This is a genomic window from uncultured Roseibium sp., assembly GCF_947494555.1.
In the GTDB taxonomy this organism is placed as follows: Bacteria; Pseudomonadota; Alphaproteobacteria; order Rhizobiales; family Stappiaceae; genus Roseibium.
In genome coordinates, this window is record NZ_CANLVF010000002.1 from 343,397 (window position 1) to 401,067 (window position 57,671).

The 57,671-nt window shown below is 56.0% G+C and carries 42 protein-coding genes (2 of these 42 running past the window's edge); 18 read left to right on the forward strand and 24 right to left on the reverse strand.

The window, feature by feature from the left end; genetic code table 11:
- From tssM to tssI, 6 genes are all read right to left on the reverse strand, one after another.
- On the reverse strand, positions 1 to 3,561 hold the 5' portion of the coding sequence (tssM, locus tag Q0915_RS10190; RefSeq protein ID WP_299470979.1) for a type VI secretion system membrane subunit TssM. It extends 93 nt beyond the left edge of the window; the window shows 3,561 of its 3,654 coding nt (coding positions 1-3,561); the start codon lies at positions 3,559 to 3,561; the stop codon falls past the left edge of the window.
- Positions 3,562 to 3,601: 40 nt separating this feature from the next.
- On the reverse strand, positions 3,602 to 5,197 hold the full coding sequence (gene icmH, locus Q0915_RS10195; protein ID WP_299470981.1) for a type IVB secretion system protein IcmH/DotU: 1,596 nt from the start codon (positions 5,195 to 5,197) through the stop codon (positions 3,602 to 3,604).
- Positions 5,197 to 6,531 carry a type VI secretion system baseplate subunit TssK gene (tssK, locus tag Q0915_RS10200; protein ID WP_299470983.1) on the reverse strand — a complete coding sequence of 445 codons (1,335 nt, stop codon included), beginning with the start codon at positions 6,529 to 6,531 and terminating at the stop codon, positions 5,197 to 5,199. Before tssK ends, icmH begins: the two co-directional genes overlap by 1 nt.
- Positions 6,532 to 6,610: 79 nt before the next feature.
- Positions 6,611 to 8,344 (reverse strand): type VI secretion system-associated FHA domain protein TagH, encoded by a 1,734-nt coding sequence (tagH, locus tag Q0915_RS10205; RefSeq protein ID WP_299470985.1) that lies wholly within the window; start codon positions 8,342 to 8,344, stop codon positions 6,611 to 6,613.
- Positions 8,345 to 8,366: 22 nt separating this feature from the next.
- Positions 8,367 to 8,957 (reverse strand): hypothetical protein, encoded by a 591-nt coding sequence (locus tag Q0915_RS10210; RefSeq protein ID WP_299470987.1) that lies wholly within the window; start codon positions 8,955 to 8,957, stop codon positions 8,367 to 8,369.
- A gap of 45 nt (positions 8,958 to 9,002) precedes the next feature.
- The gene (gene tssI, locus Q0915_RS10215) at positions 9,003 to 10,829 is read right to left on the reverse strand and encodes a type VI secretion system tip protein TssI/VgrG (protein ID WP_299470989.1); all 1,827 of its coding nucleotides are present in this window, start codon (positions 10,827 to 10,829) and stop codon (positions 9,003 to 9,005) included.
- A 448-nt stretch (positions 10,830 to 11,277) separates the two neighbouring features.
- On the opposite strand from tssI, the gene Q0915_RS10220 reads away from it, so the two are divergent.
- The 9 genes from Q0915_RS10220 (at position 11,278) to tssH (ending at position 24,029) form a co-directional block, all read left to right on the forward strand.
- Entirely contained in the window at positions 11,278 to 11,931 is a 654-nt protein-coding gene (locus Q0915_RS10220) for an OmpA family protein (RefSeq protein WP_299470991.1), read from the forward strand.
- A gap of 71 nt (positions 11,932 to 12,002) precedes the next feature.
- Positions 12,003 to 13,286 carry a type VI secretion system ImpA family N-terminal domain-containing protein gene (locus Q0915_RS10225; RefSeq protein WP_299470992.1) on the forward strand — a complete coding sequence of 428 codons (1,284 nt, stop codon included), beginning with the start codon at positions 12,003 to 12,005 and terminating at the stop codon, positions 13,284 to 13,286.
- 281 nt (positions 13,287 to 13,567) lie between these two features.
- Positions 13,568 to 14,122 (forward strand): type VI secretion system contractile sheath small subunit, encoded by a 555-nt coding sequence (tssB, locus tag Q0915_RS10230; protein WP_299470994.1) that lies wholly within the window; start codon positions 13,568 to 13,570, stop codon positions 14,120 to 14,122.
- Positions 14,123 to 15,646: a type VI secretion system contractile sheath large subunit gene (tssC, locus tag Q0915_RS10235; RefSeq protein ID WP_299470996.1), complete on the forward strand. Its 1,524-nt coding sequence runs from the start codon at positions 14,123 to 14,125 to the stop codon at positions 15,644 to 15,646. It begins immediately after the preceding gene.
- A 203-nt stretch (positions 15,647 to 15,849) separates the two neighbouring features.
- Positions 15,850 to 16,335, forward strand: a complete 486-nt coding sequence (locus Q0915_RS10240; protein ID WP_299470998.1) for a type VI secretion system tube protein Hcp — start codon at positions 15,850 to 15,852, stop codon at positions 16,333 to 16,335.
- A 144-nt stretch (positions 16,336 to 16,479) separates the two neighbouring features.
- Positions 16,480 to 17,031: a type VI secretion system baseplate subunit TssE gene (gene tssE, locus Q0915_RS10245; RefSeq protein WP_299471000.1), complete on the forward strand. Its 552-nt coding sequence runs from the start codon at positions 16,480 to 16,482 to the stop codon at positions 17,029 to 17,031.
- A complete protein-coding gene (gene tssF, locus Q0915_RS10250; protein ID WP_299471002.1) occupies positions 17,028 to 19,025 on the forward strand; it encodes a type VI secretion system baseplate subunit TssF in 1,998 nt (665 codons plus the stop codon). Before tssE ends, tssF begins: the two co-directional genes overlap by 4 nt.
- Positions 19,022 to 21,190: a type VI secretion system baseplate subunit TssG gene (gene tssG, locus Q0915_RS10255; RefSeq protein WP_299471004.1), complete on the forward strand. Its 2,169-nt coding sequence runs from the start codon at positions 19,022 to 19,024 to the stop codon at positions 21,188 to 21,190. Before tssF ends, tssG begins: the two co-directional genes overlap by 4 nt.
- A gap of 25 nt (positions 21,191 to 21,215) precedes the next feature.
- The gene (tssH, locus tag Q0915_RS10260; RefSeq protein WP_299471006.1) at positions 21,216 to 24,029 is read left to right on the forward strand and encodes a type VI secretion system ATPase TssH; all 2,814 of its coding nucleotides are present in this window, start codon (positions 21,216 to 21,218) and stop codon (positions 24,027 to 24,029) included.
- Positions 24,030 to 24,269: 240 nt separating this feature from the next.
- Here tssH and Q0915_RS10265 read toward each other — a convergent pair whose 3' ends face one another.
- The 7 genes from Q0915_RS10265 to Q0915_RS10295 all read right to left on the reverse strand — a co-directional run bounded on the left by Q0915_RS10265 (position 24,270) and on the right by Q0915_RS10295 (position 35,227).
- Complete coding sequence (locus Q0915_RS10265) at positions 24,270 to 25,061, reverse strand: LCCL domain-containing protein (protein ID WP_299471008.1); 792 nt, start codon at positions 25,059 to 25,061, stop codon at positions 24,270 to 24,272.
- Between the two features lie 596 nt (positions 25,062 to 25,657).
- The gene (locus Q0915_RS10270) at positions 25,658 to 27,667 is read right to left on the reverse strand and encodes a M23 family metallopeptidase (RefSeq protein ID WP_299471010.1); all 2,010 of its coding nucleotides are present in this window, start codon (positions 27,665 to 27,667) and stop codon (positions 25,658 to 25,660) included.
- 109 nt (positions 27,668 to 27,776) lie between these two features.
- On the reverse strand, positions 27,777 to 29,711 hold the full coding sequence (locus tag Q0915_RS10275; RefSeq protein ID WP_299471012.1) for an adenylate/guanylate cyclase domain-containing protein: 1,935 nt from the start codon (positions 29,709 to 29,711) through the stop codon (positions 27,777 to 27,779).
- A complete protein-coding gene (locus Q0915_RS10280) occupies positions 29,708 to 30,391 on the reverse strand; it encodes a hypothetical protein (protein WP_299471014.1) in 684 nt (227 codons plus the stop codon). The genes Q0915_RS10275 and Q0915_RS10280 overlap by 4 nt, the downstream gene beginning before the upstream one ends.
- 159 nt (positions 30,392 to 30,550) lie before the next feature.
- Entirely contained in the window at positions 30,551 to 32,173 is a 1,623-nt protein-coding gene (locus Q0915_RS10285) for a caspase family protein (RefSeq protein WP_299471016.1), read from the reverse strand.
- Positions 32,174 to 32,200: 27 nt separating this feature from the next.
- Complete coding sequence (locus Q0915_RS10290) at positions 32,201 to 32,494, reverse strand: hypothetical protein (protein WP_299471018.1); 294 nt, start codon at positions 32,492 to 32,494, stop codon at positions 32,201 to 32,203.
- Positions 32,495 to 32,512: 18 nt separating this feature from the next.
- On the reverse strand, positions 32,513 to 35,227 hold the full coding sequence (locus Q0915_RS10295; RefSeq protein WP_299471020.1) for a caspase family protein: 2,715 nt from the start codon (positions 35,225 to 35,227) through the stop codon (positions 32,513 to 32,515).
- Positions 35,228 to 35,526: 299 nt separating this feature from the next.
- Here Q0915_RS10295 and Q0915_RS10300 point away from each other — a divergent pair, with 299 nt between their 5' ends.
- The gene (locus tag Q0915_RS10300; protein ID WP_299471022.1) at positions 35,527 to 36,378 is read left to right on the forward strand and encodes a GNAT family N-acetyltransferase; all 852 of its coding nucleotides are present in this window, start codon (positions 35,527 to 35,529) and stop codon (positions 36,376 to 36,378) included.
- An 18-nt stretch (positions 36,379 to 36,396) separates the two neighbouring features.
- Here the strand turns inward: Q0915_RS10300 and Q0915_RS10305 are convergent, their stop codons facing one another.
- From Q0915_RS10305 to Q0915_RS10335, 7 genes are all read right to left on the reverse strand, one after another.
- Positions 36,397 to 37,341: an ornithine cyclodeaminase family protein gene (locus Q0915_RS10305; RefSeq protein ID WP_299471024.1), complete on the reverse strand. Its 945-nt coding sequence runs from the start codon at positions 37,339 to 37,341 to the stop codon at positions 36,397 to 36,399.
- 102 nt (positions 37,342 to 37,443) lie between these two features.
- Positions 37,444 to 38,544 carry a calcium:proton antiporter gene (locus Q0915_RS10310; RefSeq protein ID WP_299471026.1) on the reverse strand — a complete coding sequence of 367 codons (1,101 nt, stop codon included), beginning with the start codon at positions 38,542 to 38,544 and terminating at the stop codon, positions 37,444 to 37,446.
- A gap of 149 nt (positions 38,545 to 38,693) precedes the next feature.
- Positions 38,694 to 39,473 (reverse strand): ABC transporter ATP-binding protein, encoded by a 780-nt coding sequence (locus Q0915_RS10315; RefSeq protein ID WP_299471028.1) that lies wholly within the window; start codon positions 39,471 to 39,473, stop codon positions 38,694 to 38,696.
- Positions 39,470 to 40,225 carry an ABC transporter ATP-binding protein gene (locus Q0915_RS10320; RefSeq protein ID WP_299471030.1) on the reverse strand — a complete coding sequence of 252 codons (756 nt, stop codon included), beginning with the start codon at positions 40,223 to 40,225 and terminating at the stop codon, positions 39,470 to 39,472. The genes Q0915_RS10315 and Q0915_RS10320 overlap by 4 nt, the downstream gene beginning before the upstream one ends.
- A gap of 11 nt (positions 40,226 to 40,236) precedes the next feature.
- Positions 40,237 to 41,442 (reverse strand): branched-chain amino acid ABC transporter permease, encoded by a 1,206-nt coding sequence (locus Q0915_RS10325; RefSeq protein ID WP_299471032.1) that lies wholly within the window; start codon positions 41,440 to 41,442, stop codon positions 40,237 to 40,239.
- A 3-nt stretch (positions 41,443 to 41,445) separates the two neighbouring features.
- Positions 41,446 to 42,477, reverse strand: coding sequence for a branched-chain amino acid ABC transporter permease (locus Q0915_RS10330; RefSeq protein ID WP_299471034.1), 1,032 nt, complete (start codon positions 42,475 to 42,477; stop codon positions 41,446 to 41,448).
- Positions 42,478 to 42,584: 107 nt separating this feature from the next.
- The gene (locus tag Q0915_RS10335; RefSeq protein WP_299471035.1) at positions 42,585 to 43,940 is read right to left on the reverse strand and encodes a substrate-binding protein; all 1,356 of its coding nucleotides are present in this window, start codon (positions 43,938 to 43,940) and stop codon (positions 42,585 to 42,587) included.
- A 485-nt stretch (positions 43,941 to 44,425) separates the two neighbouring features.
- On the opposite strand from Q0915_RS10335, the gene Q0915_RS10340 reads away from it, so the two are divergent.
- From Q0915_RS10340 to Q0915_RS10350, 3 genes are all read left to right on the forward strand, one after another.
- Positions 44,426 to 45,034, forward strand: a complete 609-nt coding sequence (locus Q0915_RS10340; RefSeq protein ID WP_299471037.1) for a pyridoxamine 5'-phosphate oxidase family protein — start codon at positions 44,426 to 44,428, stop codon at positions 45,032 to 45,034.
- Positions 45,035 to 45,299: 265 nt separating this feature from the next.
- Positions 45,300 to 47,342, forward strand: a complete 2,043-nt coding sequence (locus Q0915_RS10345; RefSeq protein ID WP_299471039.1) for a M3 family metallopeptidase — start codon at positions 45,300 to 45,302, stop codon at positions 47,340 to 47,342.
- Between the two features lie 53 nt (positions 47,343 to 47,395).
- A complete protein-coding gene (locus Q0915_RS10350; protein WP_299471041.1) occupies positions 47,396 to 47,800 on the forward strand; it encodes a DUF423 domain-containing protein in 405 nt (134 codons plus the stop codon).
- A 15-nt stretch (positions 47,801 to 47,815) separates the two neighbouring features.
- Here the strand turns inward: Q0915_RS10350 and fghA are convergent, their stop codons facing one another.
- Together fghA and Q0915_RS10360 are read right to left on the reverse strand one after the other, a co-directional pair.
- Positions 47,816 to 48,643: an S-formylglutathione hydrolase gene (fghA, locus tag Q0915_RS10355; RefSeq protein ID WP_299471043.1), complete on the reverse strand. Its 828-nt coding sequence runs from the start codon at positions 48,641 to 48,643 to the stop codon at positions 47,816 to 47,818.
- A 150-nt stretch (positions 48,644 to 48,793) separates the two neighbouring features.
- Complete coding sequence (locus tag Q0915_RS10360; protein ID WP_299471045.1) at positions 48,794 to 49,906, reverse strand: S-(hydroxymethyl)glutathione dehydrogenase/class III alcohol dehydrogenase; 1,113 nt, start codon at positions 49,904 to 49,906, stop codon at positions 48,794 to 48,796.
- A 382-nt stretch (positions 49,907 to 50,288) separates the two neighbouring features.
- Between Q0915_RS10360 and Q0915_RS10365 the strand changes: the two genes are divergently transcribed.
- The 5 genes from Q0915_RS10365 to Q0915_RS10385 all read left to right on the forward strand — a co-directional run bounded on the left by Q0915_RS10365 (position 50,289) and on the right by Q0915_RS10385 (position 56,329).
- On the forward strand, positions 50,289 to 51,542 hold the full coding sequence (locus Q0915_RS10365) for a sarcosine oxidase subunit beta family protein (RefSeq protein WP_299471047.1): 1,254 nt from the start codon (positions 50,289 to 50,291) through the stop codon (positions 51,540 to 51,542).
- 15 nt (positions 51,543 to 51,557) lie between these two features.
- Complete coding sequence (locus Q0915_RS10370; RefSeq protein ID WP_299471049.1) at positions 51,558 to 51,863, forward strand: sarcosine oxidase subunit delta; 306 nt, start codon at positions 51,558 to 51,560, stop codon at positions 51,861 to 51,863.
- Complete coding sequence (locus Q0915_RS10375) at positions 51,860 to 54,862, forward strand: sarcosine oxidase subunit alpha family protein (protein WP_299471051.1); 3,003 nt, start codon at positions 51,860 to 51,862, stop codon at positions 54,860 to 54,862. The genes Q0915_RS10370 and Q0915_RS10375 overlap by 4 nt, the downstream gene beginning before the upstream one ends.
- On the forward strand, positions 54,855 to 55,430 hold the full coding sequence (locus tag Q0915_RS10380) for a sarcosine oxidase subunit gamma family protein (protein ID WP_299471053.1): 576 nt from the start codon (positions 54,855 to 54,857) through the stop codon (positions 55,428 to 55,430). The genes Q0915_RS10375 and Q0915_RS10380 overlap by 8 nt, the downstream gene beginning before the upstream one ends.
- Before the next feature lie 167 nt (positions 55,431 to 55,597).
- Positions 55,598 to 56,329 carry an endonuclease/exonuclease/phosphatase family protein gene (locus Q0915_RS10385; protein WP_299471055.1) on the forward strand — a complete coding sequence of 244 codons (732 nt, stop codon included), beginning with the start codon at positions 55,598 to 55,600 and terminating at the stop codon, positions 56,327 to 56,329.
- Between the two features lie 126 nt (positions 56,330 to 56,455).
- Here the strand turns inward: Q0915_RS10385 and Q0915_RS10390 are convergent, their stop codons facing one another.
- Both Q0915_RS10390 and Q0915_RS10395 read right to left on the reverse strand, forming a co-directional pair.
- The gene (locus Q0915_RS10390) at positions 56,456 to 56,941 is read right to left on the reverse strand and encodes an NUDIX hydrolase (RefSeq protein WP_299471057.1); all 486 of its coding nucleotides are present in this window, start codon (positions 56,939 to 56,941) and stop codon (positions 56,456 to 56,458) included.
- An 83-nt stretch (positions 56,942 to 57,024) separates the two neighbouring features.
- Positions 57,025 to 57,671: the 3' portion of a nitrilase-related carbon-nitrogen hydrolase gene (locus tag Q0915_RS10395; protein WP_299471059.1), read on the reverse strand. Its footprint extends 271 nt past the window's final position; 647 of the gene's 918 nt are visible here — the last part of the coding sequence; its start codon lies off the right edge, out of view; it ends in the stop codon at positions 57,025 to 57,027.

Here is a 57,671-nt window from a genome sequence, read left to right on the forward strand (position 1 = left end):
TCCGCCGAGCGTTTTCCTGACAACGAATTTGTTCTGTCCGGAGCTGACCCTGTTGGCTCTGACGAACCTGTAGAAAGCCCAATCGCCGTGGATTTCCTGACGCGACCTGTAACCTGGAACTTCCGGCTGGATTACCAGGACCACGCGAGGCGTCGCCGTGTTGCTTGGCCAGTCGAAGCTGGCGGGCAGCGGCTCGATATCGGCATTGAAACCCGGTCCACGCGTGACCAGAACCAGATTGCCGTTGACCTCCAGGCTGGCCGCGTCAGCCTGCTGGGACAATGCACGCGGCACGACCTGCAGTCCAACGGACGGAAATGCGTTCCCGGTCGGGAAAAACGCCTGTTTTATAAGGTCGGCTCTTTCAAACTGGCGCAGTGTGGCGTTTGAAAGTCTGTCGGCCTGCGACACCTCCGGTTTCCAGTTCCAGGGCCGCGAGGACGTGTCCACAAGGGCTTTCAGGTTCTGATCGAAGAATTGCTGCATGATACCGTTCGGCGAGAAAAGCTTGGCGAACTCGGTCATCGGAACTTCTGAGCGGCCGTTTGTGAACGGATAGTTCCGCGACACGATGCGCTGGCATGCCTCCACGACCTGGGACTTGAGCTTCTCGTTCAGCTGCGTGATCGAAGTCTCCTTGAATTCCTCGTCGAACTCCTTGGCGGATTGCAGAATGAGCTTGTCGAACGGCTGTGGGAAACGAGTGGCATTGCTTCGAAGCAGAGACGCCTGGATCTGCACGTTCGAATTGGCCGTCTCGCTCTGAAGCGGGTTGTTGGCTACGACGAGAAGGTTGTCGAGGATGTTTTTGAAATTCAGCAGCAAGGCGTCGATCTTGCGGCTGTTTTCTCCTTCAACGAGCACGTGATAGGGGCGGAAGTGATCCTCGATCGCTTTCCCCGGGATGATGGCCGGACCATCATTCCCTGTGGCCGCGTCCAGGGCACTCGATACGCCGCCCGGTGCAAGGGCCTTGATGCCGGCTTCCAGGCCGATACGCTTCAGACCGCCAGCCCTGTCCAGAACGTAGTACTGGAAAACCTTCTGGGCTGCTTCCGAACCGGCATCCTGCGCATTTCCACCGCCGACTGCACCGGCAATACCTTCCTGCGACAGGTCCTGGGTCAAAAGGGTTTCGCTTCGGATGCTTTCAAGCAGCTGAACGACCGGTGACGTCGGGGCGGAGACAGCCTGCAACGTCGTATAAAGCGGCTTGTCGTTGCGCATGGACTTGAATTTCAGATTGCCAAGCGCTTCTTCCCAGGCTTCAATATAGTCTTTCGTGTAAAGCGAAAGGATTTCAGATGGCAGCGATTGATACTGATCGGAAAACGCATCCGCCTCGCTGATATCGCCGAATACCCATTTGTCCCGCTCCAACTCCTCGCGTATGCCCGCCAGGTTCGGCAACACGGAAAGATGGAAGCCGGGATAGGTATAGAAACGGTCGACGACGACGGTGTCCAGAGTGTCGCCGTTCTCGGTTTCGAAAACGGTTTCCATATCCGGACCGCCGCGCTGTTCTGCAACCCAGTCTTCGCTCGTCAAACCCTTCGAGCGGGATTTCAGCAACGCATATCCGCGTTCCGCCAGGCTGACACGCGCAAGTTCCCTTTGGACTTCGGCAACAAGCACACCGTCGAGCTGGGCGGTGAGAACGTTGCCGCCAAAATCGAGATCCAGCATCGCGGCAATGTGGGAGTTGAGTTCGTTGCGAAGAACTTCTCCCTGGCGTCCCGGGAAACTCTGCAGGAAATCCGCCCTGAAGGAGTTCTTGATCTGATCCTTGTCGATCTCGGGGGCGTCGCCCGCAACCATGCGGTAGAGCTTGGTCAGATTGTAGAGCGTATCGATGTCCTGACCACCCGGACCCGTGCGGTTATCGAGGACGTCGGTCATCTGTTCTTCAATACGCAACAAAAGCCGGGGCCTAAGCAGTCGTTCAAGCCCGCTTCTATAGGAGGTTATGCCCGCAGCCTCGAGCCGCTCGCGCTGGCTCAATCCGAATTTTTCCATGAACGGTGTCGGATTGTTACGGCTGTCATAACCGGCAGGCAGGCTACGCAACAAAGACAGGAGATAGGCAGAGTCGCGCAAACTGTCGTCGCGGACCACGCGTTGTTCAAGGACGCCCTCGCCTTCGGCACGGACCGCCGCCACAGCTTTTGCTGTTTCATCAATCAGCGCCCGGTTGTTCAGGTAACTAATCGTCCAAAGACTTCCGAACCCGAGCGTTACGAGCACAATGGCGGTATAGGCCGCGATCCGGGCGGCCGTGGCCATTCGGACCGCCTGCCGGTTGTGCGTCACCCAGCCTGCCTCGCCAATAATCACCTTGTTGAGCAGGTCTTTCAGAAAATAGCTCTTTCCTTGCCCGGACAATGCCGCTGCCTGGTAGGAAGTGCCAAAGGCCTGGCTCATGGAACCGATGACGCGGTCAATCGCTGTTCCGGTCTGTGTACCGGAGGTAAAATAAAATCCGCGCAGGACGGCATTGGGGTAATACCGGCTTGGCTCGAATATGGTGTTCAGGAAGCCGGTTACCCTGTCCTTGAGCGCTGCAATCTGAGTGGGGAAACCGTACAGCATCAAACGTGCGCGCGGATCGGGTTCCTCCTGTAGCCTGTCTGCCAGCTCTTCGTTGAGACGTTCAATCAGAAGGTCAAATTCGGCCGGCGTTTCGGCGACCATATTCTTGTTCTTCTCGCGTGTCTGGAAGGTTGCACCCCAAACCAGATTGCGCCGGCTTTCAGGATAAGAGCCGAAAAACTCCATGAAGCCCGCGACCGTGTCCGCCTTGGTGAAAATGACGTAGACGGGAAAATCGATCTTGAGGGTCTTGTAGAGTTCTATCAGACGAGCCCGAATGGCATCGGTGTGCTCCTTCAGCTCTTCATCGGAGAGCGTCATCAGGTCTTCCAGGCTTATGGAGACCATGACACCGTTGACCGGCTGGCGAGGTCTTGCCTTGCGCAGGATGTTCAAAAATCCAAGCCAGGCTTCGCGATCGTGTTCCTCATCCGAATCCTGCGTGGTGTAGCGGCCGGCTGTATCGATCAGCACCGCATTTTCAGCAAACCACCAGTCGCAGTAACGCGTCCCTCCAAGGCCTTCGATCTTCTGCGCTTCGCCCTTCCCGCGCTTGTTGGCGAATTTCAGTCCTGAATGGATCAGTGCAGTGGTCTTGCCGGCACCAGGGGGACCGATCATCAGGTACCAGGGCAGATCGTAGAGATAGGTACGTGTGTTGCCACTGGCGGTCTTGAGCGTCTTCAACGCATCCTTCATGCGTTCCGACAGGATCTGCAGGTCCTCTTCGCTCGCCTTGGGCTGAAGGATTTCCTGCTCAAGAGCCCGATTGGCAGCGATGCGCTTATAAATCCTGTAAGTTGTCCATCCGCCGATCGTCAGCAAGATGAGCGCAACCAGAAGCAGCCTGACCCAAAGCGGCTCAAAGGGGCGCACACCGGCTATGGCAAGAAATGGTCCGCCGAACCAGATCAAGGCGATCAGCGCAATTATGCCGATCAGGATTGCCGTTATTCCGAGCCAGAATTTCATCGATTATGCCTTGTCTTTAACTTTGCCCCGGAGTTGACGTTCAATTGTCGATCACCAGTCCCTTTGATGGAGGCTTTAAAAACACCTCCACCCGGCGATTGAGCGCTTTGCCTTCACGACTGGTGTTGGGAGCGATCGGCTCTTCCGCACCTCGCCCTTCCACCTGGACCCTGTCGGACTTTTTCAAAATGGCCTGCATCACTGCAGCCACCGACTGCGCCCGTTCAACGGACAAATGCCAGTTGGTCGGAAACCGCGGATTGTTCCGTATCGGGTCGCTATCGGTGTGACCGACAACCAGTATTTCCCCGTCCACCTGGTCGAGCGTCTGGCTGACCTGTTCCACAAGCAACTGGAACTCCGGCCGCAATGTCGCCGCCGCGACATCAAACTGGGCACGCATCCGCAGCATGATCGCCGGACCAGCCTGTTCGATCTCCAGGCCGTCAATGCCGGCCAATTGCTCAGAAAGCGTGTCAATCGCGGCATCTGCGGGCGGTTCGGGTGCTGGTGGCGGTTTCGGCTGATAGCCCTCGCGCGCGAGCTCGACCGGACCTGTCGGGTAAAGCGCACCGGCGCGGCTCGCGATAACCTCACTGCCACTGGCAAGCAGAAGCATCAAAGTGACATAGCCACCGAGCAGAAGCGCGCCCGCAACGGCTGCGACTGACCAGATCGGAATTGAAAACCCCGTCCGTCGCTGCAGGAGCTCAAGGCCGCGCCAATGCGGAGACAAATCGTCACCCGGACGTGGCCGGACCCGCCTCAGGATCTCATGGAGGTCCCTTCGCTCACGCTCAAGCCCTTGCTGTCCGCCCTGGATCGCCCGGTATTTTCCGTAAAATCCAAGTGAAAGACAGGCATGCATAACCTCAAGGACGCCGTAATTGCGGCCCGGGTCCTGCTTCGCCTTTTCCAATACCTGGAAAAATTCCACACCGCCGGTTGCCTGACCGAAGAACTGGGTCAACATCGAGTACTGCGTCCATTGATGCCGGCCTGCCGAGGGAAGGTTCTGTACGATGTCGTCCGAGGTCGCACACAGTGCATAGGCAGCCGACTGAATCTGGTCGTCGGTAATTCCGGCGCTTCGCAGGTCCTTTTCGAAGGACTTGATGGCGTTATAAACGTCACGCATCAATGCATCGAACTGCGCATCCGTCATGGTCAGATGCAGGCGGCCAAGAAGGAGCAGCAATGGCGCAGCAGCACGCGAAACCGGATTTCTGTTTGCAACACGGATCTGATTTATGTCGGGCGTTTGCGCCAACTGTCCTGCCGCCTGCGCTCCTGGCGCAGCACCATGAGGCTGAGGTGGGGGTGGCGGCGCCGATGGCTGCTCAGGAGGCGGTGTCCTGATGTCCGGCGCCTTTTGCTGTCCATATTCATATCCGGCCGGGGTCGGAGCATAGGGATCGGGGCCAGAGCCGCGGCCACCCTGCCAGGGATCGGGGGCGCGCGCCGGTTGCTGCGGCGCCTGCGGAGCGGACGGGGCCTGTGGCGGCGCGGATGGTTGCTGAGGCGCTTGTGGCGCTCCAGGCTGAGAAGTTTCGCTCCACCGTCCTCCCGGATTTGGTCGGACGATCGTTTTTCCCTTGCGTTTGGAAACGCCAAAGGGATCGTCGCTGTCCGACATCATCGTCCCTCCCGAATGGCATAAAATTCAAGCTGCAGATCGGGCCAGTTACCGGAGAACTGCAGCCCGATCGCTGAATCCTGACTGAATTCGCGCCAGAGAGGCGTCGTCTTGTCGAGCCTGAAATAAACCCGGTCGGTTAGCGCACGGATTTGCGCAGGCGGAACGGGCATGTGGATCAGCGGGATACCCGGCAGATTTGAATAGACGATCTGGCGCATCTGCCCGAACGGGCCGACCTTGAAGAGGCGCGGGAATTCGTTCTGGATCTCCGTCAATGGACGACGTGCTGCGACTTCGATGACGAAACTTGCCTGGGAGAACAGGTTCCGGTCGACAATTGTCGACTTGAACGCGTTTGGCGCGAGTTGCTCCAAAGGAAGACGGATCGCCCTGCGGTCATAGCCGGCGGACAGGAAGGCCTGTATGTCCGACAAGACCGGTTTGAATATGTCATGCAGACGGTCGTGGTCGTAAACTGGATAGTTCCGGGCACGGCGTTCTTCGGTCGCAAATGTCGCGAGTTCACCGGCCAACTGCAAAAATTCAGAATAGACGCGTTCCGGATGGACATACGCCGATTTGCGCAAATGCATGAGCTGCGGATGAAGCCTGTTGAGCATTTGCAGTGTCAGATAGTCGAAGTTCTGCAATCCGCCGCCGGCTGATGTATCGGCAGCATAACGGGCCAGTTCACTCAGTTTTCTTTCAACCCATCCAATGACGGAGTCGATCCACCCGGTCACGACCGGATGCACGTGACACGCCAGTACAGGTGGTGCAAACGTGCTGTCGGTGATGACAATGCGGTCCTTGATTTCGGTAATACGTGCAACAGGCAGACAGACATGCCCGGGATGCGGCGTCGACCTTATCGAATAGACCAATCTTGGATGGGCTACATCGATCTCTTCTTCCTGCCGGATCGCGGACGTGGAATCGATAATGGTCTCCCTGCCCTGAACGTATCGCGTCGCGGCATCCTCGCGGCCATCTGCGACTTCGACGGCGTTTACGGTCGTTTCGGGAATACCAAGCCAGACGATCTGTCCGGCAGAGTCCTCAGGAACGTCGATTGCCGGTGGTGGTGTGCCGTCGGCTGGAAAATTGAACACCGTGCCGTCGGGAAAAATCCCGCGCCCATATCTCAGGGCAAAGCGGCACTGCTGGCCGACATCCTGATCGATTTCGATTTCCGAGAACCCCCAGGGATAGGGAGAGGCAAGCCTGACGCGTTCATCGAGCAGATGTTCCGAATAACGGTCGCTCTGCTGCAGATGATGCGGCCTTAGAAACAGGCCTTCGGTCCATGCAACCTTGCTATACCACGACATTAAGGCACTGCTCCCTTATCTTTGAGGACGCTTGCGCGCTCTTGTTCCTGCTAAACTTAAAATATGCATGCACGGATTTTCACTCCGGCTCATCATTTGAAAATTCTTCATAGCTTTCCGTAAAGTATTGCGTGAAAACACCGACGAGACCATCGTCATACGCTCCGGAGAGCGAAGTCCATCGTTCCTGCATGCGTTCCCAGAGTTTGGCCTTCTGGTTTCCGAAGGTACTCTTGGCAACCTGGCCTTCCTCCTCAATCGCTTTAGGCGATAGCGTTTCGTCAAAACGGGCCGCAGCCTTCTGCATGGCCGCATATGTCCAGACATGGTGCTTCTGGATGTCCTTGAACGCCGCCGTCATTGCCTTCGGCAAAGGAAGATAACCGGTTTCCTCTACATTTTGCGCAAGCATAGTCTGGAGTGCCGTTTGGGGCGTGGGCGAGAATTTGAGCGCATTGTTGCCGCTCCGGCTGATCAGCGTGCGATTTGCATTTCTGGTCATCGCCTTCACCTTGCTTCGCGCCTGAAGCAATCCCATCAAGTCGCTTGTGATGCCTTGAAGGATTGAGCCCATTTCCCGCGCAAACTCTTCCGGATCCCGGTCGGCAAGCACCGAATCGGGAATGCCCGCTCCTTCCGAAAACGCTTTCAGAAATTCTTTCCCGGTTTCGTTGTTCGTGGCCACCGCTTCTTTTGCCGGTGCAGTGCTTTCAACAGACTGTGGTTTCGGCGCTTCGCTGACGGCCGGGGCTGGTTGAACAGGAGGTTCCACGGGTGCTTGCGGAGGCTCCGCGGAAGGTGCTTCGATTTCCTGCGGGATCTCCGCTGGCGCTGCCTCCATTGCCGGTGCCTCGGGGAACGGCGAGGCCTCCGCTGCTGCAACGGCACCGTCAGATTGTGCCGGCGGCGCACTGGAGGCGCTCGCCGTCGGTGCCGCCCCACCGTCCGCGCTCGCAGCCACGCCCTCTGCAGCCATATCCGGCATCTTGAACAAGGGCTCTGCCGTCTGGTTATCAGCGGCTTCCTGCTGAGCGGGCGGGAACGATTGCGGTTGTGGGGGCACTGCCTGCGGTGCCTGTGCGGGAGAGGTCGGTTGACCATGGGGCTGAAGGCTGGGCTGTGCTGCCAGATGATCCAGAGGATCAGCCTGGGCAGGTCTCGCCGCTTCTGCCTGCGGCGCATTCGACTGAGGATCGTAAAGTGCCGGATCCGCGCTCCCCCAGCCATGCCCCTGCTGGCTCCAGACATCGTCTGCGGGCGTTCCAATGCCAGGCGTCTGCGAGGGCGGCGCATGCCGTCCTTCCATGCCTGACGTTGGAGTGTTCCAGGGATTGTTTGCCTCTTCGGCCGGATAGGCAGGCTGACCGGGTGGCGGTGCAGCCGGCCACTGGGGTTCTTGTACCGGCGGTGCAGACGGTTGCGGGGTTTGCCACGGTGCAGGCTGAGATGGCGGCTCAGCGGTTGGCGCTCCGGAGAAACCGGCGCTCATGGCCTGCTCGGCGTCCAGAGTGACCTTGACGATATAGTCACCGATCATGATCCGGTCACCGGATCGAAGTGCATGCGCCTTGTCCATACGGTTTGAACTGCCGTTCAAAAACGTGCCATTTGTCGAAACGTCGTAGAGAACGAAGTTCCCACCCTCGAAGCGTACTTCACAGTGTTTTCCCGAAACAACACGCTCCGGATCCGGCAGGCTCCAATCAAGGTGCTCATGCCGGCCGATGTCGAACCCTCGGTCGGCACAGGAATACGACACCTGGCCACCGGTTTCGAGCCGATCCACATTTTCAATCTGGAGCGTTATGCGCATTCCCGAGAGGTCCCACTTACTTTCAGGTTACAGCCTGCTTCTTCACGCTCACAACCGGCATCACGCCACCTTCGGCAAATGACAGACCGGATCGAATACACTGTCTCGGTGCTTCGCCCCTTTCAAAGCGATCGAGCTTGGCGATTGCCAATTGCAACGCCGCGTTTACCCCCTTTGCCGTCAATCCCGGAGGTACATCCACTCGAAAATCCGGATTTGGCGACAACGACCCACCAGACCATGTTACAGCACGTCCAATCCAAACCGACGGGCTGTTGTTTTCTAGATCTTCTGTCTCCGGCAACACAGCGAGGCGTGCCTCTTCATCTCCTTCGCGTACCCAATTCGCACAAAGGTCCAAGACTTTACGGTCATGATCACTTTTGTGGCTATCTAGGCCTTCAACGCATTTCAAACCCCACCAGACTGCTTCCGGTTTCGGTAAAACATGCGCGAAATAAAGGAGTGCCGAAAGCGGTTCGCTGCCTTCCAACAAAGCGAGCGCGTACTCCTGTGGCGTCACATCTCCCTCTGCCATTCGGACATCTTCATGCAAATCGGCGAAGGTATCAAACACCTGCGTTGCTTTTGTAAAACGGATCCGGGATCCCATTCAATTCACTCCATATGCGGACAGGCCGACTTCCAGCGAATTTGGTCAGTTGATCAGAACAACACCACCTTTTACGAGGTGGGTCGCGGTTCCGTTGACTTGTGTAATCGTACCCTTAGCTTGCAAGGATACGTCGGCTTTTATCTGAATTACCGGCGATTTTATCTCGATCATCGCGGGTGACATGGTGATCTTGCTGGAACCGCACTTGAACTCAATATAAGTGCCAACATCTACGGTCCAGGACATTCCGATTTCTTCATCAACGCTCACGCCGACCTTTTCGCTGCGATTGTTGTCAATCTCAGTCGTCCGGTTATTCTTAACGTGCAGATGTTCGTTGTTTTCGATCACGGTTTCCATGTCTTTTTGGCCGTGTACACCAATCTTCTCCTGGCCCTTGGTGTCGTCCAGAACAAACTCGTTGTAGCCACCGCCGCCAATGGTCGAGTCGGTCTTTATGCCTGACTTGTTTTTCTCGCCGGGCAGCGGATACGGCGGCATGTTCTCGGCATTATACACCGTACCGACAATAATCGGCTGGTCAGGGTCGCCTTCCAGGAACTGAATGATAACTTCCTGTCCAACACGCGGGATATACATACCGCCCCAATTCTTGCCGGAAACAACCTGCGCAACGCGGACTCGCCGGGACTGCGTCTTGTCACGGTCCCAGTGAAACTCGACCATGATCTGACCGTATTCGTCGACATCGATTTCGCCCTCTCCGACTACTTTCGCCGTCTGCGGTCCGGGAATACTTGGTTTGGGCGTATTCGCGGGTGTTCTGAACGGGATGTCCGACGACAGAACTTCATAGGTACCGGTATACGCTTCGCCCTGCGATGCGGAGTCGCCGGAGCGATAGCTTTCGGTGATAATCTGGTGGCTCGCACGAACGATCAGGTATTCCTTGTTTTGCGGTCCATGCGGATGATCTTTCAGCGTGAAAAGACCGCCGGCATAAAACCGCGGCACTTCACCAGCTGTTTCAACGCGGTTGTCGCCCGCCTGTTCTGCTTCCAGACGAATGTTACTATATTTTGTCCCCTTGTCCTTCTCGGTGTAGCGACCGGGGTAATCATATTTTTCGAGCGATCCGGCCCGGTATGGCGAACCTGCGTCCTTATCGGCTTCCAGTGAGGCACTCGGTTTTTCAAAATCATAGTCGTTGACGGCGAACTTTCCGGTTCTGAACGTACGACCGCCAATCCACTCGTAGAGATGCTCCTCATCGCGCTGGCTGTCGCCAGCAAGCGGAATGAAGGGAATATTCGGATCGCCTTCGATTTGGCTGTAAGACGATTTGGCGTCCGCCAAAATCATCATGTGCTTGCCGTCCTGATGCTCGAAACAGTAGGAGATGCCGAATTCTTCCATCAGCCGGCAGCAAAAGTCATAGTCCGACTCCCGGTACTGCACGCAGTAATGGATCGGATCATAACTCTCAGTCAGCTTGTTTTGAAAATCTGCAAAGTCATGCTCTCCGAGAACTTCCTCGATAATGTCGGGCGCAGATTTTTCCTTGAACATTCTGCAGTTCGAATTCTTGGTCAGCAGCCAGAACCAGGGACGCAGCATCAGCTTGTATCTGTAGTAGCCGTCCTTGTGTCCGAGCCACTTGGCATCGGTGAGCAACCCGTCGAAATATCTGATGTCGCCATTGTTGGTTTTGACTTCCACAGTCATGTGCGTTGCAAGCGCCTGGTTGAAATCAAGATCTTCCTGTTGGCTGACGACTTCAAGGCGAATCTCGAACTCTTCGCTTAATCCTTCATCGCAATCAATGGTTACCAGGGAGAGCACGTCATCGCCGAAGACCGATGTGAGTTCGGCCATGCGATCGGTTTGTCTGAGTTGTCCTGTGGCCACGGAGGTCTCCTTGAAAATACTTAAATTGCATTCGGCTGCTTGCTGCAGGCGTTCGCTTCTATTTATGTCATTTCTGACAAAATTGATGTGCTCGGGAACACAGTTGTTGCAAAAATTTAAACACCGAATCCTAATTTTACCAAGAGTTGTTTGGTAACTTACCCAACTGTCAAGAAATTCGAAAAAAACTCACATTAGATTCTTAACTAACTCACGAATATCTCACACCCTCATGCTCTTGCTTATTCGTCACAAATTGACATACTGAAATCAAACCGCAGTTTAGTGACTTTCGCCACATTATTTTTTTCTGGTTTATGGCACGATGTATTTCAATATCCATTGCGACACTGTTCGCTCAAACTCCAAAGGGAGGATTGAAATCGTGACCCATCGCCAATTCGTCTCCGGCACATCAACTCACCGCGCCGAGAGGACTTTTTCGAAATTGAAATTTCTGACAATGAGCACCGCGCTGGCGCTCGCAGTTTCAGTGAGCGCACTTGCGCCCGGGTCCGCGGTTGCGCAGGACGCGACTTTTTCAGCCGATGAAGTCAGCAAGCATTTCAAGCAGCTGAAAACCCGTTCTCTGAAACCGACCGGCGCGACCCGCGCGCTCTGCATCGGAACGCGGGATGAGTGTAATCCCAACGGCGCAAAGCAGGAAGGCGGCCAGGTTGCCGTCACAACCGAAAGCGATGCCACCGGCGACGCGGCGCAAACGGCCGAAACCCTTGTGGTGGATCCGGATACCAAGGCGATCGACGCAGGGTTCAATCTGCTCGTATCGTTCGAAAATGCCTCTGCACGCCTCAGCCCGGCTGCCCGAGCGAACCTGAAGGAATTCGCAAAAGGCATAGCCGATCCTGAACTTGCAAGCGCTGTGTTCGTTATCGAAGGCCATACCGACGGCATCGGCTCGCTCAACTACAATCAGCGTCTTTCAGAAGACCGGGCACAGGCCGTATCCGAATATCTTGTTTCGCTCGGCGTAGAACGCAATCGGCTGAAAACAGTCGCTTATGGCGAGACCCGCCCGAAGGTTGCCGATGTCAACGATCCGTCAAACAGGCGCGTTGAGAGCAAGCTGGTCTTGGAATAAAACAACAATCCGGGCGACGCTTCTGCCGGAACCAACTTCGGCAGAAGCACTGAATTGGGGCAGGAAATCAAATGAACTTCGATCCGGACACATATGGCAGCGAAGTATCCCCCGGTGCTGGATGCGGTCCTGATCTTTATGACACGGAACCCGCCTTTGCGGCACTGATGGATTCGTGTGAGGAAATGCTCCCAGAGCGTTTCAGCGACTTCGATAAATCGGAGATCGAATTCACGGATATTTTCAAGCAGATGGAGGGTTTTCTCAAGCAATCGAGAGATGTCCGCCTGCTGACGATGCTGGCCCAGTTCGCACTTTTGAATGGTCAGCTGCATTTGTTTGCGAATGTGATCAGGATCATCCGCAAGCTACTGGAAAGCCATTGGGACACGGTACATCCGTCGGATGCGGATTTCGGGTTCATGGAGCGCATTGGCGCTCTCGAAGCGTTCAACAACAGACCGACCGTCAGGTTGCCACTCGAGGCGGCGCCTCTCCTCAAAACACGGCGCAGCGGCCCAATCAGCTATCGCGCGATCAAAATTGCCAATGGCGATGTGACGCCGCAACCGAACGAACACATCATTTCCCTCGGCGCGATCGAAGCGGCCCTGACATCGGGTGAGCTGGAACAGGATGCCATAGACGATGTCCTGCGCGACCTGAGCGAACTGCCCGTTGAATTGCAGGCAATCGCCGACGTCTGCACCGAAAAACTGAAAGAGGCCGAAGCCAAGGCGACACCGCCGAACTACGAGAATCTGACTACGCTCCTGCAGGAAATGAACGCGGAGCTGAATGTCCGCCTGGGGCGCATGTCGCCGGAAGACGCGGAAGGTGCGGCAGATGATGAATCAGCCCAATCTTCTGAGGCGGGCGCATCATCGACCGCAAACCTTGAAATCAAAAACGCCGCACAGGCCAAACTGATTCTTGACGCGGTAGAAGATTACTATTCGTTGCGCGAACCTTCGCACCCCACCCTCTTCCTGGTGCGCGAAGCAAGAGGATTGGTCGGTAAGTCCTATCTGGACGCCCTTAAAATCCTGATGCCGAGAAGATTCGAAGAAGTTGCGCTCATTCTGGGTGCCAGCGGACTTCAATTGTCGAACGACCGCCTGCTTGAGCTGAACGAAGGCGAAGAACGGGATCTCGGCGATATCGAAGAATTCTCAGTGATGGTCATCGAAAATCGCAACGATGCCATAAAAGGTATTTCTGCCGTGAAGGGGTACTACTCCGCAAACGAACCGACGAGCCCGATTCCCATGTTGCTTGAAGAGGCACAAAATATGAGTACAGGGTCGTTTACCGGACTGCTCAATCTCTTTTTGAGGCCCGAGGAAGAAGAGTAAGGCTGAATTTGTCATGACCCGTCGAAACGTCTTTGGTTCCCTAGAGTTCGCATACTTCTCCTTGACTCACAGCCGCAACAGGTCCTCAATATTTGGGGGAAAATTTCAAAGCGACATACGTGTGACTGCCGTCACTACAAAAATCCGTCAATCGCTGTAAATACAAACTCATAGAACAAAACGCGGTACATACAAATTCGAAACATTTTCACGTACCGCGCGAGTATTTGACTAAATTTGATCTAATTTTTCTCGGATCAAAAATATGAAAGGCAAGTACAATGGCATCAAGTAGCGGGCAAAGCTTCATCAAGCGCAACAGACCACCGCGGGTCCACATTTTCTACGAGGATCCCTTTGACGCGGAACAGAAGGTTGAGTTGCCCTTCGTGATGGGGGTCATGGCTGATCTGTCCGGTGACAATCCGGGTACTGAAAAATCCGACATCGATGAGCGCAAATTTCTCGACATCGATATGGACAACTTTTCGAAGCGCATGGAAGCCATCGAGCCTGGAACGTCGTTCACCGTGGAAGACAAGCTTTCCGGCGAAGACGATTCCAAAATGAGCGTGCAACTTCGTTTCAAGAACATGGACGACTTCACGCCAGGCAAAGTCGCAGAGCAGGTTCCGGCGCTTAAGAAGCTGCTCGATGCTCGCAACAGTCTTGCTGCCCTGCGCACGATGATGGATGGGCGCGTTCAGGCGATCAGCCAGCTGGAGGAGCTGACCCGCGATCCTGCGCTTATGCAGGCACTGGCACAGAAGATGGAGTCCGAAAGCGCTTCATCCAAGGGCGGCGACGCTGCGGAAGGCGACAAAGAGGAGGCATAAATGAGCAACACCGATACGAGCGCTCAAAAAAGTGGGGCCGCAGCCGGCGAAGCTACGAGTGAACAAAGCCCGGAGGAATTCTCTTCCATTTTGAAGCAGAATTTCCGGATCAAAAGCGAAAACGAAACGGCCAATGAACTTGTTGACAATGCAATGTCGACGTTCCTGTCCGAAGCTTTGGGCGATCAGGCACTGATCAAGGATGATGTCTACGACACCATCGACGAGATGATCGCGAAGCTTGACGAAAAGCTGACGTCGCAGGTGAATGAGATCATTCACGCGCCGCAGTTCCAGAAACTCGAGAGCGCCTGGCGCGGCATCGACTATCTGGTTCACAATTCGGAGACGGATGCTTCGCTCAAGCTGCAGTTCCTGAATATCTCCAAAAGGGAACTTGCAGGCGTCTTCAAGAGCTATCGTGGTGCAAAGTGGGATCAGAGCCCATTGTTCAAGCAGATCTACGAAGCTGAATTCGGTCAGCTTGGCGGTCAGCCCTACGGCTGTCTCGTTGGCGACTACGAGTTCGGCTACGATCCGCAGGACATCACGGTGCTTCGCGGTATGGCGAAAATCGCGTCTGCTGCCCATGCACCGTTCCTTGCTGCAGCCGACCCTCAGCTCATGCAGATGGAAAGCTGGACGGAATTGCCGAGCAAACGTGACCTGTCAAAGGTCTTCGACACGGAAATTCATGCGCAGTGGCGTACGTTGCGCGAGTCGGAAGACGCCCGCTATCTCGGTTTGTCGCTGCCACGTGTGCTGGCGCGTCAGCCTTACGGTGCGAAATCCGATCCGGTCGAGGAATTCGCCTTTGAGGAAGAGTTCGGTGAAGAGAGCCACGACAATTACGCCTGGATGAACTCTGCCTATGCCATGGCCACCAACATCAACAAGGCCTACAAGGAGTTTGGCTGGACGGTTCGGATCCGCGGCGTTGAAAGCGGTGGTCTGGTTGAAGATCTGCCGACCCACGTCTTTGAGACAGACGATGGTGGCGTCGACCAGAAATGCCCGGCTGAAATCGCGATCTCCGATCGCCGTGAGCATGAGATCTCGCGCCTCGGTCTGATCCCGTTGATCCACCGCAAGAACACCGACCAGGCGGCTTTCCTTGGCGCTCAGTCGGTCTTCAAACCGCGCCAATTCTCGGGTCCAGACGGCAAGGACGCCACTGCATCGGACAACTTGTCGGCACGGCTGCCTTACATGTTCGCGACCACGCGTTTTGCCCATTACCTGAAAGTGATGGTGCGCAACAAGATCGGTTCCACCAAGGAATCCGCTCAGCTGCAGCGCTGGTTGAACGACTGGATCATGGATTATGTCGATGGCGATCCGGACAATTCGACGGAGGAGACCAAGGCTCGCAAGCCACTTCGTGAGGCCAAGGTCACCATCATCGATGACGAGGAAAATCCCGGCTACTACAGAGCCCAGTTCTTCCTTCGTCCGCATTATCAGCTCGAGGGCATGGATATCGGCATGAGCCTGGCCTCAAGAATTCCGCAAGACGGAACCTGATTTTCAGACTTGTCATCCGGGCGGCAGCCCGTCCGGATGACACGCATCCCGCAAGGATGCACTCCCGGTTTACCCGGGTGGAGGTGCAACGAGACGCAAACGCGCCTAGGGGTTTGGGCCAGAAGGCCCGAGGTAGATGTTAAACATTGGAAGAACGGTACCGGTCATTTGATACCGGACTGAACAAAAGAGGATTACATAAAATGGCTATTGACTCATTTATCAAGCTTGAAGGCATCAAGGGTGAAGCTCAGGACAAAACCCACAAGGACGAGATCGATGTTCTGTCCTGGTCCTGGGGTGCATCGCAATCCGGTACCACTCACATGGGTTCGGGTTCCGGTTCGGGTAAAGCACATTTCCAGGATCTCAGCTTGACGATTTATGTCGACAAGTCCGCTCCTGCGCTTTTGAACCATCTTTCAACCGGTAAACACATTCCGAAAGGCATGTTCATTACCCGTAAAGCTGCCGGTGACACCCCGATTGAATATCTCAAGCTTGAGATGAAAGACATCATCGTCACCAGCTACTCTACAGGTGGAAGTGGTTCGTCGGACCGGGTGACCGCCAACATGACGCTGAACTTCGGTGAATACAAAGTCATGTACACCGAACAGAAGCCGGATGGCTCCAAGGGTGCTGCACCCGAGTTCGCATTCGATATCGCTGCGAACGAAAAGAAGTAAGGCATTTGCCGAAGCGGCTGCCACCTACCCGGTGGCGGCCGGTCTTTTTTCGAGGGGCATATCGTTACACCTGGGCGCGAGAAACGCGCACGCGCCGCTTGCCTCTCACAAGTCTCCGGAATTGGAATCGCGTGGGCGTTCCCGATGGCAAAATCGACCGTGAAAATGCATTCGCCGCTCATGTGGGCTTTCCGGGCTATGGACGACCCGGACTACAAAGCTGCACAGGAGCGCCAGAAAGAAAGCGCCAAGGGAAAGAACCTAAAGTCGGGACGTCGGCTTTCACGCAGTTACGGCGTGACCGAACATACGCTGCTTGCCGAAGTACGGCGCGACCTCCAGGCATTGCTGAACACTGTGAACCTCAATTCCACGCAGGACCTCTCCGATTTTCCCGAGGTTGAAAGCTCTATCCTGAATTTCGGCCTGCCGGACCTGTCTGTCCATGTTGTGGACACGATCAGGATCGAACGGCTGGCGGACGACATTCGCGAAGCTCTTATCCGGTTTGAACCACGCATGGACCCACGCACCCTGCAGGTGGTGCGCGACACTGAATTTGAAAGCGATTCATTCAAGGTTCGCTTTCTGATCAAAGCTGAAATTCGGTGCGATCCGGTACGCGTTGCAAGCGAGTTCGTCGCTGACGTCGACCCGGCCTTCGGCCGCATCAAGATTATCGGGGCAACCGCATGAACCGGGAATTTCTGGATCTTTACAATCAGGAACTCATTTATCTGCGTGAGCAAGGGGCCGCGTTTGCCGAATCCTATCCCACCGTGGCAGAACGGTTGGGTGGATTACTGGAAGACCGCTCCGATCCGATGTTGTCGGGGTTGCTGGAGGGAACCGCGTTTCTCGCCGCCCGTGTTCAGCTGAAGATGAAGCACGAATTCTCCGAATTCACGTCCAATCTCTTTGAACAGCTTTACCCATCCGCCCTCGCGCCGATTCCTTCCATGGTATTGGCAAACGTGACACCCAAATATGGTGACGCCAACCTCAGAAACGGGATCAAGGTGGACAGGCATTCCCCGATGGAAGCCGTTTTCCGGGAGCGCCAGGGCGAGGTTCGTTGCCGCTTCACGCTAAGCTCACCGATCGTTCTCACCCCCCTGGAACTGAGCGGTGCCAAGTATCTCAGCTCTGCAGCGCAGGTATCCGGCCTTGGAGCCGCCATGGCAGAAGACCGGCGCGTGCGTGCTGGTCTCGCAATCAAGCTGACGCACAGAATGTCCGAAGACCGGGAAAACGAAGTTTCGGATGACGAGGCACTGAAAAAGCCGGAATACCAGGTTGCCGGGTGCCGGATAGATTCGCTTCCGATCCGTCTGGTTGGTCCGATGGACCTGGCCGCGAAAGTCTACGAGCAGATCTTCGGACACACCCTTGCGGTTTACATCAGAACGGAAGACGCCTTCGGACAGGCCTCGCTACAGCGGTTTCCCGTCGATGCTGTCGAGCAATTGGGCTTTGACGAGGATGATGCACTTTTGCGCAATGACAGGCGTCTGTTCATCGGGTTCGACTATCTGAGAGACTATTTCAATTTTCCGCGCAGCTACCTGGGCTTCCGCTTGACCGGCCTGCGTCGCTATCTTGACAGGGTCAACGCAAAGTCCTTCGAAATCGTCTTTGTGTTCGATGAGGCCGAGTCACGTCTTTCCTCCCACGTTGAGAGCAAGATCTTCGCGCTGCACACGGCGCCTGCCGTCAATCTCTTCGAACGTGCCACGGACAGGGTCCCCATCAAAAAGGGGCAACACGAGTTTGCTGTCATCACCGACAGGACCAGGCCGCTGGACTACGAGGTGCATTCCGTCACCGAGGTCAATGCCCATTTTTCCGGTGGCGAAAAGCGTTCCGTCGAGCCGCTCTACAGCGTGGCGCCGGATACTGAAAAGGCCGGTCACGAGTGGTTCTACACCATTCGCCGCCTCCCCCGCCGGCAATCTTCGAGCGAAATTCGCAGGATGCAGCCAAGTTCCTACATAGGAACCGAAACCTTCATTACGATTTCCAGCGGTGCCCAGGCCGCGGCCCTGCTCCACAGTGGCAACAAGCGGCTAGCCGAGTTGTCACTGAAAGTCATGGCGTCGAACCGTGCACTCGCGGCCGACCTGCCGGTCGGAACAAATCCGGACAAGTCGGATATCGGCGACTTTCGCATCCTTGACGACATCAATCTGAAAGTGGATTGCGTTGCAGGCCCGACACATCCACGCCCCCCGCTGATTTCTTATAATGAACGGCTCGGCGAGGAAGGACACGCCGGCGCCATTGCATGGCGCCTCATCAATATTCTGGCGCTCAACCATACAGGGCTCGTGCACGATGCGGCCGGTCAGGACGGCCGCTCCTTTAGGGATATCTTGAGCCTGTTCGCGCCACTGTCCGACAATGCCGCCGATCGTCAGGCGCAATCCGTTCGCGCCGTTTCAACGCGACCAGTCGTGCGCCGGCTGCAGCAGAAATCTGGTACCGGTGTGGCGCGCGGCCTGGAAATTACCATTTCGCTGGACGACAAGGCTTTCGAAGGCGCCAGCGCATTCCTGCTGGGCGCGGTTCTTGACCGGTTTCTGGCCGAATATGCTTCGATCAATCATTTCACCCAATGCGTGATCGCGACCACCGAGCGCGGGGTCATCATGAGGTGGCCCCCACGGATCGGCGCGAAGGGGATCATATGAGCGAAGGCTCCAACAAGGACAGGATGACAAAAGTAAAGCCCAAAGACGATCCTGTTGCGGCCGACAAGACAATTGTCCAATTTGCAGGGTCAAAGTCTGCATGGCCCGAACCTGACGAAACACCTTCATCCGTCGATCCAGAACCGGATGAACCGCTCAAGTCTGAAAACCCTGAAGCTGATCCGACCACTGCTGGCACGTCCTTGAAAGAAGAAGTTGGTACAAACAACTCTGACGCAAGCACGGACGCAGATCGGGCTTCCCTGGAGCTATGGCCAGAGCCTGAAGACCCGATCCTATCGCCCACGACTGAAGCGGAGGCGATGAAATCAGATGCTGAAAACCAGACGTCCTCTGAAGCGCCAGCCGAAGTAGATAAAGCCTATGAATCGGGCTCAGCGGAACCTGTTTCGGATGCTGATCCGTCTACAGGCGATGTAAGTCAAACATCGGAAGAAGCTGACGAAAACCAAACACCATTGGAGCTCTGGCCAGAACCTGATGAGTCGATCTTATCGCCTGCGATGGAAGCGGAACCGATACAATCGGATAAGGAAGACCAGACATCCTCTGAAACGTTCGCCGTTGTGAATGAAGGTTCGGTGGAGCGCTCAGCGGAGCCTGGTTCCGACCCTGAACCATCTTCCACCGATGCAAGCCGTACATCTGAAAACACTGATGATGGCCAAGCACCCTCAGAGCTCTGGCCGGAACCAGACGAAACGATCCTATCGGCCGCGATAGAAACGGAAGCGACCCAGGCAGATGCAGAAATCACTGCTTCGGTAGAGCCCGTCGCCGATGTGAATGACATTTCGGCCGAGGAGACAGGAACGTCAGTTTCCAATGCCGCCTTGTCAGGCACGGAAGCGGCCCAAAAGTCCGGCGTCGCAGATCCTGTTGCGGCGGATAGCGTTCAGGAAGAGGACGGTCCTTCCGATCCTGACCTGAGCGAAAGCACCACAGTCGACACCGATGCGCCGGAAGAAGTGGAGCCACCGGTTGAAAGCCGGATCGAGGTGCCGGTTCAACAGCAATATGCGTCGCTGCTCGCAGCGCTGAGCGAGCGAATTCAGAAACACCCGGGTGGACACGATCTTCTTGCCGTACTTCGCATGCTCGAAGGACAAACCGCACCCGGCGCTGCCTCGAGCGGCATGGGCCCCAAGAATTCGGATGAGCCGGCACCACCACGCATCGGAAAGAGCCGGCGCCTGATGGAAGACATCGTGCGCTTTGGCCAGGACCCGTCCAGCGAATTCCCAACGTCTACAATCGAGCGTGCAACACGCGATGTCGACAACGGGTTGATCCTGTTGGAACGCTTTTTAGGTATGCTCGGACCGCAAGGAGCGCTGCCGTCAGCCTATACCGACGAAGCCATTATGCGCGGCCTTCAGGGCGAGGACAGCTTCCCGCGCTTTCTTGACGTGTTCAACAACCGCTTTGTCCAGTTGTTTTTCCGGGCCTGGGCCGACGCGCGTCCGATCGTTCAGCACGATCGGCCCGATGACGACCGCTTTCTCGCCTATCTGGGGTCCGGCATCGGCATCGGAAGCGAGGTCTACCAGAACCTTGATGGGATCGACGACCGACTGAAACTTCTGTTCGCGGGCTTGACGTCGGCCAAGACCAAAAGCGCGGCGCGCCTGAAGGCGCTGATCACTGGTGTCTTCGGCGTCGATGTGGAGATCGATCAATGCGTTGGCACATGGTTGCATCTCGAGCCGGACGATCAGCTCAGCATCGGCGGGTTCGGGCCTGGTGGCGCCGGACAGTTGGGTATGGATACGATCGTCGGTTCAAAGATATACAGCGTCAGCGACAAAATTCGAATCCGGATCTTCACCAGTTCCCTGGATGAATATCGGAAGTTCCTGCCGCCAACACGCGCAAAACCAAATCCGTGGACCGAAAAACTCTTCGATCTCATCGATTTCTATCTGGGTCTGGAAATTGAATACGAAATCGAACTTGCGCTTCCGAAACGGTGCGCTTCCGCAGTCCTCATGGACAGCAACAGCTCCGCCACACTTGGTCACATCGGCTGGCTGAAGCCCATCGATGCCGACCCCGCAGATGACGCCGATTTCGACGAAGACGAAGAGATGCTGACGGACACGCGCTTCAGACCCGTCCGCCGACACACAACCGTTTACCAATAGGTCTCAAATTTGAAAGGCCGATACCATGAGTGACATTCTTGTTGAAACAGTTGCCAATAAACTCACCACTGTCAGTTATGACTGCCTGGAAAAAGCCATGCGGCTCACCAAAAGCTCGGGCCACAGGCATTTGGAAATACTCCAATGGCTTTATTACCTGGCGCGCGACGAAAACACCGATTTCGTTCACATCCTGCGTCATTTCGGGATTGATGTCGGCAGTGTGCATGGTGATTTGCAACAAGCCATAGCCGACCTGAAAATCAATCAGACAGAACTGCCGTCCATGGCGGCTCCCTTTCAGGAAGCGCTCGAACGTGCCTGGTTTGAAGGAACGCTTCGGTACGGCGACTACAAGATCCGATCCGCCTACGTGTTGATCGCGGCAATGGGTGACAAATCGACCTGGCGCCAGTTCCGCAGCTACTCAGCTGCACTTGAAGGTATCAACCGCGATGTCCTTGTACGCGACCTGGACAAGATTGCCGGTGCTTCCAGCGAAGTCGGCGCAAGGCCAATCGACGGATCAGGTCCGAAGACAGCGGCCGCAGCACCAGGTGCTGAAGGCGAAGAAGCAGCGCCCGGCAGCGGTGTCGGAGAAGATGCTCTGTCGCAATTCACCGTCGATTTCACGGCTCGCGCACGTGCCGAGGAATTCGATCCTATCGTTGGACGCGATGAGGAAATCCGGCAAGTCATCGATGTCCTGATGCGGCGCCGGCAGAACAATCCGATCCTGACCGGTGAAGCCGGTGTCGGCAAAACCGCGATTGTCGAGGGGTTCGCCCAGAAGATCGTTGCCGGCGATGTCCCGCCTGCCCTGCTTGGCACACGTCTGTGCGCACTTGATCTCGGTCTGCTTCAGGCCGGAGCGTCGATGAAGGGGGAGTTTGAAAAGCGTCTGCGCGCAGTTATTGACGCGGTTCACGCGTCTATCGTTCCGACAATTCTCTTCATTGACGAGGCCCACACCTTGGTTGGTGCAGGTGGAGCAGCTGGAACTGGAGATGCGGCAAACCTGCTCAAACCTGCGCTTGCACGCGGCACCCTTCGGACCGTTGCCGCGACGACATGGTCGGAATACCGGCAGCATTTTGAAAAGGATCCTGCACTTACGCGGCGCTTCCAACCGGTCCAGGTTGACGAACCGGATGAAGAAAAATGTTTTGCGATGGTACGCGGGCTGCTCGGTCCAATGGAGGAGCACCATCAGGTTCGCATTCTGGACAGCGCCGTAAAGTCTGCCGTTTCGCTATCGCACAGGTATATCCCGGCGCGCCAACTTCCGGACAAGGCGGTCAGTGTCCTCGATACGGCCTCAGCCCGTGTGAATATTTCGCAAGCAGCGCAACCGGCGAAACTGTCCGATCTTATCGCCAAAAAGGGATTTCTGGAGACCGAGAAACAGGCGCTGACAAACGACACTGAACTTGGCATGGAGCATCAGGAACAGCTTGATGGTCTCAACGCTGCCATCGAGCAAACCGAACAGGACATTGAAAACGTCCGTGCTGAATGGGAGCGCGAGCGCAATCTGGTCGCCTCCATTCGCAGGCTGAATGCCGCCCTGACCCAGCTCAGGGGCGGCGAGCCGGCACCCCATCCGGAAAGCTCCGATATCGAAGATCCCGAGCATGAAGGTCCGGCAATCGTATCCATCGATGATATTGAGCTGGACCTCGACGTGGACCTGGAGGACGAAGAAGCAATCCGCGCAGGACTGCAAGAAAAGCGTGAGGAGCTTTCCAAAATTCCGGAAGACGACCGCATGGTCTATGCCTATGTGGATGACGAGGCGGTTTCCAGCATCATTTCCGACTGGACCGGAATTCCTGTCGGCCGCATGGTGCAGGACGAGATGGCCACCATTCTCAACCTCACCGATAGCCTCAACAAGCGTGTTATTGGCCAGGCGCATGGCTTGGCGATGATCTCCAAGCGGATCGAGACCAGCCGGGCTCAGCTTGGAAATCCTGACAAGCCAATCGGTGTTTTCATGCTGTGCGGACCTTCCGGTGTCGGCAAGACGGAAACAGCACTTGCTCTTGCCGAAACGCTCTACGGGGGTGAAGACAGCCTGATAACCATCAACATGTCCGAATTCCAGGAGGCTCACTCGGTGTCCGGTCTTAAGGGCGCGCCTCCGGGCTATGTCGGCTACGGCGAAGGCGGGCGGCTTACGGAAGCCGTGCGCCGCAAGCCGTACTCGGTGGTCCTGCTGGATGAGGTCGAGAAGGCTCACCCGGACGTTCACGAGATTTTCTTCCAGGTCTTTGACAAGGGCTGGATGGAAGACGGCATGGGCAGGAAGATCGACTTCCGCAACACGCTGATCCTGCTGACTTCAAATGTCGGCACGGAGATCATCATGAATGCGGCGAGCCACATGCTGGATGCACCGGTATCGAGCGATCCCGATCTCGCAGCCACCGATCCCAACGCGCCGGACGCAGAAGCACTGGCAGAAACGCTCAGACCAGCGCTACTGGACGTCTTCCCCCCGGCCCTTCTCGGACGGATTGTGACAATACCCTATTACCCGCTTTCGCCGTCCATGCTCGGGCTCATTATTCGCCTGCAGCTTAACCGTATCGTGAAACGCGTGAAGGAAAACAGAGAAGCGGAACTTACGTTCGGCGACGATGTCATCGCACATATCGTTTCGCTCTGCCGCGACCCGGACAGTGGCGGCCGTATGATCGACAATATCCTGACCAACGACCTCCTGCCGAAACTCTCAAGAGCTTTCCTGACCGCGCAGATGAATGGGGAGGAGTTGAAAACCGTAACGATTGCGGCCGGAGAAGACGGATTGGATATCAACACGGCAGGCACCTGACCTGATCAGCAACGAAATGCGGTGGGACCAATCACATGTCCCACCGCCCGTTTTCGGGATGAAACTGGCGACCCTGCGTCTTGTGAACGGGCTTCCCGCATCCTGGCCTTTGGGACATCGCAATGAGTTCGCCATTCCCCAACCAAAAACAAATCGGCTCCCGCAGTCCTTGCGGGAGCCTTCTGTCAATTGAACTGTGGACTTATGCCCGTTGCTGAGCGTCAGTCTCGCATGTTTTGCCTACCTGGCAGGGAACGAAATGGAACGGACGGTTTTGGGTCCGTCTTTCGATTCCACACCATTTCGTGCTGACCCGCGGAATTTGCCTTCAAGTGCCGGATCCATTTGCACGAGCACCGGTCCACCAGACAGCGTGATCTGCCCCGCATGAACAGCGGAGAGGCACACATAGGCGTTCAAGGGATAACTGTCGGTTCCGTAGACACGGCGACCGGCAATTTTCTCCGGAGCCGCCGGGCAATTGAATGCAAATCGCTGCCCAGTCAGACGAATGTTCGCAAGGCCGGTTTGCGAGAACTTGTCTTTCCATTTCAATGTCGGGACAAGCTCGTTTTGCAGTGCGTCCAGTTTTTCACGGGTCGCATCCGTCAGGAACATGATACTCAGGTCGGTCGCCGCGAAGTCTTCGGTGGTCACGCCGTTACGAACACTGCCCGTATACGCCGCCGAACCTGGATTGAGCTGCAGCGTCAGATCACCTCCGCCTTCGCCGATTGCGCCTGCGTGCTGCGCCGCCAGACATATTGGTGTGGACGCGGGATATTCGTCTGAACCATAAACCGATACGGTCTGCTCACCCGATGAACTCGCGGGGCAAGTGAACGCGAAACGCTGTCCGACGAACTTGCCTTCGTCCACCTGAAAATGATGCAGTGTTGTCTCGTGCTCCAACACTTTGCCAAAGTCTTCCGTCGTGCCGGCAGCGAGCGCACCGCCCACGCTTACACCATTCGCAAAGACAGCGATCGCGACCGCTGCCGCGAAACTCATAATATTTGCATTGTTTCTCATGGCTTTCCGCATTCCTATTGTGATGGCGATCAAGTCAAGTCCGGGTCAATGCATCAAAAATCCAGACCTGCTTGAACGGCTCTCATTGATCACACCCGTCCAGGAACAGCGGCTCCCTCGCCCACATGCGTTAATGCGAATGCGGATAGAGATGAAGGGCGGTATCATTTCGGTGAACAGTTGCGCCGCGCCCGGCGTCAATAATTTTCAACGACCATTTCAGCCTCAAAATAGTTGAAATAGCTCGCAACTACTCACAATTATTCAGAAAGTGGTTTTATTTATTCAATAATCCCCACCTTCTTCAATAAGTACGACATCAATATTTAATTCTAAGTCTCTTTGCCTCACCTCCACCCATCAATTACTGACTTCAGTGATCGCACAATGACAGAATTGCTAATTTTTTGCAGTGATCGGGATCACGAATGGGCGTCGAGACTCTATCGATGAGAATGTTCGGACGGGTTCGTGTCAACAGAGGACGCCGTCCAGGTGGCAAAGTGCCGATACCGGATCCCAAGGACATAAATTGTGTTTTTCTGGTTTAGCGGGCAGGCACGGTAAAGGAGGCTTCCGAGTGCCAGCTTGCAACTCTATTGCCACGCAAGCACTTCCCCAATCACACCTCGATAGGCCTTGAGATCTTTGCTCGCGACGGATTGAGGCGCATCTGCGCCGGTTTCCATCTCAAAGGCGAGTGGATCGGTGGGCTCCCCCCTCTGTCTGATTTCGAAATGTAGATGAGGTCCCGTCGACAATCCGGTGGTGCCGACATAGCCGACAAGATCACCGGCCTGAACAACGGAACCAAGTTCGATACCCTCTGCATATTCATGCATGTGGGCATAACGGGTGGTGATCCCGTCCTTGTGTGTGAGTTCGATAAAGTTACCGTATCCGCCGCGAACGTCCTTGTAGGTGACCTTGCCTGAGAACGCGGCGCGGATCGGCGTACCGGTCGGCGCGGCCCAATCCACGCCTGCATGGAGACGCTCCGTCTTTTTGATCGGATGGAAGCGCATGCCGAACTTGGAGGTCAGAACGCCCTTCACAGGCACAAGCATCGCACCGGAAAGACTGATCTTGCCTCCTTCACTAACGCAGGCAAATCCCCGGTTCCCAGGCGCCTTCAGCACATAACAGCGAACGGACCAATCGTCCCCTTTGCGCACGCCCGCAAACAGTACCTTCCCCCCGCCCCGTTTTTCATCCCGGGGCTGATCGGTGAACACGAGTGTAAAGCGTTCGTCGGGTTTGATTGCCCTTTTCAGATCAGTCGACGGCGCCAGATATGCGATCGCTTCCCCGACGATAGAGGCCGGGACGGCGTTGCGTACGGCAGTCGCATAGAGACCATCAATCAAACGATGGCTCTTCGGCACACCTGTGCTTTTGTCGCGCACGATCTCATCCTGGGCGATTTCCTTTCCGAACCAGGGATCTGCGCCGTGAACATAAGCCTCTCCATCGCGCGTCGCGGAATAGGCAGCTGTTCCAAGATAGCCGTCTGCGGCGTAAAGCGACATCTGAACGGGACGGTAATAATCACCGATCCGGCCAAGCCGGTTGGGCAACCTTGCACCTCGTACCGCGATTTTATCGCCTGCGATTAAGTCGTTTCGCTTGAACTCCTGCTTTGCGAATTCAAGCAGCGATTTCGAGGCGTCTTCGTCAAATCCGTTCTCCTTCAGAAAGGTTGAAAGTGAGACATTTTTCTTGACCGTATCGCGTATTTCAATCCGGTTTGGTCCTTGTCCGATCGGCCGTTCTGTCAGATATAAATCCAGCGTGTCGGTCGGAGGTTTCAAAAAGACCGGAAGATCGGCAGTTGACTGCCCATCTGCCTCGCTTTCTTCCTCTACGACCAGACCATCTGCCTCTTCGCCCCCGCCGAAATTGCCGAACTGGAAGTCAGCTTCACTTCCCGGCGCCCGAATGATCAGATCTCCGCTTTCATTGAGCATCCGGCTGTCCAGAACATAAGCATTTGGCGTTGGCAAGGCAGTAGTTCCGGACGAGTTGTCACTTGCCGGAATCAGCCTTTCAGACAGTTCAATGCGCTGCACGCTCGCTCCGTCATTCAACAAAACCGGATCACCGGCAAGCGGTATGACCGCCGACACCGCCATGTCGAAAAACGGGTCGGCTGGAACGTCCAGTTCGTCTTCACCGTCGAGCGCGGCTTGCGTATCTCGCTGACCGCTATCAGGTGTCGGGGTTTCCGTCGTCTTCGCCACGGTATTTTCATCGGGCCCCGGGTCCGGATTCTGTGTTGGTGTTGGTGTTGGTGTCTGTTGCCCCTCATCGACCTTTGCCGTTTGTGGAGATGAGAGCGAGATTGCGCCTGAAGAGACCAGGTGGGCGAGACCTCCGATGCCGCCGCCAATCAAGAGAAACAAAATCGCAAGCGTGGCGTAGGTAACCAGCGAGGATTTTCCGCTTCCGTGTTTATTTGCCTGAAGTGAGCCAACCTCTGGAGCTGGAGCTGGAGCCGGATCGGGAACAGGCGAAGTAGCCGCAGGAGGACCCGAGGGACGGATCACCGTGCGGTCGAATTCAGGTCTGTGCGCACCAGAGTTGTTGTTGTTTGGCCACTGAGCCATCAATGCACCTTAGTCGCAGCGGGCAAATCATCAATAACGCTGCTCTTGCGATCATGCCGGATGACAAGGCTGGATGCAAAAAGTCGGCAATTTCGCGCAGCGGAAGCTGCTAGCGGGGAAATTCCACAAGATTACCCGTACTTCGCGTTTCTGCTTCTTCGCTTTGCTGCACAGTTTTTTCCATATAAATTTCAGGAACATCCAGTGTGAATACTGAAATCTCGGTGCTCAAACCGCGCAGTTGACCTGACCAGATCTCCGACAAGGGGTAGTCTCTTGGCAACCCATTGGCCACGCTTTGGCTGAGTGCAAGGCGTACCTTCTTGTCCTTGGCGACGGATTCGACCCTGCTTGCCGTATTCACCGTTGTCCCCATGACCGTGAAGGATCGACGGTGCTCCCCGCCGATATCCCCGACAAGAACAGGGCCCGCATTCAGTGCGATTCGCAGGTCCAGCTCATTTTGCGCCGTGATCTGCCTGATGTGATCCAGTTGATTGATAATCTCATGTGCGGCATCGACCGACGCTTTCTCCGGATTGTCGACTGTATTCGGAGCGTTCCAGACTGCCATGATCGCATCGCCGATATATTTGTCGATGTAGCCATGATGCTTTGTGATGGTCTGGCCGATCGCATCGAAACAGGCATTTACAACCCGCACAACATCCTGGTCGGCCAGTTTTTCCGACATCTTTGTAAACCCGACAATGTCGATAAACGCAACGACGACGTGACGGGTCTCGCCGCCAAGTGCCGGAAGTTCCTCCGAAACTGCCATGTGCTTGATGACATCAGGCGCGAGATAGTGCCCGAACAAGCGCACCAGCGACCGTTGCCGACGTTGCAGAATGCTGACCTTGCCGACAGCTGCAGCAACCATCGCGCTGATGCAGCTGACAGGTGCAACGCCAGGTGCCAGAAGAATACCTATCTCAAGCCCGGCAAGTGCGAGACTTAAGCCGGCAACAACCCCAAGGATCGCAACGACGGGCAAGACCATGAGAGGCAGGAACAGGCCTGCCATGGCACCAATCACCGCAAAGAGAACTGACACGGAAGCAAGAGTTCCCTGCGCCGGCGCCACCGTTATCCGGTCAGACAAGGCCGAGCCGATCAAATCCGCGAGGATGAACACACCGGCGGTTTGCGGTTGAACACGTGGTCTGCCACTCGGTCCTGTTTCCGCTGCTTCAGCATCCAGGTGCGGCAAAAACCGGTCTGAATAAAGATGTTCATCCTCAAATGGCAGTAACCCTCCGAGCAGCACGATCCTGCCCCGGGCGAATTCCTCTAGTTTCTTCCGGCCCTCTTCGCTCGTATTGAGGTCAAGAACGTCAATCAGCGACATGTAGGGCAGTGACGTCGCCAAGCGAGAAGTAGGAATAGAGGTGAAAGGCTCATCAATCTTAGCGCCGCCAACACCCAGGAGAGCATCGATAAGGTGCGGTGACTCATCCAAGGGGAGTTGCGGCGTATGCTCGCGGACAATACCGTCGTTGTCCGTTGAAACGATGACAGAACGAACGCCACCGGAACCGATCGCAGCGGTAAAGCTTCTATGAGGCACACCAATTTCGGTATGTGCGATGAAGACCTTGCCGCGATTTCCATAGACGAAACTCTGGAACGGCCGGTCAAACCCGCGTAAACGGGCTTCACCTGAACTCGGGTCGATAAAAGAATCAGCGCTATAGGCGAAAACGAAATCGAATCCGAGCGCAACCGCGCCCGCATCCAGAACGGCTTGCCCTGCTTCGGCAAGAACCGGTGTCATCAAAACGCGGGGGATACGGGTCAGCCGCTCTGAATCGAGTGATGTCTGATCCAACCCGACCACAGCTACGGGAGATGGTGCGGGCTGCTTGTCACGCTCAGCAATGGCCCTAACCTGGAAAAGCCGGTCGATGACCCAGCCTTCCCAGATCGCCTTCTTTGCCGACAAGCCGATGACAATTCCGGCACCTATCGCCGCCAGGGCAATAAGAAATACAAGTTTTTTTCGGCCTATGGCAGTGTCAGCAGTTCGGCCTTCTGACGTCATTTCACGATGACGACCGCAGTTTTACGTCCGACCTGTGCCGGATCAATCGTGATTTTCCTCATTTCGACACCGAAGTCCGGAGCTTTTCCCTGCAGGAAGAGCTCCACTTCGACAGCGTCTTCGTCGCTTTCACGGTCGGGCATCTCGGTGACGATGTTGTCTAGGACGTCAAAGCGTTTCGGTTCGCCTCCGCCGAACGATACGAAGACAGAGCCGTATTGATCCCTGGCCTTGTCGTCGAAACGCAGCATGAGCGACGCGGCTTTTTTGTTCTCAAGCGTCAGCCCGCGCAAGGTAACCGTCAGGCCTTTGTCCGCTGTCTGCGTGTTAGAACCGCTGTCGGCCTGCAGGCAATTCCCTGCCCGCACGAACTCCTCTTTGCCGCCATCGAGTTCCAGACCGCTGGCCGATACCTTGAGCGTCCCGGCCTTGATGCGGACTTCCTGGCAAGCGGAATAGTCGAGAAGATCAACATGGCCAGCCTCGCCAAGATCGATCACATCTCCCGGCATCAGCTCGGAGAACGCGGAGACGTCAACGCCTTCGGACTTGTCAAGGACGAGCGCAACCGGGTCCGCAAGTGCCGGCCCGCTTGCGGCAACACCTAATCCAACAAAAGTCGCAAAAACTGACGTCTTCAGACTTCGTGCTTCAAAAAGATTAAACAAATTGTTTTTCATGACGGTCTCCAAACTCAATCATTCTGTTGCGCCAAGAAAGACTTTAAAGCATGGCGCTAATCCATGGCCAATTATAACCTGAAAATGGCGTTTTGATTGTGGCCATGGTCACAATAAGGCGCTTTGAACAGCTACATAAACCAATGAACAAGCCTCATATTAGCCAGCAGGCTCGGTATAAACCCCGGTAATGCCAACGGCTTCGGCCGATTTTCCAATCAGGTTCAAAAGATTCGGTGCAAGCGAAGGGTCCAGCGGTCGCCCCTCCATCGCAGAGAGAACTCCGACCAGTTGGGGCATCGGCTTTGGCGAGCGGATCAGGACAATATGATCCGCGCCAAAAGGTAGCGCCGCACGAAGGTTCAGGACATAGGGCGCATCGGCCTCCATTTTTGTGTCCTTTCCAAGCGGGTCAGCTCGTTTGTCAGGTGCCAGCAAGCGTATGGTACCATCGGCCTCCAACGCAAAGACAGCCATATATCCGCCCTCCTCAGACGTCAGTCCGACTTTCAACGGAGAGCCTTCGGGAATATGGCCGACCGAGGGTTTCAATGTCCCCTCGACAGGCTGGCGGTCGCGAGAAATTGCGTAAAGCTCGGACAGGAAAAGCCACTTGGAAACAACTTCGGCGAAACGATCCGCGTTGCCGGCTCTTTTTCTGAGAACGACATCGCCAAACTTTGTCAGAACGTCGCCTTCCTCGACATCCCAGTAAAGATCCGCGCTTCCATCCGTGACAACCTGCAGCGCGCCCTCATGACGCTTGGACAGACCGTTGAGGACGGGAAGAGCTATGTCCGTGCTTGCAGAAATGGTGAGCGCAACACTGCCCCTGTCCAGAATGTTGTCCTGAACCCTTGGCAGCACGGCTGCGCGCGTTCCACCACCGACAGTCAGGCTGGGCGTTTGACGTCCTTCGGTTGCGACACGGACGGTCTCTTGCAGGAAAAGCGTAAGCTCCTCCATCGAGATTCCGCCGTCCTTGTTCAGATCCGCACGGCCTTCCACGCCCCGAGCAAACGACCAGCTCAGTGCACCGCGCGGCTCGCCGGCGATCATCAACTCCGGTATCACCTGGCCATCTACTGTTGCACCGACATAAATGACGTTGGACATCTCCTGCAAATCACTGCCCGCAGACTGATTGTCTTTCAAGACCGGGTGCAAGGGCTGACTGCGAAGCAGATCGTTTTCGAACGGGGGCAAGCCGATGAGACGCGTGCCGAGCCGGGTGATCCTTGGATCGATCGACCTTGTCATCGTGCCCGAGTGACAGCTGTCCGCAAGAACAAGAACACTCCGGTCGCCAGCGGCCCGCAACATGGCTGCGATATCGTCATCGCGCAGGCGTTCGCCGTTTCCAGGCGCAGAAACATCAAATCCAGCGAGAAGAAAGACCTCGTCGTGGCCGTCAGCTTCCGAACCCGCGACCCATTCTTTCTCCTGCGCGCCGTGGCCGGCGTATGAAAGCACGAGGACGTCGTCCTGCGCCGAGCGCTCGATCAGCCCCTGCCACGCCGACAGAATGCGCACTCGTGTCGCCTCTTCATCATAAAAGGTCTGAAGATCACGGACACCGGCCGCCTTCAGTGTTTTGGCAATGTCTTCCGCATCGTTCACCGCGCCCTTCAGCGGAGAAACGTTCTGATAGGCGTCGATACCGATGACAAGCGCGCGCCACTCCCCCGCTGAGGCGGCAAGCGGAGCGCCAACCACACACAGCAGGATCGTGAACAGCCGAACCAGTCGACTGAAATGAAAAATCACTAAGTATTCGGTCATCTACTGACTCAATTTCAAAGGAGTGGCTTAGCCCCAGGATCCGCCGCCGCCGCCGCCAGGGCCACCGCCGCCGCCGCCACCGCCGCCTCCGCCGCCGCCACCGCCGCCTCCGCCGCCATTGTCATTATCGCGGTTGGCTGGGTCGTTGATCGGATCAACAACAGGAGCGGCTGTTCTTGGTGCCGAGGATGTCGTGGTCGCCACCGACGGAGTTGTTTGCACGGGCGTCGTGCCGGTCGTTGTCACTGGTTGTGTTGCACAACCGGCAAGAAACAACGCAAGCAAACCTGTCGATGGCAGGACATGGCGTAGATGTTTCATACTTATCTCCTTAATAAATCAGAACAAATCATAGCGTGGCCGGCTCTGTTCCCACTGAAACTTGACGAGTGCGATCAGAGCTTCATCCCCCTGAACAGCGGAAAGCTCGGAACTTTCAAAAAACTTGTTCAAAGCGTCCCGCGTTTTACGGCCGGGTTGACCATCGACCGGACCGGGCTCGAAGCCGAGGTCGGTCAATGCCTGCTGTACCACTTTGGCTTTCAGGATTTTGTTGGCCGACTTCAGATCGTCACGGCCTTTTCCGGCTGCCGAAGACGACGGATCGACAGTCGCCGCCATGGCGAGCATCCTGATCCTGTCGCGGCCGGCTGCCTCCCCCGATTGCTGCCCGAGCATCCAGGCGGTGTTGTAGGCACCCCAGGCGTCGCCGCGTTCCGCACTGGCGCGGAACCATTTGGTTGCCTGCTCCGTGCTCTTTTCAACACCTTGACCATTGAAGTACAGCAAACCGATTGCGGTGCCTGCCGCCGGGTGGCCGCCTTCATGGGCCTTCGTAAACCAACCGAGAGCCGCTTCAAAATCCTGAGGTGTTCCCAGGCCATCCCGATAAAGGGTGCCCATGTTCAGATAACCGTAAATATCTTCGCGCGAGGCTGACCGGTTGTAGTAGTAAACTGCCCGATCGACGTTTTCTTCAACGTGATCTCCGCTCAAATAAAAGCCGCCGATTGCGTTGAACGAGAACGTGTGCCCGGCCTCAACCGACTGAAGCAGCTTTTCAAGACCGGCCTGTTCGTTCTGATCGGTCCCCTCGCCCTTGATCTCGGCCATGCCGAGTGAGTGAAGAGCATAGGCGTCGCCACGTTCAGCAGCCTTGCGATAAAGCTCAACCGCCTTTTTCTGGTCGCGATCAATGCCCGCACCGAGAAAATACATCCGTCCGAGAACCTGTCCCGCGCGAACGTGGCCCATCTGATAGGCCTGGTCGAAATAATCGCTTGCCTGCTCCAGTTCGCCGGCTGCAAAAGCACCACGGCCACGCTGGAACACGAACCGGCCGATCTCCGGATAGGCCTCCATGGCCTCGGCGCAGGCCTTGTCGACAAGGCTTGGATCAATTTCGTTGGCCAGCCGACCCTCCGTGACGGCTTGCAGATCAAATGGCTGGGTTGCCAGCTGGTCGCATTGTGTCACCCGCGGCTGCACGATTTGCGTGATCGACTGCGGTGCAGCACCGCTCTCTACGGGAAGCTCCAATGTGAAGCGCCGTGCTTCGGTTTCAGACCCGATCTGCGGCCGCACGGTCAATGTCGAAAGTCCGGACATCGGAAAGCGGTCACCCGGGCGCAGCAGGCGTCCGTCCGACGCGAGCTGGAGATCGCCGTCCACGGAAACAACCTTGAGCCAGTCATCCGTCGCAGGAAGTCCCTCGACAGGCGCATCAGGATAGATTTCCACGGGACCCACACCTACATCGGCTTCGACCGCGGTGCCTTTAGACGTATCGGTAAGCCAGGCGACAAGATCATCGAGCCGTTTCTTGCGCTCAGCTTCCAGTTCCGTCTTGTCCGCGACCGGTGCGGCCTGAACAACGGTGATGGAAGCGATCGCGGAGGCGGATCCACCCCATTCGTCCTGAACTTCATAGCCAATCAGCTCGACATCGCCGGATCCCGATCCATCGGGGATGAATTCCAGACTGGCGAGCTCGACAGCACTCAGTGTGTCGCCCTCAGCGATTGCCCGGCCACCAGGCAATCTCAGTTCTCCTTTTTCAGGAGACAGTGTGAGTGTTGCCTGGATTGCTCCGCCCTCCGGCTGAACAGGCTCCGGAATGGCAAGCGGACTGCCGGCTGAACTGACCGGGACACTCACCCGGTGATGGGCCGTTACAATTGGCTCGGGTTTTGGGGGAACAAAGTAGAAATTGGTGACAAGCGTGGAGTCTTCATAAGGTATTTGCTGGCCGCCCGTCTTGCGCACGACCTCGTCGCGCACCTTGGTCATCAGATCCTTGATTTCAAGAGACGGATCAAGCGCGTTTCCGACGACAGACGATGTAAATGGGCTCAGCGGCCCCTCGCCATCATAAGCAACCTGCCCAGGCCTCGTTGCGTAGGAAATGAAGCTTCCCAGCTTGTTGGGAATCCTGCGCAGACCACGGGTCTTGCCCAAGGAATACTCCTCCTCGCCCCAAAAAAGGCTTCCGATTTCAAACGGATTATCACGACATGAATCAAGCATCACGATCTGCATGCTTGAAGCAGCCTTCATGTAGTCGAGAAGGTGTGAAACTTTCAGACTTTCAAACTCAAGATCGTATTCCGAGGCAAGTTTCGCATCGACAGGGAGTATGAAATTCGATTCGCCGACCTGAAGTGCATGACCCGAGTAGTAAAAGAGTGCCGTGTCGCCGTCATTCAGCTCTCTCAAAAAACGCCGGACAACCTTCTCGAGCTCCTTTTTGCCGAGATTTGTTCCTACCGTAACATCGAAGTCGGCTTCTTGCAGAACCCGTGTAATTTCCTTGGTGTCGTTCAGAGGATTGATAAGCGGCTCGACAAACTGATAATCCTGGTTGCCAATCACAAGCGCAACCCGGCGCCCCGCATCCTCAGCTGTTGAGCCGAGCGCTTGGGTGCCCATCACGAGCAAGCCCAGGGGAAAGCCAACAATGCCAATTCGGACGGCCCGCTTCAAGCTGGAGACCGGACCCGTTATCGTATCTTTCGCCGACTGCTTCAAAGCAGACAGGTAATTCCGTTTTTGCATGTCATCCTCAGCGCTTCATTAGGCACCGTAATATTGCATCAAAAAACCATGACAACCTGTGACGAACCGCACAGCTGTGTCGATCCGCTTGCGGAACGGGTCAGATCAATAACTTAAATAACCCAAAGTAAAGTGATGCACACTTGCGATAAGTTCGCAAGCGTGGCTGTGGCATAAACGCAAGACTTTTTACGACTTTTCGAACTGATCGTCGTTCAAGAACGCTAAATTTGATATTGAGCGCATTGGTCCTACGATGCGCTAACGTATCCAACGCCTATCAAACCAGCGAAGGTTTCATGTCAGACAAACTCAACATTCGGCACCTAACCGAAACTGAAATCCACATTCCGCTTGAAATGGCAATGAAAGAAGGCTGGAATCCGGGCATCGAGGACGGTCCTGCTTTTTTTGCCGCAGACCCAACTGGCTTTCTGGCCGGAGAGCTCGACGGCCAGATTATCGCGGTGATCTCGGCGGTCCGATACGAGGACACTTACGGATTTATCGGGTTTTACATTTGCAAACGCGAATTCAGGACACGAGGATACGGACACCAGATTTGGCATCAGGCAATGTCCCAACTCGGCACAAGGCTGATCGGTCTGGACGCCGTGAACGAACAAACGGCAAGTTACGGAGAGCACGGCTTCAAGTCGGTCTACAGGAACATTCGTCAAACCGGTGTCTCCACATGCGATGTGCCGATGGATCCGCGCATCGCCCCGCTTGGACAGGGATTGTATCCATCCATTCGGGACTATGATGCGCGTTTCGTCCCCGCCCTTCGCGAGAACTTCTTGAAGGTTTGGACGGCCCCCATGCTCGAAACGCGAAGAGGTTTTGCTTTTGTCGACAATGGCGAGGTCAGGGGCTATGGCGTTATCCGCCGTTGCCATGAGGGCTACAAGATCGGTCCATTGTTTGGCGACACTCCTGAAATCGCAGATACGCTGTTTCGTGCTCTTGCCGGCCAGGTCAAAGGTCAGTTTGTCATTCTCGACACACCGGAACCAAATGCCGCTGCGCTGATTCTGGCGGAAAAATACGAGCTTTCTCCGGAATTCGAGACCTTCCGCATGTATCGGGGACAGGCCCCCGATCTTCCTCTCGATCAGATTTTCGGAATCACAACCTTCGAACTGGGTTAGAACGCAGGCTTTTCCAGATCAATGCTCCACGTTCTGATATGCGAGCATGGCACCCGCGAGGTCTTCCAGCGCCGCTCCGACAGACTTGAACATCGTGATGGCTTCGTCTGATTCCCGGCCCGGATGTTTACCGCGGCACAAGTCATAAAGGTCAGCGCGGATGTCGCCCTTTGAAATCAATCCCGATTGCAATGGCTGAACAATGTCGCCGCCTTCCGACAGACAGCCATCGCGCGTATCGACAAAAATTTCTGCGCGCTTGATCAGGTCATCGTCGCTTTCGCGCATCGATGGCTTGAATGCGCCGACAAGATCGACATGTGAGCCGGGCTTAAGGAGTCCACCCCTGATCAGCGGTTCAGTGGAGAGCGTCGCGGCACTGATGATGTCCGCCGTGCCAAGCGCGTCACGCATGCTTTCGGCGGCGGCAATGCTGATCGGGAATTGTGCGTTCAGTTCATTCGCAAATTGAAGCGTTTTTTCTCGCGACCGACCCCAGATTGTCACCTCTTCGATCGATCGGATCGCCATGTGCGCGGCAATCAGATTTGGTGCCAGGCGCCCAGTCCCAAGAACCAAAAGATGGCGTGCATCGGAGCGCGCCAGGTATCGCGCCGCAAGCGCTGAGGCGGCAGCAGTGCGCCGGGCTGTCAGCTCTCCGCCGTCGATCATGGCAAGCATTTCACCTGTTCTGGCATCTGACAGCAGGTATTGACCGTGAACTGCCGGAAGATTGCGCTCCGAGTTTCCCGGAACCACGTTGACCACCTTTACGCCCGCATATCCGCCAGGCACCCAGGCAGGCATCAGCAGCATTGTTCCGTCGGGCTCGCCCGGTATCTCGAAATCGTGGTGGTGGCGCGTCGGCATTACGCACCCGGACTTGAACATTTCGCCGAGCGCGTCGATCAGATCCGGAAATGGAAGCGCTTCGCGCGTTTGGTCTTCGGTAAGCAATAGCATAAGTGGTCATTCAGATTACGGTAAACACCGCCAGACCAAATCACATATGGCGCGGACGACCAAGCAGTCTGTTTAAAAAGAAGTACAATTTTACCTGTAATTTCATGATAAATCGAAAATCATCATCACATAGGCGGCAAAGAGTGCCAGATGCACGGCGCCCTGCAAGTAGCTGGTCGTACGCGTGTTGAACGTCAGCAGACTGACAAACAATGTCAGGACAAGCAGTATGATATCCGAATATTCAAGACCCAACTCTAGCGTATGACCGGTCACCCAGCTGACCACCAGCACGGCAGGCACGGTCAAACCAATCGTCGATACAGCAGCGCCCAGGCACAGATTGACGGCGCGTTGCAGCTTGTTTTCCAAGGCGGCCTGCAGCCCGCTCATGCCTTCGGGCATCAGGACAAGCGCAGCAACAATGAAGCCGGTCAAGGCAACAGGCGCGCCAATTCCAACTATGCCGAATTCCACATAAAGCGCGAGTTTTTTGGAAAGGAGAATGATCGGCAACAAGGCGCCAAACAGACCGGCAACATGGAACGGGATGGATCTGACGGTTCCGGCATGATGGGCCTCCTCCCCGTCACCGGCCTCTGGCTGACGGAAGATATCGCTGTGCGTTACCGTTTGCATGGCCAGGAACACCCCGTAGAGAGCAATCGACATTACGATTTCAAAGCCTGCCTGCAGGGTTGAAAGTTCTCCACCCGGCGCAGAATGGGTCACTCTCGGTAAAACCAGTGCAAAGATCGCCAGGGGTACGAGAACGGACAAAAACGCATTCGCTCCCTGGAGGTTGTAGGTCTGGTTCTTGTGCTTCAGTCCACCGGCGAGAAGACAGAGCCCGATCAAACCGTTCAAAACGATCATGATGACCGAGAACATGGTATCGCGCGCCATGGCGGGTGCGGCCTCGCCCGAAATCATGATCGCCACGATGAGCGCAACCTCGATACCGACGACGGATAGCGTCAGAATCAAAGTACCAAACGGTTCGCCCAGGATTGTCGCGAGACATTCAGCATGCCGCACGACGGCGAAGGCGCACCACATCACGGTGAGAAAGATGATTGCCAGGAAGCCGAGAGACGGCCATAGACCTATCGCCTCAGGCTTGAAAATGTCACCGGAAAGGGCAAATGCCGCAAATACGGCAAAGCCTGCAAGGCTCGGAAGTTCAGATCTGAAAATGGACACTGGAATCCGCCGTGGCGCGTTGAAAGCTGCGTGTATCTAGGACAATACGATTCTCGTACAAGGTACTGCAAGATTAACAATCTGTATGGCAAGAACGCAAAAAGGCCGATGCAATGCACCGGCCCTTGAGGGTCATATCCGCGGAAGTCTTAGATCGCCAGATATTCCTGACGCAGTTCTGCATTGTCGAGAACGTCCTGAGCCGTGCCATCGAAAACGACCTCGCCCATATCAAGTATGACCGCCCTGTCGGCAAGGTGCAGCGCTGCTATCGCATTCTGCTCCACAATAATCGTTGTAATGCCGAGTTCCTTGACGCCCTCCAAAATGCGCTCGATCTCCTGCACGATCACCGGCGCAAGGCCTTCGTAAGGCTCATCGAGAAGGAGAAGCTTGATGTCCCGGGCTAGTATCCGTGCAACAGCCAGCATCTGCTGCTCACCACCGGACATTGTCACCGCATCCTGTGCCCGCCGTTCAGCCAATCGGGGAAAGTGGTCGTAGATACGTTCGATCGACCATCCCTTCGGTTCGGCAATCTGGGACAACTCGAGATTTTCCTGGACCGTCAAGCCGGGAATGATCCTGCGGTCTTCAGGGACGAGACCGACACCGACGCGTGCAGCCTGGTAACTCTTCATGTCATGAAGCGGGTTATGGTCGAGCCAGATTTCTCCATGCGTTAGATTTGGATCGTCCATCCGTGCGATCGTGCGCAAGGTCGATGTCTTGCCCGCCCCGTTCCGGCCCAGCAAAGCCAGGATCTCGCCTTCGCGAACGTCAAAGCTGATGCCCTGCACGATGTAGCTTTCGCCATAATAGGAATGCAGGTCCCAAGCGGAAAAAAATGCCGGAGCTGTGCCACGCGCTTTTTGGGGTTTCACCGACGGTGCCGTTTTGCCGGCAAATTGATCGTCAAGCATAGTCAAAGGTGCGCTCCTCCGAGATAGGCTTCCTGCACACGCGGATCGCCCTTGATGTCTTCAGGTTTACCTTCAGCAATGATTGCGCCCTGCGCGAGTACGGTAACCTTGTCGGCGAGCGAGAAAACCACATGCATGTCATGTTCGATCACGACCTTCGTAATGCCGCGGTCCCCGATACGTTTCAACAGATCAATCGTGTTATTTGTATCGGCGCGCGACATGCCCGCCGTCGGCTCGTCCAACAAAAGGAGTTTCGGATCCTGGGACAGGCACATTGCCAGTTCGAGCCGCCGCTTGTCGCCTCTTGAAAGCGACCCCGCAACACTGTCTTTCTTTTCAGCCAGTCCGACATCTTCGAGCATATGCAACGCTTTGTCCCGGATCTCCGCATCCTTGCTGACATCCTTGAAAGCGTGCAGCTTGAATTCACCGTCCCGCTTTGCAATCGCCGGGATCATGATGTTTTCAAGCAAGGTCAGATCCCCGAAAATTTCCGGCGTCTGGAACACGCGAGAAACACCTATCTGGTTGATCTCGTATGGCTTCATCCCGGTAAGCGAAATGTCTCCGAACATCACGCTGCCAGTGTCCGGGATCAGTCTGCCGATCAAGCAGTTCAGAAAGGTCGACTTGCCGGCACCATTCGGACCGATAATCGCGTGAACGGTCCCTTCTTCTACCGAGAAGTTGACATTGTTGAGCGCTCTCAACCCGCCGAACGACTTGTTCACGCCCTCGACACGCAGGATTTCCATATCACAACACCCTATTCAGCCGGGGCGGCAGACGCGCGCGCCGAGGAATTCTTGTCCGAGGACGATTTGCGTTTGAAAAGGCGCCCGATACGTTCCACGCCCTCCATGATACCTCCCGGCAGGAAGATCACGATCAGCATGAACATGATACCGAGCGTCAGGTGCCAGCCCTTGCCGATAAACGGATGGATGACGAAGACCAGGAAATCGGCAACGCCTTCAGGAAGGCCGGAAAACCATCCGTATAGAATGTTGTCGTTGATCTTGGAGAAGATATTTTCACAGTACTTGATGAAGCCTGCGCCAAGCACAGGTCCGATCAAGGTCCCCGCACCGCCAAGAATGGTCATCAGCACGACTTCGCCAGATGCAGTCCACTGCATGCGCTCGGCACCTGCCAGCGGATCCATGGCGACCATCAGCCCGCCTGCCAGCCCGGCATACATTCCCGAGATCACAAACGCAGCCAAAGTGTAGGGCCTGCTGTTCAAGCCGGTAAAGTTCATGCGTTGCTGGTTCGACTTGACGGCACGCAGCATCATTCCGAACGGCGAACGGAAAATACGGACTGCGATGTAGAAGGCGATCATCATGAAGACGGCGCACAGATAGTATCCGGCGTTGAATGTGAACAGCCAGCCACCCGCACTCATCTCGAAGCTCTCCCGCATCGGAATGCCGAAAAAGTTCGCGGGCGGGATCGCGCCATTTTCGGAACTGACACCAAGAATGCGCGGATCGTCAAGAGCCAGTTGTAGTCCGGTTTCCCCGTTGGTGATCGGCGTCAGAACCGAATATGCGAGGGAAAACGACATCTGCGCAAAGGCCAGCGTCAGGATCGAGAAGTAGATCCCGGAACGGCGCAGCGAGATGTAGCCGACCAGCAGCGAGAACAAACCGGCGAAAACGACGGACATGAAGATCGCCGGAATGACGTTCATGGTCAGCAGCTTCATCATCCAGACACCGGCATAGGAACCGACACCCAGGAAAGCGGCATGGCCGAAACTCAGGTATCCGGTCAGACCGAACAGGATGTTGAACCCAATCGCGAAGATACCGAAAATCAGGAATCTCTGCATCAGATCTGGATAGCCGGCGTTGAACTGTGCAAGCTCAGAGCCTTCCGGAAACGGGTTGAGCAGGAATGGCGCGAAGACCACGAGAAGCAACACAAGGAAGAAGAGCGATGTATCTTTTTTGTTGAGTCCAAACATGACTTAGCTCTCCATAACGCCCTTGCGGCCCATCAAACCCCGTGGACGGGTCAGGAGGATCACGATTGCAACAAGATAAATGATGATCTGGTTGATGCCGGGCAGCAGCGCGACGACTTGCGCCATGGAGGCGAAACTCTCAAGAATTCCAAGAACGAACCCCGCGAGAACAGCTCCTGGCAGCGAGCCCATTCCGCCGACAACCACGACGACGAAGCTCAGGACGAGAAAGTCCATTCCCATATGGTAATTCGGCGAATTGATCGGCGCGTACATAACCCCTGCAAGCCCGGCGACGACCGCCGCAAGCGCGAACATGACTGTAAAACGCTTGTCGATGTTAATGCCAAGGAGCCCGACGGTCTGTCGGTCCGCCATGCCCGCTCGAACGACCATCCCGAAAGTCGTGAACCGAAGAAAGGCGAAGACAGCGCCCACGATTGCGGCTGCAAAGAGGAAGTACACGATCCGCCAGTAGGGGTAGATGATCACATTGGGATCCATCCCCACCAGTGCTCCGAAATCCAGACTACCGGAAAAGACGTCCGGAGCCGGTGTCGGAATCGGGTTCGCGCCGAAGAAGTATTTGATGATTTCCTGAAGGACGATGGCAAGGCCGAAGGTCACCAGGATCTGATCCGCATGAGGACGCTTGTAGAAATACTTGATGAGGCCCCGTTCCATGAACAGGCCGACCAGGGCCATGATCGGTATGGAAAAGAGGATCGCGAGCGGGACAGCCCAGTCTATGATTGCCGATCCGGTTTGCGGCCCGAACCACGCTTCCACATAGGGCGTTTCGACTTTTAGCGGATTACCCAGAAAGTCTTTCTGTGTCTCGTCAATCGTCACGAAAGACAAAGACAGGAGGCGGCTTAACGTGACCGCACAGAAAGCCCCGATCATGAACAGCGCGCCATGCGCGAAGTTGACCACGCCAAGCGTTCCGAAAATAAGGGTCAAGCCAAGGGCGATCAGTGCATATGCCGAGCCTTTGTCCAAACCGTTCAGAATTTGCAGAAGTATCGCGTCCATCGCTCTCAACTCGGATGATCTGCGCGCGTCGCGTTCCCCCAACCGCGCTTGAATTCACATAAACAGGACAGGGCGATGACCGCCCTGTCCCTTCAATTTCGACAGACTCAAGCGCCCGGGTTACAGGTACCCAATGCACCGCCCGCGAATTGCGGGTGATCCGGCGGATAGGTGACCTGAGCTGCCGGCGTCACTTCGACGATTTCGAGAAGGTCGAAGGCCGAGCTCGGGTTTTCCTTACCCTTCACGACAAGGACGTCCTTGAAGCACTGGTGATCTTCGGCACGGTACAGTGTCTTGCCGTTACCAAGACCATCGAACTCGAAGCCTTCAAGAGCCTCGACAACGCCACACGGGTTGAACGTGCCTGCACGCTCACACGCATCCGCGTAAAGGAGAGCCTGAACGTAGGTGGTGTGCGCAGCCTGGCTCGGCGGGAAGCCGTATTTCTGGCCGAAGGACTGAACGAATGCTTTGGAGCCTTCATCCTGAAGCGACCAGTGCCAGTTGGTGGACCCGAAGATACCCTTAACGTTTTCGCCGGCACCCTTTGCCATCAGGCGAGAGTACAGCGGAACGATGATTTCAAAGTTCTTGCCGTTCACCTGCTTGTCACGGAGACCGAACTGAACCGCATTGGTCAGCGAGTTCACCATGTTGCCGCCGTAGTGGTTCAGAACCAATACATCAGCGTCCGACTGCAGCACCGGTGTGATGTAGGCGGAGAAGTCGGTCGCCGCCAAAGGCGTCTTGACCGTTTCCACGGTTTCCCAACCCAGAGCTTCGGTCGACTCGCGCACGGCCTGTTCGGTCGTGTAACCCCAGTTGTAGTCTGCGGTCAGGTGGTAGGCCTTGCGGTCGTCACCATATGCGTTCTTCAGAACCGGAGCCAATGCGGCGCCTGACATGTAGGAGTTGAAGAAGTGACGGAAACCGTTGGCCTTCTTGTCCTTACCGGTGGTGTCGTTGGAGTGGGTCAGACCGGCCATGAAAATCACGCCGGCTTCCTGGCAGAGCGCCTGTACCGCAACAGCCACACCGGAGGACGAACCGCCGGTGATCATGATCGCACCGTCTTTTTCGATCATGGATTTCGCGGACGCACGCGCCGCATCGGACTTGGTCTGCGTATCACCCGTGACGAACTCGACTTTTTTGCCGAGGATACCGTTCCCCTTCAAAGCTTTTGACGAGAACGTGTTCAGCATGCCGCCGTCGCCTTCACCATTCAGGTGCTCGACAGCCAGCTGGTAAGCGCGCAGCTCGTCAGCCCCTTCGTCAGCATAGGGGCCGGTTTGTGGAACGTTGAAACCCAGTGTCACCGTCGAACCGGTTGGCTCGTTGAGATAACCAGCGGACCATGCACGGCTGGTAAAGATCGTGGGCATTGCGAGGGCAGTACCTCCCAATGCGCCAGCGCGCAGGATGGAACGACGATTAAGGGGTTTACGAATTAAGCTCATACTTTCCTCCCAGAAAGGCACGGTGCGCCCCCGTCGGACGCACCTGCGTTCGCTGTACAGCGGCAAGCAATTCTGGACTGTTCCCCGACCGGGAGACCGGCTCCTCAACGCCAAAACCGCAAGCTCGGAGGACTGTAGAAAAAGTCATTGCAAATCAGCAATACGACTATCGGATCGCCTCTACTTACAACCGCGTTAGACTTTCGCAGTATTCACGGCAAAAAACTCTTAACAAATCTCCAAATATATTGCATTGCAGCACGCATTTTTCTTCTAGCAAACAATGCTTTAGAGAATGTCATTTTGGCAATGCAATATTTCCCTGACCAATCAGGTAATTTGCGGAATGTCTTCAGCTACTTAGACCAAAGTTGCACGCGATTGCATCTCAGAGGTTGTGATCAACCAAATTGACGCGCGCGAAACCGCGAAGCTAATGTGCAATTGCCGAAAATTTCACCAATGGTTTCATCGGGATCCTTTGCATGAACTTCATTGAGTCGCTTGAGCAGTTACACGAACAATATGGTGATGTTGGAGAAGCCTCGCTCATCAAGGAAATTGACCATCTCAGCCCCGCCTACAGAAGGATTGTTGAAACTTCGTCCTTCTGCGCCTTGTCGACCTGTGGTCCTGAAGGACTCGACTGTTCCCCGCGCGGTGATGACGGGTGCGTTGTGAGGATAGAAAATGACAGGACCTTGCTGCTCCCGGACAGACGCGGCAACAATCGCATCGATTCGCTTCGCAACATTGTTCGTGACCCACGGGTTGCGCTCATGTTCATGATCCCGGGCTGGAACAATGTCTTGCGCATCAATGGCACTGCCCGGATTTCAATTGAGCCTGACCTGCTCAAATCGTTTGAGCGCGACGGCAAGTGTCCTCGCTCCGTGATCGCGATCACCATCGAAACAGTCTATTTTCAATGTGCGCGGGCGATCATGCGTGCCGGGCTGTGGCAACCGGACAATCAGGTACCAAAGGCCAATCTCCCATCGCCCGGCATGATCATGCAGGAGATCAAATCGAGCTTCGACGGAAAAACCTATGATGAGGATTGGCCGGGACGCGCGGCAAAAAGCATGTGGTAGGCCGTGAACCGGCAAGCCAGCCTCGAACCGCGTTGTTCACCCCTCGCCTCGCAAAAGCGCTGTCTTACGATCGGTAGTCTTCGGCAACGCCAAATGCACAAGGCCCTATTCGTTGAACACTCCAGTCCTTTGAAGCGTTCGAAGAAGCGTTTTGTCTTAACCTCTGCGGATTACCTTTTTGCAACGATCGCATATTTGCTCTTGGCTGATTTGCACGAGCTCTCCATATCTTCCCATACCTGAATTCTGATGTTTGAGGATCTCCATGACGATCAACCCGCTGCTTGCCGAATGGACAACGCCTTTCGAGCTTCCGCCGTTTGACAAAATCGAACCGGGTCATTTCGACGATGCGTTTGAAAGCGCCATGTCGGAAGCGCGAGCGGAAAGCGACAAGATTGCGGAACAGCCCTCTGAACCGACTTTCGAAAATACCATCGCAGCTCTGGAGAAGTCCGGTGATCAACTGACCAAGGTCGCACGCACTTTCTTTAATCTTACCAGCGCCGATACGAACGAAACACTTCAGAAGATCGAGCGCGACGTCGCTCCCAAGCTAGCCAAGCACTCCTCCGAGCTGCTTTTGAATGAAAAGCTATTCAAGCGCATTGCGTCGCTCTGGGACCAGCGCGACACGCTTGGCCTCAACGCGGAAGACGCCAAGGTTCTCGAGCGGTACCACAAGATGTTTCAGCGTGCCGGCGCGGGCCTTGATCCTGCCGGAAAAGCGCGAATGGCGGAAATCTCGCAACGTCTGGCAACGCTCGGCACGAATTTCTCCCAGAACATCCTAAAAGACGAATCGGAATATCAACTCGTCCTTGAAACGGAAGAGGACCGTGCGGGCCTTCCGGACTTTCTTCTGACATCCGCAGCCGAAGCAGCGCGCGAACGAGGACATGACGGCAAGCATGTCATTACTCTTTCAAGATCCAGCATCGAGCCTTTCCTGCAGTTCTCAACCAACCGGCGGCTGCGCGAAGAAGCGTTCAAAGCCTGGAGCGCACGCGGGGAGCGCGACGGCGACACCAATAATGAAAGGATCATCGCGGAGACACTCGCTCTGCGCGCGGAAAAGGCGAAGCTGCTTGGCTATGAAAACTTCGCTGCCTTCAAACTCGAAGACACGATGGCCAAGACTCCTGACAATGTCCGCGACCTGCTGACCAAGGTCTGGGAGCCGGCGGTTGCACAGGCACGTGACGAGCAGGCAAAACTGGCCGAAATAGCCGCGCGTGGAGGCGAAAATCACACGATTGAAGCCTGGGACTGGCGCTACTACTCGGAGAAGGTCCGCAAGGCAGAACACGATCTCGATGAGGCAGAATTAAAGCCCTATCTGCAGCTGGAGAATATAATCCTTGCAGCCTTCGATACGGCAACCCGGCTTTTCGGCGTAACCTTCAAGGAACTCCGCGGTATGCCCGTCTACCATCCGGACGTGCGCGTTTTCGAAGTATTTGATGCATCAGGCAACCATGTCGGTCTCTTCCTTGGTGACTATTTCGCCAGACCTTCCAAACGCTCGGGTGCCTGGATGACTGCGTTCCGGTCGCAGCACAAGCTTGACGGCGAGATCGCCCCCATCATCGTGAATGTGATGAACTTCTCGAAAGGCGCGCCAGGAGAGGCAACGCTTCTGACTTTCGACGATGCCCGCACGCTGTTTCACGAGTTTGGACACGGGTTGCACGGTCTTTTGTCCAACGTCACTTATCCGATGATTTCCGGAACAAGCGTCGTTCGCGATTTTGTCGAACTGCCGTCGCAACTCTACGAGCACTGGCTTTCCGAGCCGAAGGTGCTTTCCAGATTCGCAACGCACTACAAGACCGGCGAGACGATGCCGCCGGAGCTTCTGAAGAAGCTTCTTGCAGCTACGAATTTCAACCAGGGTTTTGCCACGGTCGAATACACCGCATCGGCCCTGATGGACCTGGAATTGCATCTCCTTGATGCTCCCGGCGATATCGATCTTGCTTCATTCGAGGATACGGAACTCGACAAGATCGGGATGCCCGACGCAATCACGATGCGTCACCGCATCCCGCATTTCCAACACGTCTTTTCAGGAGACGGCTATTCGGCCGGGTATTACAGCTACATGTGGTCCGAAGTCATGGATGCAGATGCCTTCGGGGCTTTCAAGGAAGCCGACGATATCTTCGATCCCGAGGTCGCCGAAAGACTGCACACTCATATCTACTCCGCCGGCGGGCTCCCGGATCCCGAAGAAACCTATGTCGCGTTCAGGGGGCGACCGCCGCAAATCGATGCCCTCTTGAAAAAACGCGGGTTTGCGTCCTGAATATCGGTCGGCCGGATCATTTCCGGCCGGTTTTTAACATTCAGGGACGAATTATGATCAAACCGATGGCGCCGCCACCAGCACCGACCGCAAGACTCTTGCGGTTCTGTCTTGCGATTAGCGGTCTTACCGGGGCGATTGGTATCTTATCGCTTGCACTCGCGGCACACGCAGGTGATTCCAACACACTTGGAACAGCAGCGCGTATGTTGATGTTCCACGCGCCTGTGTTTCTGGGGATCGGAATTCTGGCGCAGTCGCGCAGAGTGCTTTTGCTTCCCTTTACAGCGCTGTGCCTTGCCTGCGGGCTTGCACTCTTTTGCGGAGACCTCTTCAGCCGCGCCTTTCTGGAGAGCAGATTGTTCCCAATGGCAGCTCCGATAGGTGGCATGTTGTTGATTGTCGGGTGGCTTGCGCTTGCGCTTGGTGCCTTCCGGATTACGCAGCGGGACGCCTGACGCCGGTCTAGGCGCTTACCCTTTCAGCCGTTCGGCGTGCCAGGCAACATGATCACGCGCAAAAGTCGCGACGAAGTAATAGGAATGATCGTAGCCTTCCTGCAGCCGGTAGCAATGTGCTGTTTTCGTTTCAATAAGGGCGTCGGATAGTGCACCCGGCCTTAAGAGGTCGAAGAATTGATCATCAGCCCCCTGATCAACGAGTACGTCGCCTACCCACACCTTTTCTCGCAAGAGCAACGACGCATCATGGCCGTGCCAGAGGCTCTCATCGGGTCCCAGATAAGCACCGAGCTGCTTTTTGCCCCAGTCGGATGCTGCCGGGTTGGAGATGGGCGCAAAAGCAGACAGGGATTGATATTGCCCGGGATACTTCATGGCCAGCGTTATCGCCCCGTGCCCGCCCATGGAATGACCGGTAATGCCGTGGTGAACTGAAACCGCAAAATTTTCCGTTACCAGATCACGAAGTTCACTGGCGACGTAGGTTTCCATCTGAAAGTGCGGCGCCCACGGTTCCTCGGTCGCATTCACATAGAAACCGGCACCCTGACCGAGATCATAGGCCTCATCATTGGCGATCTCCTCGCCGCGCGGACTGGTGTCAGGGAATACAACGGCCAGGCCGAATTCCGCGGCATGTGCCTGGAGCCCCGCCTTGGTCATCGCATTTTCATGCGTACAGGTCAGGCCCGACAGATACCAAAGGCACGGCACTGGACCTTCCTGCGCCTGCGGCGGCATGTAGACGGCAAAAGTCATCTCGCAACCGCACGCTTGGGATGCGTGGCTGTAGACACCCTGGACGCCGCCGAAAGCTTTGTTCTCGGAGATGGTTTTCATGACGTTCCTATCGAGTTGAGAAGTTGCAGAGCCAAATGCCTTGGCCAGCTGCGGCGCCTACGAGTGAGAATCCTGCAGCTCCGCGCACGTGAGGCTGGCGTGGAGAAAACAGCACAGGGGACGAGGCCGGGATAATCCGGCCCGCCGAGATCAATAAAGCACGACCGAACGGATCGATTCGCCGGCATGCATCAGATCGAAGCCCTTATTGATGTCCTCAAGCGGCATGGTGTGAGTGATCATCGGATCTATCTCGATCTTGCCGTCCATGTACCAGTCGACAATTTTCGGCACGTCCGTGCGCCCGCGTGCACCGCCGAAGGCCGTCCCGCGCCAGGAGCGACCCGTCACCAGCTGAAACGGACGGGTTGCGATCTCGGCACCTGCAGGTGCCACACCGATGATGATGCTTTCGCCCCAACCCTTGTGGGCTGATTCCAGAGCTGCCCGCATCACCGACACATTACCTGTCGCGTCGAATGTATAGTCCGCACCACCCTTGGTCAGGTCCACCAGATACGGCACCAGATCTCCCTCGACCTCAGACGGATTGACGAAATCGGTCATCCCGAAACGCGTCGCCATTTCGACTTTCGCCGGGTTGAGATCAACACCGACGATCTGGTCGGCACCGGCAAGACGCAGGCCCTGGATAACGTTCAGGCCAATGCCGCCGAGCCCGAAGACGATCGCGCGTGAGCCTTCTTCCACCTTGGCCGTGTTGATGACCGCGCCAATGCCGGTCGTTACGCCGCAACCGATGTAGCAAACCTTGTCAAACGGTGCATCCGGCCGGATTTTCGCCAGGGCGATTTCCGGAACAACGGTGTAATTGGCAAATGTCGACGTGCCCATGTAGTGGAGGATCGGATCGCCATCCAGCGTGGTGAAACGGGACGATCCGTCCGGCATAAGTCCCTGCCCCTGGGTCGAACGGATTGCCTGACACAGGTTTGTCTTCGGGTTGAGGCAATATTCGCAATTGCGGCACTCGGGTGTGTAAAGCGGAATGACATGGTCGCCCGGCTTGAGCGTTGTGACGCCCGGACCGACTTCGACAACAACACCTGCTCCTTCATGCCCCAGGATCGCCGGAAACAGTCCTTCCGGGTCGGCACCTGAGAGCGTGAACTCGTCCGTGTGGCAAATGCCGGTGGCTTTCACCTCCACCAGAACTTCGAACGCGCGTGGGCCTTCGAGATTTACCTTGGTGACTTCTAGCGGTTTTCCGGCACCCACTGCCACAGCTGCACGAACTTCCATGGATGAACCTCCCTGATTTGTCTTCCCCGGAGAGTTACCGGCCCTTGATTGAATTGCAAGATCCGAAACGACGTCAGTTGTTTGGATTGCGCGCATCGTGCAGAAAAATGTCCGTTTGCCGGCCTCGTGGAACTGTGAATAGCGGTCACATGGATCGTCAAAAGCATCCGCTGCTTCGAATGGCCGCGCGGTGTACGACACTCATGTCGTTTTCTGACAATGAGGCGACCGAAACCTGATACGCACCGGCAGGTGCAATCGTGATTATGCCGGGCAATGGACGGACCCAAACCGCATCGGTATGGTCGCGATCTGAAATTTCACCAAGTCATGCCATTTTCCAGGTCGGAACCCGGCATGAAACGTGCGGAGCCGCTGCTTTATGAAGCGTTATTCCTTCCTGGAACTGGCCAAGAACGCCTTTTCCGCGCACCAGAATTGGGGGCGTCAATGGCGCTCGCCCGAGCCCAAGGCCGAATACGACGTTGTCATCGTCGGTGCAGGCGGCCACGGTCTTGCGACGGCCTACTATCTCGCCAAGGAACACGGCGTTCGGAACGTTGCGGTCATCGAAAAAGGCTGGCTCGGAGGCGGAAACACCGGGCGGAACACGACAATTGTGCGTTCCAACTATCTCTGGGAAGAAAGCGCTGCGCTCTACAATCACGCGATCGGTCTCTGGCACGGCCTTTCTCAGGAATTGAACTACAACGTCATGTATTCCGCACGCGGTGTCATGATGTTGGCGCACACGGTGCATGACATACAGGTTGCGCAACGGCATATCCACGCGAACCGGCTCGCAGGCGTGCAAAATGAATGGCTGACGCCCGAAAAGGCCAAGGAATATTGCCCGCCACTCAACATCTCCAAGAATATCCGTTATCCGGTCATGGGCGCGGCCCTTCAGCGCGTCGGTGGCACCGCCAGACACGATGCGGTGGCCTGGGGTTATGCGCGCGGCGCGGACGACATGGGTGTCGATATTATCCAGAACTGCGCCGTCACCGGCATCAGGCGCGGTCAGGACGGTGCCGTTGAGGGTGTCGAAACGTCCAAAGGTTTCATCAAGGCCAAAAAGATCGGTGTTGTTGCGGCCGGACACACCTCGACCGTGATGGATATGGCGGGTGTTCGAATGCCGCTTGAATCCTTCCCGCTCCAGGCACTGGTGTCGGAACCTGTAAAGCCTGCATTTCCATGCGTCGTCATGTCCAACACGATCCACGCCTACATCTCGCAATCCGACAAGGGCGAACTGGTGATCGGCGCCGGCACGGATCAGTTCATTTCCTATTCGCAAACTGGCGGCATACACATCTCCAATCACACGATCGACGCGATTTGTGAGCTCTTCCCGCAATTCCGGCGGATGCGGATGTTGCGGAACTGGGGCGGCATCGTCGATGTGACGCCCGATCGCTCGCCAATATTGTCGAAAACCCCGGTTCAGGGGCTTTACGTCAATTGCGGCTGGGGCACTGGCGGCTTCAAAGCAACTCCAGGGTCGGGTCACGTCTTTGCGCACACAATCGCCAAAGACGAACCGCACCGGATCAACGCACCTTTCACAATCGACCGGTTCCGCACCGGACGCCTTATCGACGAAGCGGCAGCAGCCGCCGTCGCGCACTAGGGGAGATTTCATCAGATGCTGCTGGTTTACTGCCCCTATTGCGGCGTTTCGCGTCCGGAAACAGAGTTTTCCTGCCGTGGCGAGGCACATATCGCACGGCCTGCCGACCCGGCACAGACAAGCGACGAGGATTGGGTGAACTTCCTCTATATGCGCAGCAACACCAAGGGTGTCTATGTTGAGCGCTGGCGCCACATTCACGGGTGCGGTCGCTTTTTCAACGCTGTCCGGAACACGGTCAGCGACGATTTCCTGAAATTTTACAAGGCCGGTGAACCGATGCCGGACCTTGAAGAGCTTGCCAAGGAGGCCGGCAAATGAGCCAGCCGTTCCGTACAGAAAAAGGCGGCCGGATCGATCGGTCCGAGCAATTCACCTTCACCTTCGACGGTGAGGAGATGCAGGGTCACAAGGGCGATACGCTTGCGTCTGCACTGCTTGCAAACGGTATTCATCTGGTCGGCAGGTCCTTCAAGTACCACCGCCCACGCGGCATCGTCACAGCCGGTTCGGAAGAACCGAACGCGCTTGTGGGAATCTATCGCAACGGTGATCAGACGCCGAACCTGCGCGCGACCCAAGTCGAACTTTACCAGGGTCTCGAAGCGATTTCGCAGAACCGGTTTCCTTCGCTCGGTTTCGACGTCGGAGCGGTGAATGACCGCCTCTCGATGTTTTTTCCGGCGGGCTTCTACTACAAGACATTCATGTGGCCGAAGTCGTTCTGGGACAAGGTCTACGAACCTGTCATCCGAGCCGCGGCGGGTCTCGGCAAGCCCCCTAAAAACCCAGATCACGATTCTTACGGCAATCTCTACGCCCATTGCGATGTGTTGGTTGCCGGATCAGGACCTGCCGGACTGTCGGCAGCTCTTGCGGCGGCGGAAAGCGGTGCCAAGGTAATCCTTTGCGACGAACAGTCGGAATTCGGCGGATCGCTTCTGACAGAAGCTAATGCAAGCATTGACGGCATGGCCCCTTCCGATTGGGTGGCCGAAACAATTGCAAGGCTTGGCGCGATGGACAACGTCACGCTGTTGCCGCGCACGACCGCATTCGGTTATTTCGCGCACAATTACATCGCGCTCGCCGAAAGGGTGACGGAACATCTTGCAAGCCCGGATCCCAAGCTTCCGCGCGAACGCCTTTGGCAGGTTCGGGCAAAGGAAGTTGTGATTGCCTCCGGGGCGATCGAACGGCCCATGGTCTTTCCCGAGAATGACCGGCCGGGGATTCTGCTCGCAGAGGCGGGCCGGACTTATCTGAACCGGTATGGTGTGAAGGTCGGTCACAAGGTGGTTGTCGCAACGGCTTGCGATACCGCGTGGCAGGCTGCTTTCGACCTTGATGATCATGGTGTTGAAATTGCCGCAATCATCGAGATGCGGGAGGTTCCGCCCGAAAGCCTTGTCGCGATTGCCAAGGCACGTGGCATACGGGTGGAAGCTGGCTGCGTAATAACCGGGACACTTGGTCGGAAACGCATCAAGTCGGCACTTCTCGGTCGATTGATGACCTCCGGGCAAGTTGCGTCCGGCGGCCAGGTTGAATGTGACGCTCTGTTGATGTCCGGTGGTTGGACGCCCACCGTCAGTCTCTATTCTCAATCTCGCGGCAAAGTCGTCTGGGATGCCGACAGTGGCGCGTATGTTCCTGGAAAGTCCGTCCAGAAAGAACGCTCGGTCGGCGGCGCCAAGGGCCTCTACGGATTGCAGGCGACCCTTGAGGACGGGTACGCCGCTGGCGAGGAAGCTGCGAAGGCCGCGATCGGAACATCCAAGAAAGTCACTTATGCAGCCGCGAGCGGTGGTGAAGCCGGTGAAGGTGGCACGCTCGGTGCCCTGCCCCACGACCGCAACGCGTCAAAGGTCAAGGCATTCGTGGACTACCAGAACGACGTTACAGCAAAAGACGTCAAGCTGGCGGTGCGCGAGGGCATGCAGTCGATCGAGCACATCAAGCGCTACACGACAACCGGAATGGCAACCGACCAGGGCCGGCTTTCGAATATGAATGCGCTTCAGATCGCTTCCGGCGCACTTGAACGGCCTGTGACGGATGTCGGCCTGACAACGTTCCGTCTCCCCTACACGCCAACGACATTCGGGCTTTTCGCAGGCGTTGCACGCGGCGACTTCTTCGATCCGGTCCGCAAAACGCCTTCGCACGACTGGGTTGTCGACAATGGCGGTGTCTTTGAGGACGTCGGCCAATGGAAGAGAACCTGGTATTTTCCCAAAAGCGGTGAAGACATGCACGCGGCTGTCGCGCGCGAGTGCAAGACGGTGCGTGAAAGCGTCGGTCTCTTCGATGCGTCAACGCTTGGAAAGATCGAGGTCGTCGGCCCCGATGCAGCCGAATTCCTGGAAAGGATGTACACCAATCCCTGGAAGAAACTTGCGCCCGGCCGTTGTCGCTACGGCCTGCTTTTGAACGACGCCGGCTTCATCACCGACGACGGCGTTATTGGCCGTTTGGCAGACGACCGTTTCCACGTCACGACCACGACCGGTGGCGCACCGAGCGTATTTGCGACAATGGAAGACTACCTCCAGACCGAATGGCCGGACCTCGATGTCTGGATCACATCGACGACGGAGCAGTATGCCGTCGCGGCGGTTCAGGGGCCGAAGGCGCGCGAGGTAATCGCACCGTTTATCGAAGGCATTGATCTTTCCAACGAAGCCTTCCCGCATATGAGCGTCAAGGAAGCCACTTTCTGCGGCGTGCCCTGCCGGTTGTTCCGGATTTCCTTCACGGGCGAACTCGGTTTTGAGATTAACGTCCCCCGCCGGCACGGCAAAATGATGTGGGAGACGCTTGCAAAGGAAATCGAAAAGCATGACGGCACCAGTTACGGTACGGAGACCATGCACGTGCTTCGTGCCGAAAAGGGCTACATCATCGTCGGGCAGGATACGGATGGCACCGTGACGCCACAAGACGCCGGAATGACCTGGGCAATCGGTAAGAAGAAACACGACTTCGTCGGCAAACGCGGGCTTGAGCGCCCTGATCTTGTGTCAGAAAACCGCAAGCAGTTCGTCGGGCTGCTGACCAAGGATCCCAAGGTGAAGCTGGAAGAGGGTGCGCAGATCACAACCGCAGAAAACCCGGCGACAGGTACACCGGCGGAAGGTCACGTGACATCGTCCTATTTCAGCCCGGCCCTTGACCGCACGATCGCTCTGGCGGTGGTGAAAAACGGACACGCTCTTGATGGCAAAACGCTTTATGTACCAATGCCGGACAGGAGCATTTCCGTGGAGGTTACGGGCCCTGTTTTCTATGACAAGGAAGGAGCGCGGATAAATGTCTGACGTTCTAGCAAATGATCTGATTACGCCCGATGCAGGCGTCAGCCCTCTTCTGAGCCAATCCGATGTGTCCATCTTGAAGGCTGCTCCCATTGCCCGGCTTTCGTTCCGGGCGCGGGAAGCTGCATTGGCGAATGCCGGGACAGCCTTTGGCGTGCCGCTTCCCACGCAACCTTTGTCCAGCGAAATCGGCGCCAAGCGTGCGGCGCTCTGGATGGGCCCCGACGAATGGACCCTCCTTGCGCCTGAAGAAGATCTGGAAACGCTCTTTGAGACCATTGAAACCGCACTTGGCGATCAGCCCCATGCGCTTGTCGACATTTCGGAAAGATCCGAGGCGATCATTGTAAGTGGAGAAAAAGCAGTCTGGCTGCTGAACACAGGGATCTTTGTCGATTTCTCGATTGAGGAGTTTCCCGTCGGCACTGTCTCCAGAACGATCTTTCACAAGTCACCGGTGATGATCTGGCGCACGGGAGCCGACACGTTCGTGGTCGAGGCATGGGTGTCGTTCATGGACTATGTGTCCGGACTGCTTGTTCAATCCGCACAAGAGCTGACGGCGGCATAACTGCCCTGCCCGTTGGATTTTCCAGGAACCCTCGGGACCTTGCTCACGAGGGTTCTTTTTTCATGTTTGTCTGGTATTCACAGCGCTGCTTTTGATTTCGGCCCAAAAGCGAATCTGTCAAAGCGTTTACTTGCAAATTAGATACAAAATCCGCCACTCTTCCCGCCATGCTTAAAATCGGTTCCTACAACATTCAAAAAGCTATCGGACTGGACGCACGCCGCAAGCCGGAGCGGACTCTCAAGGTTATTCAGGAGCTGAATTGCGACATTCTTGCCTTGCAGGAAGCCGACAAGCGATTCGGGCCACGCGAAAGCACGTTGAACCGGGATCATATTCTCGAGCAGACCGACTACCATCCTGTCCCGTTTTCAAATGGCTCGAGCAGCCTGGGCTGGCATGGCAACGCAATCCTTTTACGCAAAAAGATCGGCATTCTGGATTTTCGCAAGATCGAGCTTCCGACACTTGAGCCACGCGGCGCGGTTGCTGTGGATCTCGACATTGACGGAACCCCTATCCGCGTCGCCGCCATGCATCTGAGCCTTGTCGGCCACTTTCGAAAGAAGCAGATCACCTCTTTGATGCACCAGTTGCACGAGGATCTGGACTATCTCCCGACCGTCCTCATCGGAGATCTGAACGAATGGCGCGATTCGGCGCGAAGCCTTAAGCTGTTCGAAGAGCGCTATGAAGTGACGACACCCGGGCGCAGTTTCCCGAGCCCGATGCCAGTTGGCAGTCTCGACCGGATCATCACAAGTCCGGAATTCAAAGTCCGCAAAGCCGGTGTTCACAAGTCCAAAACTGCCCGGATTGCCTCTGACCACCTACCCGTCTGGGCGCACTTGGAACTCGAGCAGTCCAGTCAACTGGCCACCCAGGCGAGCAGTCGCTAGTGAAAATGCGACGCTCGCCGATTGAACCAGTCGATGGGCGCTGCTTCAGTTTCTCTTAATCGGACGGGTAGTGCTGGTGCGCAGGTGAGATGGACAGGCTTCGAACAGTCGGCAATGGCCCGAACATCAGGCAATTTCCATCCGGTGTCGACGCAAGAACCGCTTGAGCGCGTATTCGTCGGCCAGCTCGATGCCTTTGGAAAACGGTACCCAGTGGCATTGCCTTTGCCCGATCTCGGGAAACGTCTTCAGTTGCTTTTCAAACTGCAATTTGAACACCATGACCTTCGTGCGAATTTTCGAACCGTTTCCCAGCCCTTTATACGACCGGAAGGTGCCCATTGGACGTGTATCGGCTTGCCCGAGGACACCGGCCTCTTCATAGGCTTCCGTTGAAGCGGTCTCGTATGCCTGCTGGTGCGGTTCCGGCCAGCCTTTGGGCAAAATAAGCCGGCCTGTGTCGCGCGTCGAAACCAGAAGAATTTCATTTTCCGTTTCGCCCGGCCGCACGCACAAGGCCGCAATCTGCAAGCGCGTCGGTTTGAAAAACAAACCGACAAAGCTTTGCAGCCAGGTTGCATCCCCTGCTGTATACGACTTCGCGAGACTCATGTCCGGTCCTTTACTGGATTGGCAGCGATATAATCATTTTTGCTTATGCCGTCCAGCAATAAGCGCACTTTGTGCACTAATATTCACGCTTTCGAATGAATTTCCGGTGAATCATCACAGTAAATCGAGACGTGGTCCGCGCTCCATGCGCCTGGCCACACCTCAGCTTTTCCGCCTCGCAACTGGCGCAATTGTGCGGCTGGCACCGAACAGACGAGGTAAGGTTCCTCGCGATCTTTTCCGTCCGTCGGTGAAAATTCCGCCGCAACGCCGTTGAAACCGAATTCCTCTTCGCACGGTAAGTAGAGCGCGGCTCCGGAGACATTCGTTTCGTTCTGCGTCGTTCCGGCAGACCTGCCGACGACACCACAGACCGCAACCGCACACATGAGTTCCACGGCGCGTGCCTTGGCGCATCCATAAACGCGATGGTAGCCGGACAGCTTTTCAGTCATGGATGGCACCAGCAAAAGATCCGGTTGTTCCTTAGCAAGCAGCGAGCTGAGCGCCGCCATCTCGATATCCAGACAGATCAGGATCGCCATCCTGATGCCGTCGAGTTCAAAAACGCGAAGTCGATTGCCCGGGGTCAGGAACCAGGTTTCCGGATCCTGCTCAAACGGTGTCAGGCATAACTTGTCCTGGCGAATGATCCGGCCGTCATTGGCAAGCAGGTAAGCTGTGTTGGTTATCCGGTCACCAGTTTTTACGGGCATTGACCCCGCCAGAA

Coding starts and splice junctions, on each gene's coding strand:
- icmH (WP_299470981.1), bottom strand. CDS start 5,197: ATGTCGGACAGCGACGATCCCTTTGGCGTTTCCAAACGCAAGGGAAAA.
- tssK (WP_299470983.1), bottom strand. CDS start 6,531: ATGTCGTGGTATAGCAAGGTTGCATGGACCGAAGGCCTGTTTCTAAGG.
- tagH (WP_299470985.1), bottom strand. CDS start 8,344: ATGCGCATAACGCTCCAGATTGAAAATGTGGATCGGCTCGAAACCGGT.
- Q0915_RS10210 (WP_299470987.1), bottom strand. CDS start 8,957: ATGGGATCCCGGATCCGTTTTACAAAAGCAACGCAGGTGTTTGATACC.
- Q0915_RS10225 (WP_299470992.1), top strand. CDS start 12,003: ATGAACTTCGATCCGGACACATATGGCAGCGAAGTATCCCCCGGTGCT.
- tssB (WP_299470994.1), top strand. CDS start 13,568: ATGGCATCAAGTAGCGGGCAAAGCTTCATCAAGCGCAACAGACCACCG.
- tssC (WP_299470996.1), top strand. CDS start 14,123: ATGAGCAACACCGATACGAGCGCTCAAAAAAGTGGGGCCGCAGCCGGC.
- Q0915_RS10240 (WP_299470998.1), top strand. CDS start 15,850: ATGGCTATTGACTCATTTATCAAGCTTGAAGGCATCAAGGGTGAAGCT.
- tssE (WP_299471000.1), top strand. CDS start 16,480: ATGGCAAAATCGACCGTGAAAATGCATTCGCCGCTCATGTGGGCTTTC.
- tssF (WP_299471002.1), top strand. CDS start 17,028: ATGAACCGGGAATTTCTGGATCTTTACAATCAGGAACTCATTTATCTG.
- tssG (WP_299471004.1), top strand. CDS start 19,022: ATGAGCGAAGGCTCCAACAAGGACAGGATGACAAAAGTAAAGCCCAAA.
- tssH (WP_299471006.1), top strand. CDS start 21,216: ATGAGTGACATTCTTGTTGAAACAGTTGCCAATAAACTCACCACTGTC.
- Q0915_RS10265 (WP_299471008.1), bottom strand. CDS start 25,061: ATGAGAAACAATGCAAATATTATGAGTTTCGCGGCAGCGGTCGCGATC.
- Q0915_RS10270 (WP_299471010.1), bottom strand. CDS start 27,667: ATGGCTCAGTGGCCAAACAACAACAACTCTGGTGCGCACAGACCTGAA.
- Q0915_RS10275 (WP_299471012.1), bottom strand. CDS start 29,711: ATGACGTCAGAAGGCCGAACTGCTGACACTGCCATAGGCCGAAAAAAA.
- Q0915_RS10280 (WP_299471014.1), bottom strand. CDS start 30,391: ATGAAAAACAATTTGTTTAATCTTTTTGAAGCACGAAGTCTGAAGACG.
- Q0915_RS10285 (WP_299471016.1), bottom strand. CDS start 32,173: ATGACCGAATACTTAGTGATTTTTCATTTCAGTCGACTGGTTCGGCTG.
- Q0915_RS10290 (WP_299471018.1), bottom strand. CDS start 32,494: ATGAAACATCTACGCCATGTCCTGCCATCGACAGGTTTGCTTGCGTTG.
- Q0915_RS10295 (WP_299471020.1), bottom strand. CDS start 35,227: ATGCAAAAACGGAATTACCTGTCTGCTTTGAAGCAGTCGGCGAAAGAT.
- Q0915_RS10300 (WP_299471022.1), top strand. CDS start 35,527: ATGTCAGACAAACTCAACATTCGGCACCTAACCGAAACTGAAATCCAC.
- Q0915_RS10305 (WP_299471024.1), bottom strand. CDS start 37,341: ATGCTATTGCTTACCGAAGACCAAACGCGCGAAGCGCTTCCATTTCCG.
- Q0915_RS10320 (WP_299471030.1), bottom strand. CDS start 40,225: ATGGAAATCCTGCGTGTCGAGGGCGTGAACAAGTCGTTCGGCGGGTTG.
- Q0915_RS10325 (WP_299471032.1), bottom strand. CDS start 41,442: ATGTTTGGACTCAACAAAAAAGATACATCGCTCTTCTTCCTTGTGTTG.
- Q0915_RS10330 (WP_299471034.1), bottom strand. CDS start 42,477: ATGGACGCGATACTTCTGCAAATTCTGAACGGTTTGGACAAAGGCTCG.
- Q0915_RS10335 (WP_299471035.1), bottom strand. CDS start 43,940: ATGAGCTTAATTCGTAAACCCCTTAATCGTCGTTCCATCCTGCGCGCT.
- Q0915_RS10340 (WP_299471037.1), top strand. CDS start 44,426: ATGAACTTCATTGAGTCGCTTGAGCAGTTACACGAACAATATGGTGAT.
- Q0915_RS10345 (WP_299471039.1), top strand. CDS start 45,300: ATGACGATCAACCCGCTGCTTGCCGAATGGACAACGCCTTTCGAGCTT.
- Q0915_RS10350 (WP_299471041.1), top strand. CDS start 47,396: ATGATCAAACCGATGGCGCCGCCACCAGCACCGACCGCAAGACTCTTG.
- fghA (WP_299471043.1), bottom strand. CDS start 48,643: ATGAAAACCATCTCCGAGAACAAAGCTTTCGGCGGCGTCCAGGGTGTC.
- Q0915_RS10360 (WP_299471045.1), bottom strand. CDS start 49,906: ATGGAAGTTCGTGCAGCTGTGGCAGTGGGTGCCGGAAAACCGCTAGAA.
- Q0915_RS10365 (WP_299471047.1), top strand. CDS start 50,289: ATGAAGCGTTATTCCTTCCTGGAACTGGCCAAGAACGCCTTTTCCGCG.
- Q0915_RS10370 (WP_299471049.1), top strand. CDS start 51,558: ATGCTGCTGGTTTACTGCCCCTATTGCGGCGTTTCGCGTCCGGAAACA.
- Q0915_RS10375 (WP_299471051.1), top strand. CDS start 51,860: ATGAGCCAGCCGTTCCGTACAGAAAAAGGCGGCCGGATCGATCGGTCC.
- Q0915_RS10380 (WP_299471053.1), top strand. CDS start 54,855: ATGTCTGACGTTCTAGCAAATGATCTGATTACGCCCGATGCAGGCGTC.
- Q0915_RS10385 (WP_299471055.1), top strand. CDS start 55,598: ATGCTTAAAATCGGTTCCTACAACATTCAAAAAGCTATCGGACTGGAC.
- Q0915_RS10390 (WP_299471057.1), bottom strand. CDS start 56,941: ATGAGTCTCGCGAAGTCGTATACAGCAGGGGATGCAACCTGGCTGCAA.